The 54,487-nt window shown below is 63.4% G+C and carries 63 protein-coding genes, 1 tRNA gene, 2 pseudogenes and 1 riboswitch (1 of these 67 cut by a window edge); of the genes and pseudogenes, 49 read left to right on the top strand and 17 right to left on the bottom strand.

Features of this window, described 5'->3' with window-relative positions; all coding sequences use genetic code 11:
- Positions 1-450: the 3' portion of a D-alanine--D-alanine ligase family protein gene (locus FJ978_RS29700; RefSeq protein ID WP_140576258.1), read on the top strand. 630 nt of this gene lie to the left of the window's left edge; only the last 450 of its 1,080 coding nucleotides appear in the window; its start codon lies beyond the left edge, outside the window; its stop codon occupies positions 448-450.
- 114 nt (positions 451-564) lie between these two features.
- Here FJ978_RS29700 and FJ978_RS29695 read toward each other — a convergent pair whose 3' ends face one another.
- Entirely contained in the window at positions 565-870 is a 306-nt protein-coding gene (locus FJ978_RS29695) for a hypothetical protein (RefSeq protein ID WP_023779766.1), read from the bottom strand.
- A gap of 279 nt (positions 871-1,149) precedes the next feature.
- Here FJ978_RS29695 and FJ978_RS29690 point away from each other — a divergent pair, with 279 nt between their 5' ends.
- Together FJ978_RS29690 and FJ978_RS29685 are read left to right on the top strand one after the other, a co-directional pair.
- Positions 1,150-1,392: a hypothetical protein gene (locus tag FJ978_RS29690; RefSeq protein WP_013894480.1), complete on the top strand. Its 243-nt coding sequence runs from the start codon at positions 1,150-1,152 to the stop codon at positions 1,390-1,392.
- Between the two features lie 86 nt (positions 1,393-1,478).
- On the top strand, positions 1,479-2,552 hold the full coding sequence (locus FJ978_RS29685) for a PAS domain S-box protein (protein WP_140576257.1): 1,074 nt from the start codon (positions 1,479-1,481) through the stop codon (positions 2,550-2,552).
- Between the two features lie 19 nt (positions 2,553-2,571).
- Here the strand turns inward: FJ978_RS29685 and FJ978_RS29680 are convergent, their stop codons facing one another.
- From FJ978_RS29680 to FJ978_RS29660, 5 genes are all read right to left on the bottom strand, one after another.
- Positions 2,572-2,817: a DUF982 domain-containing protein gene (locus FJ978_RS29680; RefSeq protein WP_140576255.1), complete on the bottom strand. Its 246-nt coding sequence runs from the start codon at positions 2,815-2,817 to the stop codon at positions 2,572-2,574.
- Between the two features lie 117 nt (positions 2,818-2,934).
- Positions 2,935-3,141, bottom strand: coding sequence for a hypothetical protein (locus tag FJ978_RS29675; RefSeq protein WP_013894483.1), 207 nt, complete (start codon positions 3,139-3,141; stop codon positions 2,935-2,937).
- 102 nt (positions 3,142-3,243) lie between these two features.
- A tRNA-Gln gene (locus FJ978_RS29670) sits at positions 3,244-3,317 on the bottom strand.
- Positions 3,318-3,353: 36 nt separating this feature from the next.
- The gene (locus tag FJ978_RS29665) at positions 3,354-3,644 is read right to left on the bottom strand and encodes a hypothetical protein (protein ID WP_140576252.1); all 291 of its coding nucleotides are present in this window, start codon (positions 3,642-3,644) and stop codon (positions 3,354-3,356) included.
- 497 nt (positions 3,645-4,141) lie between these two features.
- Positions 4,142-5,029 (bottom strand): alpha/beta hydrolase, encoded by an 888-nt coding sequence (locus FJ978_RS29660; RefSeq protein WP_140576250.1) that lies wholly within the window; start codon positions 5,027-5,029, stop codon positions 4,142-4,144.
- A gap of 150 nt (positions 5,030-5,179) precedes the next feature.
- On the opposite strand from FJ978_RS29660, the gene FJ978_RS29655 reads away from it, so the two are divergent.
- Positions 5,180-5,473 carry a hypothetical protein gene (locus FJ978_RS29655; protein WP_013894486.1) on the top strand — a complete coding sequence of 98 codons (294 nt, stop codon included), beginning with the start codon at positions 5,180-5,182 and terminating at the stop codon, positions 5,471-5,473.
- 88 nt (positions 5,474-5,561) lie between these two features.
- Entirely contained in the window at positions 5,562-5,696 is a 135-nt protein-coding gene (locus FJ978_RS33450; protein ID WP_281405996.1) for a hypothetical protein, read from the top strand.
- Positions 5,697-5,816: 120 nt separating this feature from the next.
- Here FJ978_RS33450 and FJ978_RS29650 read toward each other — a convergent pair whose 3' ends face one another.
- The 3 genes from FJ978_RS29650 to FJ978_RS29640 all read right to left on the bottom strand — a co-directional run bounded on the left by FJ978_RS29650 (position 5,817) and on the right by FJ978_RS29640 (position 6,852).
- Positions 5,817-6,053, bottom strand: coding sequence for a DUF982 domain-containing protein (locus tag FJ978_RS29650; RefSeq protein WP_013894488.1), 237 nt, complete (start codon positions 6,051-6,053; stop codon positions 5,817-5,819).
- Between the two features lie 92 nt (positions 6,054-6,145).
- Complete coding sequence (locus tag FJ978_RS29645; RefSeq protein WP_140576248.1) at positions 6,146-6,589, bottom strand: GFA family protein; 444 nt, start codon at positions 6,587-6,589, stop codon at positions 6,146-6,148.
- 83 nt (positions 6,590-6,672) lie between these two features.
- Positions 6,673-6,852, bottom strand: a complete 180-nt coding sequence (locus FJ978_RS29640; RefSeq protein ID WP_013894490.1) for a DUF3606 domain-containing protein — start codon at positions 6,850-6,852, stop codon at positions 6,673-6,675.
- Positions 6,853-7,598: 746 nt separating this feature from the next.
- Here FJ978_RS29640 and FJ978_RS29635 point away from each other — a divergent pair.
- Positions 7,599-8,027: a DoxX family protein gene (locus tag FJ978_RS29635; protein ID WP_013894491.1), complete on the top strand. Its 429-nt coding sequence runs from the start codon at positions 7,599-7,601 to the stop codon at positions 8,025-8,027.
- 24 nt (positions 8,028-8,051) lie between these two features.
- Here the strand turns inward: FJ978_RS29635 and FJ978_RS29630 are convergent, their stop codons facing one another.
- The 3 genes from FJ978_RS29630 to FJ978_RS29620 form a co-directional block, all read right to left on the bottom strand.
- The gene (locus FJ978_RS29630) at positions 8,052-8,357 is read right to left on the bottom strand and encodes a hypothetical protein (protein ID WP_140576246.1); all 306 of its coding nucleotides are present in this window, start codon (positions 8,355-8,357) and stop codon (positions 8,052-8,054) included.
- Between the two features lie 83 nt (positions 8,358-8,440).
- Complete coding sequence (locus FJ978_RS29625; RefSeq protein WP_013894493.1) at positions 8,441-8,695, bottom strand: hypothetical protein; 255 nt, start codon at positions 8,693-8,695, stop codon at positions 8,441-8,443.
- A gap of 431 nt (positions 8,696-9,126) precedes the next feature.
- Positions 9,127-9,942 carry a class I SAM-dependent methyltransferase gene (locus FJ978_RS29620; RefSeq protein ID WP_140576245.1) on the bottom strand — a complete coding sequence of 272 codons (816 nt, stop codon included), beginning with the start codon at positions 9,940-9,942 and terminating at the stop codon, positions 9,127-9,129.
- 432 nt (positions 9,943-10,374) lie between these two features.
- Between FJ978_RS29620 and FJ978_RS29610 the strand changes: the two genes are divergently transcribed.
- The 13 genes and pseudogenes from FJ978_RS29610 (at position 10,375) to FJ978_RS29555 (ending at position 17,899) form a co-directional block, all read left to right on the top strand.
- Positions 10,375-10,785: a hypothetical protein gene (locus FJ978_RS29610; protein WP_140576243.1), complete on the top strand. Its 411-nt coding sequence runs from the start codon at positions 10,375-10,377 to the stop codon at positions 10,783-10,785.
- Positions 10,778-11,173 carry a hypothetical protein gene (locus FJ978_RS29605; protein WP_140576242.1) on the top strand — a complete coding sequence of 132 codons (396 nt, stop codon included), beginning with the start codon at positions 10,778-10,780 and terminating at the stop codon, positions 11,171-11,173. The genes FJ978_RS29610 and FJ978_RS29605 overlap by 8 nt, the downstream gene beginning before the upstream one ends.
- Positions 11,061-11,789, top strand: a pseudogene (locus tag FJ978_RS29600) (terminase family protein); the annotation flags it as partial. The gene FJ978_RS29605 and the pseudogene FJ978_RS29600, both read left to right, overlap by 113 nt.
- 283 nt (positions 11,790-12,072) lie before the next feature.
- Positions 12,073-12,360, top strand: a pseudogene (locus tag FJ978_RS29590) (terminase family protein); the annotation flags it as partial.
- A gap of 11 nt (positions 12,361-12,371) precedes the next feature.
- Positions 12,372-14,168: a hypothetical protein gene (locus FJ978_RS29585; RefSeq protein WP_181180442.1), complete on the top strand. Its 1,797-nt coding sequence runs from the start codon at positions 12,372-12,374 to the stop codon at positions 14,166-14,168.
- Positions 14,169-14,864, top strand: coding sequence for a hypothetical protein (locus FJ978_RS29580; RefSeq protein ID WP_140576235.1), 696 nt, complete (start codon positions 14,169-14,171; stop codon positions 14,862-14,864).
- Positions 14,865-15,422: 558 nt separating this feature from the next.
- Entirely contained in the window at positions 15,423-16,124 is a 702-nt protein-coding gene (locus FJ978_RS29575) for a glycosyl hydrolase 108 family protein (RefSeq protein WP_140576233.1), read from the top strand.
- Between the two features lie 2 nt (positions 16,125-16,126).
- Positions 16,127-16,294 carry a hypothetical protein gene (locus FJ978_RS32910; RefSeq protein ID WP_013894505.1) on the top strand — a complete coding sequence of 56 codons (168 nt, stop codon included), beginning with the start codon at positions 16,127-16,129 and terminating at the stop codon, positions 16,292-16,294.
- A 1-nt stretch (position 16,295) separates the two neighbouring features.
- Positions 16,296-16,418, top strand: coding sequence for a hypothetical protein (locus FJ978_RS33445; protein WP_263497202.1), 123 nt, complete (start codon positions 16,296-16,298; stop codon positions 16,416-16,418).
- On the top strand, positions 16,415-16,654 hold the full coding sequence (locus FJ978_RS29570; RefSeq protein WP_013894507.1) for a hypothetical protein: 240 nt from the start codon (positions 16,415-16,417) through the stop codon (positions 16,652-16,654). The genes FJ978_RS33445 and FJ978_RS29570 overlap by 4 nt, the downstream gene beginning before the upstream one ends.
- Positions 16,639-16,833: a hypothetical protein gene (locus FJ978_RS29565; RefSeq protein ID WP_013894508.1), complete on the top strand. Its 195-nt coding sequence runs from the start codon at positions 16,639-16,641 to the stop codon at positions 16,831-16,833. The genes FJ978_RS29570 and FJ978_RS29565 overlap by 16 nt, the downstream gene beginning before the upstream one ends.
- Before the next feature lie 103 nt (positions 16,834-16,936).
- Complete coding sequence (locus FJ978_RS29560) at positions 16,937-17,254, top strand: hypothetical protein (protein WP_041164749.1); 318 nt, start codon at positions 16,937-16,939, stop codon at positions 17,252-17,254.
- A 174-nt stretch (positions 17,255-17,428) separates the two neighbouring features.
- Complete coding sequence (locus tag FJ978_RS29555; RefSeq protein WP_013894510.1) at positions 17,429-17,899, top strand: GNAT family N-acetyltransferase; 471 nt, start codon at positions 17,429-17,431, stop codon at positions 17,897-17,899.
- Between the two features lie 107 nt (positions 17,900-18,006).
- Here FJ978_RS29555 and FJ978_RS29550 read toward each other — a convergent pair whose 3' ends face one another.
- Entirely contained in the window at positions 18,007-18,714 is a 708-nt protein-coding gene (locus FJ978_RS29550; protein ID WP_013894511.1) for a hypothetical protein, read from the bottom strand.
- 311 nt (positions 18,715-19,025) lie between these two features.
- Between FJ978_RS29550 and FJ978_RS29545 the strand changes: the two genes are divergently transcribed.
- Genes FJ978_RS29545 through msrA form a run of 3 tightly spaced genes read left to right on the top strand, consistent with a single transcriptional unit; the run spans position 19,026 to position 21,162 of the window.
- The gene (locus FJ978_RS29545; RefSeq protein WP_246678227.1) at positions 19,026-20,453 is read left to right on the top strand and encodes a glycosyltransferase family 39 protein; all 1,428 of its coding nucleotides are present in this window, start codon (positions 19,026-19,028) and stop codon (positions 20,451-20,453) included.
- A gap of 42 nt (positions 20,454-20,495) precedes the next feature.
- The gene (locus FJ978_RS33440) at positions 20,496-20,621 is read left to right on the top strand and encodes a hypothetical protein (RefSeq protein WP_263497206.1); all 126 of its coding nucleotides are present in this window, start codon (positions 20,496-20,498) and stop codon (positions 20,619-20,621) included.
- A 22-nt stretch (positions 20,622-20,643) separates the two neighbouring features.
- Complete coding sequence (gene msrA, locus FJ978_RS29540; RefSeq protein ID WP_013894513.1) at positions 20,644-21,162, top strand: peptide-methionine (S)-S-oxide reductase MsrA; 519 nt, start codon at positions 20,644-20,646, stop codon at positions 21,160-21,162.
- Between the two features lie 69 nt (positions 21,163-21,231).
- Here the strand turns inward: msrA and FJ978_RS29535 are convergent, their stop codons facing one another.
- On the bottom strand, positions 21,232-21,546 hold the full coding sequence (locus FJ978_RS29535; RefSeq protein WP_013894514.1) for a hypothetical protein: 315 nt from the start codon (positions 21,544-21,546) through the stop codon (positions 21,232-21,234).
- A gap of 183 nt (positions 21,547-21,729) precedes the next feature.
- Positions 21,730-21,843: riboswitch (TPP riboswitch) on the top strand.
- Here FJ978_RS29535 and FJ978_RS29530 point away from each other — a divergent pair.
- The 4 genes from FJ978_RS29530 (at position 21,834) to FJ978_RS29515 (ending at position 25,077) form a co-directional block, all read left to right on the top strand.
- Positions 21,834-22,442 carry a YkoF family thiamine/hydroxymethylpyrimidine-binding protein gene (locus FJ978_RS29530; RefSeq protein WP_140576230.1) on the top strand — a complete coding sequence of 203 codons (609 nt, stop codon included), beginning with the start codon at positions 21,834-21,836 and terminating at the stop codon, positions 22,440-22,442. Its footprint overlaps the riboswitch before it by 10 nt.
- A 109-nt stretch (positions 22,443-22,551) precedes the next feature.
- Positions 22,552-23,304 carry an ABC transporter permease gene (locus FJ978_RS29525; RefSeq protein ID WP_140576295.1) on the top strand — a complete coding sequence of 251 codons (753 nt, stop codon included), beginning with the start codon at positions 22,552-22,554 and terminating at the stop codon, positions 23,302-23,304.
- Positions 23,301-24,068: an ABC transporter ATP-binding protein gene (locus tag FJ978_RS29520; protein WP_140576228.1), complete on the top strand. Its 768-nt coding sequence runs from the start codon at positions 23,301-23,303 to the stop codon at positions 24,066-24,068. Before FJ978_RS29525 ends, FJ978_RS29520 begins: the two co-directional genes overlap by 4 nt.
- Positions 24,061-25,077 (top strand): ABC transporter substrate-binding protein, encoded by a 1,017-nt coding sequence (locus tag FJ978_RS29515; protein ID WP_140576226.1) that lies wholly within the window; start codon positions 24,061-24,063, stop codon positions 25,075-25,077. The genes FJ978_RS29520 and FJ978_RS29515 overlap by 8 nt, the downstream gene beginning before the upstream one ends.
- Before the next feature lie 63 nt (positions 25,078-25,140).
- Here FJ978_RS29515 and FJ978_RS29510 read toward each other — a convergent pair whose 3' ends face one another.
- Together FJ978_RS29510 and FJ978_RS29505 are read right to left on the bottom strand one after the other, a co-directional pair.
- Positions 25,141-25,896, bottom strand: a complete 756-nt coding sequence (locus FJ978_RS29510; RefSeq protein WP_246678226.1) for a hypothetical protein — start codon at positions 25,894-25,896, stop codon at positions 25,141-25,143.
- A gap of 45 nt (positions 25,897-25,941) precedes the next feature.
- Positions 25,942-30,060, bottom strand: coding sequence for a tetratricopeptide repeat protein (locus FJ978_RS29505; protein WP_140576223.1), 4,119 nt, complete (start codon positions 30,058-30,060; stop codon positions 25,942-25,944).
- Positions 30,061-30,284: 224 nt separating this feature from the next.
- Here FJ978_RS29505 and FJ978_RS29500 point away from each other — a divergent pair, with 224 nt between their 5' ends.
- From FJ978_RS29500 to FJ978_RS29445, 11 genes are all read left to right on the top strand, one after another.
- On the top strand, positions 30,285-30,980 hold the full coding sequence (locus FJ978_RS29500) for an isoprenylcysteine carboxylmethyltransferase family protein (RefSeq protein WP_013894520.1): 696 nt from the start codon (positions 30,285-30,287) through the stop codon (positions 30,978-30,980).
- Between the two features lie 353 nt (positions 30,981-31,333).
- Positions 31,334-31,498: a DUF3309 family protein gene (locus FJ978_RS29495; RefSeq protein ID WP_013894521.1), complete on the top strand. Its 165-nt coding sequence runs from the start codon at positions 31,334-31,336 to the stop codon at positions 31,496-31,498.
- 392 nt (positions 31,499-31,890) lie between these two features.
- Positions 31,891-32,616: a GntR family transcriptional regulator gene (locus tag FJ978_RS29490; RefSeq protein ID WP_140576221.1), complete on the top strand. Its 726-nt coding sequence runs from the start codon at positions 31,891-31,893 to the stop codon at positions 32,614-32,616.
- Positions 32,617-32,619: 3 nt separating this feature from the next.
- Positions 32,620-33,675, top strand: a complete 1,056-nt coding sequence (locus FJ978_RS29485; protein WP_140576220.1) for an ADP-ribosylglycohydrolase family protein — start codon at positions 32,620-32,622, stop codon at positions 33,673-33,675.
- Complete coding sequence (locus FJ978_RS29480) at positions 33,672-34,640, top strand: PfkB family carbohydrate kinase (protein ID WP_140576218.1); 969 nt, start codon at positions 33,672-33,674, stop codon at positions 34,638-34,640. The genes FJ978_RS29485 and FJ978_RS29480 overlap by 4 nt, the downstream gene beginning before the upstream one ends.
- Positions 34,641-34,680: 40 nt before the next feature.
- Complete coding sequence (locus FJ978_RS29475; RefSeq protein WP_140576216.1) at positions 34,681-35,736, top strand: ABC transporter substrate-binding protein; 1,056 nt, start codon at positions 34,681-34,683, stop codon at positions 35,734-35,736.
- A 68-nt stretch (positions 35,737-35,804) separates the two neighbouring features.
- Entirely contained in the window at positions 35,805-36,668 is an 864-nt protein-coding gene (locus FJ978_RS29470; protein WP_023779798.1) for an ABC transporter permease, read from the top strand.
- Positions 36,668-37,456, top strand: coding sequence for an ABC transporter permease (locus tag FJ978_RS29465; protein WP_140576293.1), 789 nt, complete (start codon positions 36,668-36,670; stop codon positions 37,454-37,456). The genes FJ978_RS29470 and FJ978_RS29465 overlap by 1 nt, the downstream gene beginning before the upstream one ends.
- Positions 37,456-38,520, top strand: coding sequence for an ABC transporter ATP-binding protein (locus tag FJ978_RS29460; protein WP_013894528.1), 1,065 nt, complete (start codon positions 37,456-37,458; stop codon positions 38,518-38,520). Before FJ978_RS29465 ends, FJ978_RS29460 begins: the two co-directional genes overlap by 1 nt.
- Before the next feature lie 237 nt (positions 38,521-38,757).
- Complete coding sequence (locus tag FJ978_RS29450; protein ID WP_013894529.1) at positions 38,758-40,008, top strand: aconitase X; 1,251 nt, start codon at positions 38,758-38,760, stop codon at positions 40,006-40,008.
- The gene (locus FJ978_RS29445) at positions 40,005-40,478 is read left to right on the top strand and encodes a DUF126 domain-containing protein (protein ID WP_140576215.1); all 474 of its coding nucleotides are present in this window, start codon (positions 40,005-40,007) and stop codon (positions 40,476-40,478) included. Before FJ978_RS29450 ends, FJ978_RS29445 begins: the two co-directional genes overlap by 4 nt.
- On the opposite strand, the gene FJ978_RS29440 is transcribed toward FJ978_RS29445, so the two are convergent.
- Entirely contained in the window at positions 40,453-41,481 is a 1,029-nt protein-coding gene (locus FJ978_RS29440) for a LacI family DNA-binding transcriptional regulator (RefSeq protein WP_140576213.1), read from the bottom strand. The genes FJ978_RS29445 and FJ978_RS29440 overlap by 26 nt on opposite strands.
- A 357-nt stretch (positions 41,482-41,838) precedes the next feature.
- Here FJ978_RS29440 and FJ978_RS29435 point away from each other — a divergent pair, with 357 nt between their 5' ends.
- The 12 genes from FJ978_RS29435 to FJ978_RS29380 all read left to right on the top strand — a co-directional run.
- A complete protein-coding gene (locus FJ978_RS29435) occupies positions 41,839-43,452 on the top strand; it encodes an extracellular solute-binding protein (RefSeq protein WP_140576211.1) in 1,614 nt (537 codons plus the stop codon).
- Between the two features lie 82 nt (positions 43,453-43,534).
- Entirely contained in the window at positions 43,535-44,395 is an 861-nt protein-coding gene (locus tag FJ978_RS29430) for a carbohydrate ABC transporter permease (RefSeq protein WP_023779805.1), read from the top strand.
- The gene (locus tag FJ978_RS29425) at positions 44,392-45,351 is read left to right on the top strand and encodes a sugar ABC transporter permease (RefSeq protein WP_140576209.1); all 960 of its coding nucleotides are present in this window, start codon (positions 44,392-44,394) and stop codon (positions 45,349-45,351) included. The genes FJ978_RS29430 and FJ978_RS29425 overlap by 4 nt, the downstream gene beginning before the upstream one ends.
- Positions 45,348-46,439 carry an ABC transporter ATP-binding protein gene (locus tag FJ978_RS29420; protein ID WP_140576208.1) on the top strand — a complete coding sequence of 364 codons (1,092 nt, stop codon included), beginning with the start codon at positions 45,348-45,350 and terminating at the stop codon, positions 46,437-46,439. Before FJ978_RS29425 ends, FJ978_RS29420 begins: the two co-directional genes overlap by 4 nt.
- A 3-nt stretch (positions 46,440-46,442) precedes the next feature.
- Positions 46,443-47,519 carry an ABC transporter ATP-binding protein gene (locus tag FJ978_RS29415; RefSeq protein WP_140576206.1) on the top strand — a complete coding sequence of 359 codons (1,077 nt, stop codon included), beginning with the start codon at positions 46,443-46,445 and terminating at the stop codon, positions 47,517-47,519.
- A 35-nt stretch (positions 47,520-47,554) separates the two neighbouring features.
- Positions 47,555-48,640: a Gfo/Idh/MocA family oxidoreductase gene (locus FJ978_RS29410; protein ID WP_140576205.1), complete on the top strand. Its 1,086-nt coding sequence runs from the start codon at positions 47,555-47,557 to the stop codon at positions 48,638-48,640.
- Positions 48,641-48,695: 55 nt separating this feature from the next.
- Complete coding sequence (locus FJ978_RS29405) at positions 48,696-49,610, top strand: sugar phosphate isomerase/epimerase (protein ID WP_023768300.1); 915 nt, start codon at positions 48,696-48,698, stop codon at positions 49,608-49,610.
- A 55-nt stretch (positions 49,611-49,665) separates the two neighbouring features.
- Positions 49,666-50,610, top strand: coding sequence for a substrate-binding domain-containing protein (locus FJ978_RS29400; protein WP_023768299.1), 945 nt, complete (start codon positions 49,666-49,668; stop codon positions 50,608-50,610).
- 57 nt (positions 50,611-50,667) lie between these two features.
- Complete coding sequence (locus FJ978_RS29395; protein WP_246678224.1) at positions 50,668-51,672, top strand: ABC transporter permease; 1,005 nt, start codon at positions 50,668-50,670, stop codon at positions 51,670-51,672.
- On the top strand, positions 51,669-52,451 hold the full coding sequence (locus tag FJ978_RS29390; RefSeq protein WP_181176887.1) for an ATP-binding cassette domain-containing protein: 783 nt from the start codon (positions 51,669-51,671) through the stop codon (positions 52,449-52,451). The genes FJ978_RS29395 and FJ978_RS29390 overlap by 4 nt, the downstream gene beginning before the upstream one ends.
- 10 nt (positions 52,452-52,461) lie before the next feature.
- Positions 52,462-53,637 carry an aldose 1-epimerase family protein gene (locus tag FJ978_RS29385; protein WP_140576200.1) on the top strand — a complete coding sequence of 392 codons (1,176 nt, stop codon included), beginning with the start codon at positions 52,462-52,464 and terminating at the stop codon, positions 53,635-53,637.
- A 49-nt stretch (positions 53,638-53,686) separates the two neighbouring features.
- Positions 53,687-54,487 (top strand): fatty acid desaturase (locus FJ978_RS29380; protein WP_181180441.1); only part of this gene is annotated, 801 nt, incomplete at its 3' end.

Raw genomic sequence — 54,487 nt, 5'->3', positions numbered from 1 at the left:
TGCTATGACAGCAAGGTGCTGATCGAGGAGTTCGTCGAAGGCCGCGAGATCGAGTGCTCGGTGCTGCAGCGGGCCGACGGCTCGCTGACGGTGTCGCTGCCCGGGGAAATCATCCCGGCCGGCAAGCATGGCTTCTACACCTACGAGGCCAAATATTTCGACGCCGACGGCGCGGTGGTGAAAGTACCAGCCGATGTCCCGGCAGGTGTCGCCGGCAAGGCGAAGGAAATGGCCGCTCAGGCTTTCCTTGCGCTCGGCTGCGAGGCGATGGCGCGCGTCGATTTCTTCCTGCGCGCCGACGGTTCGCTGCTGGTCAACGAGGTCAACACGCTGCCCGGCTTCACCGACATCTCGATGTACGCCAAGGCGCTCGCCGCGATCGGTATAGGCTATAGTCAGGTCATCGACGTGCTGATCGAGCACGCGCTGGCCAGGCATGGGGTGCGGTGACCCCGGCTCGGTCCGCGCGCAGCCGGTGATACCGTTCGGGAGCAAAAAGCTCCGTTCCAGTGTTTGACTGGGGCGCTTGCGCTGGATCGCACCGGGCGCTGCAGCGAGGCGACGTTATTGCATCGAGGCCAGTTGCGAAAATGCGGGTGTGCTGATCGCAGGCTCTTCGCCATCAGCAACGCCGCTTTCCGATAAAGCCGGCCAATTGCTCAATGTGTCGAATTCGAGCGCCGCGCCGAGCAGCAGCGCTGCCTGCAGCACCAGATATTCGACGTCCTCGAGGGCGACATTCTCGGTCAGGTTCCTGACCCTGATCCTTTCCGCCACCAGAGTGACGTTGACGATGCCTGCCGTTTTAACTGCGGTGCGGACCAGCGAACTGACGTCATCGCGCAACCGGGTGGAATAGTCATACCGCATCGAAACCTCCCAAGGGGTGTGGTTTCCGTCAAGACACCACTATGCGCCGGATGCCGGCGCGGGGCAAGCAGAAATGTTCAAAAACCATATTAAAATCAGGCAGTTAGCATAGCTATACAAGCGCTCTACTTATGTATCATTGTCATCATGCGTGAGGCACGACATTTAGGGACTCCACTCTTTGGCGGCACTTGACGTGCTATGAAGCTATTCCTAACTATGAGACAAATGAGGTAGATGCTAACTCAGCGCATTTTGGTCCTGCGCAAGGAGGCGGACATGGCTGAACTGGAACGTCCGGAACGACTGCAGATCATGCTCACCCATGATGAACTCGCGGCGCTGGAAAACTGGCGTTTCGACAAGCGCATGCCCAGCCGCTCGGCCGCGGTGCGGGAACTGTTGCGCCGCGGTCTTGCCTCGGATGGCTTCCTGACGGCGGAACTTGGGGCCAAATCGCAGGAGTTCGGGGTGATCAAACCTAACGGAGACGCCAAGGAATCACCTGAACAAGCCGAGTGAAAGTCGGTGCCGTAATCCTCGCACCGGCGATTGCCTTGGTCCGCTTGCGCCTTATCTGATGGGGGGAAACTGCATTGCGAGCGGTGATGATCGACGTCCTGGGCGGTGACAAACATGGGGCAACCGCCGATGCGCGCCTCGCGGCAATCGTCGATTCCTCATTCGACGCCATTATCAGCAAGGATCTGAGCAGCGTCATCCAAAGCTGGAACCAGGCGGCGGAACGCATGTTCGGTTACAGCGCCGAGGAGGCTATCGGCCAATCCATCCTCATGCTCATTCCCGATCACCTCAAGAGCGAGGAGACCGAGATCATCGCCAAGGTGCGCAGCGGCGAGCGGGTGGCAAGCTACGAGACGACGCGAAGGCGCAAGGACGGCACGCTGATTGCCGTGTCGCTGACCGTGTCGCCGATCAGGAACAGCCATGGCGAGATCATCGGCGCCTCGAAGATCGCCCGCGACATTTCCGCCGCCAAGGAGAGCGAGCGTCGGATCAGGCTGCTGATGCGGGAGGTCAACCATCGCGTCAAGAACCAGTTCGCGGTCATCCTGTCGATGGTCCGGGAGACCAGCAAGCGCTCGAGCGATCCGCACGAGTTCGAAGAGATGATCCGCGCCCGCATCATGGCGCTGTCACGTTCGCACGATCTGCTCGTCATCTCGGAATGGGCGGGAGCGAGCCTGTTCGATCTGATCCAGGAGCATCTCAAGCCCTTCGGCCGCGAGGAGCAGATCCTGCTCTCCGGACCGGTTCTGACGCTGCAGTCGAACGCGGTGCAGAATCTCGGCATGGCGTTCCACGAGCTTGGCACGAACTCGTCCAAATATGGCGCCCTGGCCAGCGAGGCCGGGCGGATCGAGATCACCTGGACGATAGATTCCGGCGCGTCAGGCCGCGATGCCTTGGGCGAGCGAGAATTCCAGCTGCTCTGGAACGAGACATCGCCGCCCTATGCCGGCGACAGGCGCGAGGAGACGACGCGCAAGGGGTTCGGGACGGTCGTCCTGCAGCGCGTTGCACCGCAGTCGCTGGGCGGTTCCGCTACCCTGGAGCGGTCGCCCGGGCATCTCAGCTGGAAGTTGTCCGCGCCGCTGGCATCGATCATCGTGCCGCAGGCCGGTACCGAGGCCAACAACGATACGGGCTTCGGAACTTAGGCACTGCTTGCCAGCCTGCTTATTCGACCAGGATGTGCGCCTCGCGCGCGGCCTCGACAAACGCCTCCCTGGCGACATCGGAAGACATGTCGCCGCTGGCAGCCCGGCGGCAGGCGCGCAGCGCCGACTGATGTTTCAGGCTGCCGGCGTCGCGCCAATGTGTCGTCAGCAATTCGATGGCCTGCTGGGTGTTGGACAGGTTGCGGGTGGCGCCTGTGACGCCGACCGAAACCACCACGGGCTTGGAAAACCACGCAGTCTGCATTGAAACCTCGACAATTCTCCAGCCGCTAAACGCCCGGCAGCGGCGTGAGGTTTCATCGCGACCGATCACTGTCGCGTGAGGCCGCGGGCGCGGGCGCGGCGAGGCGATCATGCAGGGCTAGAGGATATTGGTCGTCACCTCGACGATGATCGCGGCGCCCTCCAATGTGCCATCCGGGACATGCACGACGCGCGAGACCCGCAGATCCTGTGCGCTTCCGTCAACCGACAGGGAAACGCTCTCCCCGATCCGCGGCACGGCTTGGAAAACGACGTCCGTGGCGTCCGGCCGGTTGTCGATGGATATGCGGCAGTTGACGGTCATGGGATGTCTCCTCGTGTCTGGCCATGGCGTCAACGCAGGGTCGATCGAATGGTTTCAGGAGGGACGGTTTGAAAACATGACGCTGCCTGGCTGAAGGGGGGCTGGTTCCCGCTCATGGGCTCGAACCACGATTCACGCCTTCAAAGGGCGCTGTCCTACCATTAGACGAAGCGGGAGAAGTCGGACCGTTATGACGCCGGTACGGTGGGCCGTCAATTCGGGATATCGTCTGGCGGATCTTCGCAGCGATAGACCGGGCAGTGACCGTCGCGGGACGGGATATAGGCCGACATCGGCACTTCCGGCCAGTCGCACTCGTTGCCGAACTGCCTGACATAGCGGTCATAGGTGTTCGGGCCGGTGGTCAGAACCACGGCGCGATGGCTCTGGATCATGGCGCGGATCTCGTCGCAGTTCAGGCGGCGGCTGTCGGGGCGGGCATCGGCGAGAGCGGTCGTCGCGAGCAGCGTCGCCACAGCCATCAACACGATACGAATAGACATGAGGGCTTCTCTTTGTTTGACGCGATTTGCGGAGTCCGACGGGTAGAAAACGACTCCCCGCTGGAGTTCATCCGGCAGGCATGCATGTTCCCACAAAACCACTATCCTGTCCGGCGGTTCCGCGACAGTTTCTTCTTTGAGGCGGGGCGCAGGCTTGCGCAACCAAATGATGCGTCGCGCATTGCTGGGAATGCAAAACAGGAAGCCTTACGAGACGCCGCAATGGTGGCCCGGAAACGAGCGCCGCGAAGCCATGTGCTGTTCCTTCTGCGGCGGCCGCGACCACCGCTATGACGATTGCCCGCAAAGGACCGATCAGGCTGCTGAGCGGCCCACCGACGATGAGGGAAAACCCCGCTGAGGGTCAAACATGCTTTCAAGCAAGACAAGGGGGCAAGCATGACAAGGGGGGCAAGCATGACAAGGCGGGCAAGCAGGCGACTCGGACGGACAGCGCCCCCGCCAGGCGGTGCGGATGCTAGGAAGCCTGGATCCTGTCAGCCGAAGAAGGCTGCCAATGCCTGCGCGGTTTGCGCCGGTGCCTCTTCGGGAAAGAAATGGCCGCCGGGCATTGCCTGGCCACGCACGTCGTCGGCCCAGCCCCGCCAAAGGGCCAGCGGGCCGCCCTCATCGGAATACCACTCGGCGAGTGCCCCTTGTTCGCTCCACAACGCCAGCACAGGACAACGGATCGTTCGGCCCGCAGCCTTGTCGGCGTGATCGTGCTTGCGGTCGAGCGTGGCTGCTGCCCGGTATTCCTCGCAGATCGCGTGGAGGTGGGCGGGGTCGCGCAAGGCATCGACATAGGCCTGGCGAACATCGGCCGGAAATACCGCAGGCGAGGAGCCCCAGCCGCCCAGTGCGTTGTCGACGATCGCTTCGGCGGCTGCCGCCAGGATCTTTTCCGGCAAAGGCTCGGGCTGCGCCAGCAGAGACCAGGGCCAATAGCCGAGCGCCAGCGGGGCGTCGGCCCGGTCCCAGGCGTCGGCCGTGGGGACGATGTCAAGCACGGTCAGCTTGTCGACGCTGTCGGGATGATCGAGCGCCATGCGGTAGGCGACGCGCCCGCCGCGATCATGGCCGGCGACCATGAAGCTGGCAAATCCGAGCTTCCCCATCATTGCCACCATGTCGGCGGCCATGGCGCGCTTGGCATAGGGGGCGTGGTCCGCGTCCGAGACGGGGCAGGAACTGGCGCCGTAGCCACGCAGATCAGCGCAGACGACGGTGAAGCGGTCGGTCAGCCCTGGCGCCACGTCGCGCCACATCAATTGTGTTTGCGGAAAGCCGTGCAGGAGCAAGACCGCCGCGCCACTGCCGGCATGCCGGACAAACAGGCTGGTTTCGCCGACCTCGACCTTCGTGCTTTGAAAACCATCGAACATGGCGGTTCCTCCGCCACGCGCAACGGCGGAAGCCTGATTTGGTTGCGGGGCCATGCCGGCTCTTTTGGCTGCCAACCTTTTTCGCTGAAAGGCGTTGTCCTTGCGAAGGGAAGGCCGCGGCAACGCGGCCCGTAAGAGAAGGAGACCGAGATGAAATCTCTCGTCATCGCATCATGCGCCCTGATGCTGGCCGTGCCGGCGGCAGCACAGACAAATCAGCAGCAGGACCCGGCCCAGCAGACAGACAAATGCCGGGCCCAGACGGATCCGGGCGCCAAGAAGCAGGCCGGCAACGGCAATTTGACGGAGAAGCTCGACGACTGCGGCGGGGTGCTGAAGCCACCGGCCACCGGCGACCAGGGAATGGCCGCACCGGCTCCGGACGAGGGCAAGACGCCGGTGATCAAGCCGGGCGAGGTGCCGGCCCAGCCACCGGCAAAATGATGCGGCGAAAGCCGGTATTCTGGTGCGCGGCGGAACTCGACTGTTGGCGAAACGTTTCTTTCGCAACTTCTAATCTTAGGAGATGCTCGTGAAAGATGTCGCCAGCACTGCCATGATTATTGCCTCGATCGCCATTGTCATCGCCCTGATGCTGATGGCGCCGAAGAGCTTTGGGTTCGAGGCTTCCCACCCGATTGTGAATGGCGAGCCGCAGGCCCGGTAATCACGACTTTGCCGCACAAACAGTGCGATACATGTCGCCCAGAAGTGGCTTTGGCTTTGATAGAACGCATAAAACAAAAGATCTAAGGCGCGCACCTGCATCGGTTCGCGATGTTGGGGGCTATTGGAGGATATGCGCTTCGCGTGCGGCGTCGATCATCGCCCGCATTGCCTTTGCCGGCGGCGCCCAGCCATCCAGGGCATCTCGACAGCTGCGCAATGCCGCCCGGTATCGCCGGCCGTGGCCGAACGGCCAGTCGCCGAGGCATTCGAGGCCCTCCCAGGCGCTGCGCACCACGCGCACCCGCTCGGGGGCAAATTTGAGGTGGACGGGTCGGGGAAAGATCTTGTCGTTCAACGGTCGTCTCCGTGACTGGTGCATGCCGCCACGAAAGGGGCGCCGGATAACGTCGCCGACAAGGGAGGGTTCCAACCCCGATAGATTAATTTTCAATCGCGCGCGACGGCGTCCGACAGAGGCCTCGGCGGCGGCAGATCGGCGTCCTGCGCTTGCGGCCTGTCATGGTCGAACTGCTCGGTGCCGGGCAAGGCATGCAGCCAGGTTTCGCGCCGGCTGATCCACAATTCATATTCGGGCGCGAGGTCGGTCGGCGCGACATCCAGGCTGCCGAGCATCACCTCGGCCTCGTCGTCGTTGACCCACGCGACCCGGCTGCCACAGGTCGGGCAGAAACTGCGGGTGCCGTAAGTGGCGACGACGCCCGATGTCTCGAAGGCGTCGCGCGGCCAGATGGCAAAGGCCGAATAGACCGAGCCGCCCGCCTTGCGGCAATCCTTGCAGTGGCAAAGGCCAATCCGTGACGGCTGGCCGCTGACGACGAAATGCACGCCGCCGCACAGGCAGCTGCCGGTCCTGCGTATGGTGTGGGACATGGTTGCAGCCTCCGTTCTCGCCAGTCCGGCTTCGCGCGCCTGCCTGGCCTCGTCAGTCTGGCAGTTCACCGTACCGCCGAGGCCTATCCGCGCGCGGCCATGTGGTTGTCGAGTTTCTTCCTCGATGGGCCATAGCGTTTGATGATGGTCTGGGCCTCGCTCTGCGGGATCCCGTATTTGCGCGCGAAGGCGGCAACCTCATAGGTGTCTTCGCTGGAAACCAGCTTGCGGTCCTGCTTGGTCTTGGATTTATCGTCGGGCATGCCGGGCCTCACTTTCTGTCAGCCGCATGGTCGCGCGGACATCGAACCACCATGGTTCGGCAAGCGATGCCGCGGTCAGACATAACAGCGATCGGCGCTGCTGGTTCCATGACATGCGACGGACGCGTGCACAAGGCCCGCCCGGCGCGGAGCGCAGGCCGCCGGTTCAGGCCGAGGGATGGACCGGTCCGGCGTCGTGGCTGCCGGCGTCGCCACATTCGGCGCAACGCGTGCTGGCGCCAGGACAGCCACGCTGGTGCGTGCCGGCCGGGCAGCAAAGGCCGTTTGAACTCGTCCAGCGGGGGCATTGGAAAACCTGCCCGGTGCCGCCGCAGCCTATACACTCCAGAACCGGTGACCGGACCAGATAAGATTTTGCCCCTAACTTGATACCCACGCCCACTTTGAACCCACCCGAAATCGCTGCACTGGACACCAGTGCATTAGCCCCAGCTTAATATTAGCACGATCATGGTTACGAACAAGTTTCACGATTCCGCTGCGAGGCGTCGCAAAATTTATTTATTAAAATCAATGGCTTATGGAATATCAGGAGGAGGCCTTGGGCGAGCTGCTCCAGGCCAGTTTCAGCGGCTTGGAGCGAGCGTGTTGGCAGCGATGGACCGAAATGGGTTTATGCGGGTTTGCGACATCCGATGGCAGGCTTTGGAAAAAACTTCACCCGATATGTCGGATCCGCGCCAGGCGGCACGTCCTTTGGGGCGAATGAAACTGGAGACCAACCCATGCCCTCGCAAATCACCCAATCGCCCTGGCAGACAGCGGCCCTTCTCGTCGCTCGCCTGATCTTCGCCGCCGTCTTCCTGATGGCGGTGACCTTCAAATTCATGGGCATGGAGGCCACGGCCGGCTACATCGCCGCCGCCGGCTTTCCGTTCCCGCTCTTCCTCGCCTGGTGCGCGGCGATACTGGAGGTCGCGCTGGTGCTGTGTTTCCTGAGTGGCGCCTTCTTCACGCAGGCGGCCCTTGTCGCCGCCGCCTATGTGCTGTTCCTGGCCTTCGCCTTCCACGGGCCGAGCCACTGGGCCGGCAACCAGGCCGAGTTCGGTTTCTTCGTCGACCATTTTTCCTTCGTGGCCGGGCTGCTGTTCGCCGCGGTGCATGGACCGGGAACGGCGCTGGCACTGAACCTGGGATGGCCGGGCAGGGCGTGAGCCAACCGGACTTCGGTCGTGGCCTCACATCTGGTCGTTGTAGGGCTCCTTCATCTGGCCGACCATGCGGGCCAGTTTGGAAAAGGACGGCATGTCCGCCTCCGGCTGGCATTGATTGGCGAGCTCCAGCAGCCGGATCGGAAAGTTGATGGCGTCGCGGCTCGACGCCGACATGCCGCCGGACCGTTCCTCACCGGTCTCGCCGGCCTCGGCCTTGCGCAAGGCGATGTCGATCTCCTCCGATGTCAGCACACCCTTTCGAACCAGCACGTGGTTGATCGATGCGACGGCCATCAGCAGGCCCTCGAGTTGCAGATTGGCGACGTTCATGGTGCTTTTTCCCTCCATTGACCGAAGTTGAAACGCACCAGCGGCATTTCCGATCCGAAGGGCGGGTCGGCGGCGGGCAGGACCTATTCCTGCGTCAGGCGCTCGCCATATTCGCGCCACAGCGCCTTGACCTCCAGGCTGCCGAGGCGCGGGATCGAGGGATCGCCGCAGGTGATGGCGACGGCGCTGATGTCGTAGTTGGCAAAAGCATGGGCGACGAAGCGGATCGCTTCGCCAAGCGAGTGCACCCGGATCACAGGGTCGGCCTGGCCCTGGCCGGTGCTGCGCACACCGGAAACCGTTGCCGGAGCATGCCGCATCCTGAAGACGGATGCCATGGCTGGCCTGTCCAAACGTCCTCTCCCACAAAGGCCGAGACGCGAATCATTCCATGAGCTTCAGCTGATGATCCCACAGGTGCGGACCGATGAAAAGCCGGCTGGCAAAGGCGGGCATCGGTGGCCGCTTGGCCTGTTTGTCGGGTGAGGGCAGTTATGCTATGATCTGGCCATGGTGCTGATTTGCGCCGAAGACCCGCCGCCTTGGCGGGTTTTGTGTTTTTCCAGCCTCCTCAAGCGATGCCGTTCACTCCTCGGCGCTGAGCCGAGGGAAACAAAATAGGAATTTTTTCTCAGAAAGTCGTTGACCGGCTGAGGGCAGCCATGCTACATATTTGTCCATGGTGCTGATTTGCGCCGATGACCCGCCGCCGAGGCGGGTTTTTGATTCTGGAGACGACCTTCTGGGGCCCCCGGCGGATCGGTTCCAGTCAGCCAGTCTTCGAGACGATCACGGCCAGCGATGCGAGCTTGCCCTCACTCAGGCTGCGAATGTAGTTCTTGCGTCGCTGCACGAATTCGGCGCCGAGCACGATCTCATTGGCCTGCAGCTGGGCGGGCGAGGGCAAGATGCCGGAATTGGCTCTTTTGAGCGCCAGTTCGACGTGTTCGCCCGTTTCGTCGATGATTTCGTCGATCCGGAATCCAGCGTCCACGAACAGGGCTTTCAGGGCACTGCGATCAACCAGCTGGCTCGTCGCCGGTGAGACCGCCCAAGGCAAGGGATAATACGGCTCTCCGCCAGCAAGCACCGCTTCGGTCCAGATCAACTTGCCTCCGGGCCTGAGCACGCGAAAAGCCTGGCCGACGACCTCGGGCTTGTCGGCGATGTTCATGCCGACATAAAAGCAGATCGCCGCATCGAACGTGTCGTCGGCGAAAGGCAGTCTGGTCGCGTCCGCCTCGTGGAAGCGGACCTTCTCGCTCAACCCGCTGAGCTTGGTCAGTTGGGCGGACGCGTCGACAAAAGCCCTTGTCAGGTCAACGCCGTCGACGGCGCAGCCATAGGTGGAGGCCAGGAACCGCGCCGGACCGCCGATGCCGCTGCCGATATCCAGGATGCGGTCGGAAGATGAAGGCGCCAGACGGGCGGCATGGTCCTGTGTGGCTATCAGTTCGCGGCCATGAAGCTGGTCGAACGGATAGAGTTGCCTGGCATCGAGAGCGTCGATTTTGGCATCGGGGAGGGCGGCCAATATGCGCTCGACGATGCCGTCGCTGCCATAGTGCGTGGTGACGTTGCTCACGGCGCGTCCTCCATCCTCGCGCGCAGCTTCCCATCAATGGATGCATTAGGCAACGGGCGGGCGACCGGAGGGGCCTCGAGGGCAACACTGCCGGGAAAAACGAAATAGGAATTTTTTCCCAGAAAGCCGTTGACCGGGTGAGGGCAGCTATGCTACATATTTGTCCATGGTGCTGATTTGCGCCAACGACCCGCTGCGAGGCGGGTTTTTGATTCTGGTTGCCGATTTTGAACGCTGGCGGGACAGTGCCCCCCTCTGGCCTGCCGGCCATCTCCCCCTCAAGGGGGGAGATCGGATCTAGTCACGGCCACGCTGACCTTTCGACGTCGCAAGGGAGCGGGCGCTCGAAGCTGCTGATCTCCCCCCTTGAGGGGGAGATGTCCGGCAGGACAGAGGGGGGCGCCACAGAACGCGACGTCTGCGAGAAATCCCATGCCACGCTACGCCACCATCATCACCGGCGATGACGGCCGCGAGGTTGTCAGCGCCATCGGGGAATTCGAGGGCGCGGCGCCGCAGGTGCGCCTGGGCCGGGTCGAGCAGGTCGCGCCCGGCGTGCTGATCGGCATGGTGCGGGATGCGGCCGGTGGCTTTTGTTTCCCGCAAGCTGGCATCGATGGCCGCGCCGTCGGGCTCGCCATGGCGAGGCTCAAGGCACAGGCCGGTGTTGCAAAACCGGCCCGGTCGGCGAAGCCTGCCGAGGCCGCAAGGCCGAAGCGCGCCAGGAAGGCCAGGAAGAAAATCGCCCGCTCGAAAAAGCCGGCGAGGCGGGCCAGACCGGCGCTGCCGAAGGCGGCGGTTTCCTCCGGCGACGCCAACACCGTGGGGCACGCCGATGGCTGACCAAGCCGATGCCGTGCCGGCGCGGCGCAAGGCGAGGCCGGCAAGGCGTAAACCTGCCGCCAGCCCGGAGATTGTCCAAAAGCCCCGACCCAAGCGGGCGAAGAAGACGCTGGGTGACGACTTTCTCGCCGCCGTGCGCGCCGATTTCCGGGCCCATGGCGCCGGCGTCATCGCCGAGGTGCGGGCCGACAAGCCGGACCAATATCTGAAGATCGTGCTTTCGGTGCTGCCCAAGGATTTCGATGTCTCCATCAACCAACTGGACGGCCTGAGCGATGAGGAAATCCGCAGCCGCATCCGCGCCCTCGAAACCGTCCTCAGACCGTTCCTCGAAGAGCCCGCTGATCTCGGCCAGAACCGAATATCTGGCGCTGCTGGCGGAGCTTGACCGCCGGCGCCGCACCAATCAGTTGGCGGCGTACAAGCCTTATCCAAGGCAGGCGGAATTCCATGCCGCGGGTGCGATAAACCGCGAACGCCTGTTCATGGCCGGCAATCAGCTCGGCAAGACCAGGGCGGGCGGCGCGGAATGGGCGATGCATCTCACCGGCCGCTATCCCGATTGGTGGCAAGGCAAGGTTTTCGATACGCCCGTGCGGCTGTGGGCCGCCGGCGTCACCGGCGAGGGCACGCGCGACAATCCGCAGCGCGTGCTGATCGGCCCGCCGCAGCAGCAGGCGGCCTGGGGCACCGGCATGATCCCGGCCGATGCTATTTTGCAGACGACGATGGGCCGCGGCGCGCCCGGCGCGCTCGACAGCGTCGTGGTGCGCCATGATGGCGGCGGCGACGTGCAGGCCGGCGAGAGCGTGCTGTCGTTCAAGAGCTTCGAGAAGGGCCGCGAGAAATGGCAGGGCGAGACGCTGCACGGCGTCTGGTTCGACGAGGAACCGCCGCTCGACATCTATTCAGAAGGCCTGACCCGCACCAATGCGACGGGTGGGATAACCATCGTCACCTTCACGCCGCTGCTCGGGATGAGCGATGTGGTGCTGCTGTTCCTGTCGGCGGGGGAGGTGGAGAAGATGGGGAAGGGGTGAGGGCACTGTTTCCCTTCTCCCCTTGCGGAGAAGGTGGCCTCGCGAAGCGAGGTCGGATGAGGGGTGTTCCAGCTTGGCAAAGACGGCGATCCGTCACGCACCCCTCAACCGTCTCGGCGCTGCGCGTCGATCCACCTTCTCCCACGAGGGGAGAAGGGAGAGCTGCCGCGCTCAGCCAAGAAAGATTGCGTCTTAACAACACGATATCGCCCTGGCCTTCCAAGCTGATTCAGGCTCCACCATGTCCCGACACGTCACCTTCATGACCATCGACGATGCCGCGCATTATTCCCCCGACGAGCGCGCGGCGATCGTTGCCGCCTATCCCGCGCATGAGCGCGAGGCGCGCGCTCGCGGCATTCCGGTGCTGGGCTCGGGCCGCATCTTTCCGGTGGCCGAGGCGCTGATCGCCTGCGAGCCGTTCCGGCTGCCGCGTTACTGGCCGCGCCTCGGCGCGCTCGATTTCGGCTGGGACCATCCGTCGGCCGCGGTCGAGCTTGCCTGGGATACGGAGGCCGACGTCGTCTATGTCACCAACGCGAACCCGTGCGCCTGGCGACCACGGCCAACATTGCCCTCTCAGGGCTGCAAACCATCGATGGTGTCGCCACCGAAGTCGGCGACCGTGTGCTGGTGAAGAACCAAGCCGACGCAAGCGAGAACGGCATCTATACAGCCAGCGAGGGCCAGTGGTTCCGCGCCGCCGACGCGCGCACCGCGCGCACAATGCAGAAAGGCACGACGGTGCATGTGCAGCAGGGCGCCGTCTCGTCCGACTTTGTCTATGCCTTCGAAACACTGAATCCGGTGATCGGCACCGATGCCATCACGCTCGCCTTCTTCCTCTCCGAAGACACGCTGGGCGATGCCACGGCGGCCGCGACGGCCGCCGCCAGCAGCGCGGCGGCGGCGCTTACCTCCAAGAACGCGGCGGCCACCAGCGCCACCAACGCCGGCACCTCGGCGACGGCCGCGTCCGGATCCGCCACGGCGGCTGCAGGCTCCGCCTCCACGGCGGCGACTTCGGCCACCAATGCCGGCACTTCGGCAAGTGCCGCATCGGGCTCCGCCTCGGGTGCCGCGACCAGCGCCACCAACGCCGGCAATTCGGCCACCGCAGCGGCCGGCTCGGCAAGTGCGGCCTCGGGCTCGGCCACGGCGGCGTCGACCTCGGCGACCAACGCCGCAACCTCCGCCACCAACGCCGCGACATCGGCTACGGCGGCGGCAAATTCGGTGGCGGCGCTGAGCTACACCTTCTCCACGACAACCGCCGATGCCGACCCGGGCAACGGCGCCTTGCGGCTGAACAACGCCTCGGCCGCCTCCGCGACGGCGGCCTATGTCGACAATCTCGACGCCGGCGGCGCCACGGTGAACGGCATTCTCGACACGTTCGACGACAGCACCAACACCATCAAGGGCCAGCTGATGCTGCGCTCCAAGGCATCAGCCGCCATCTCCTATGTCTACAACGTCACCGGCACGGTGGTGGACGGCAGCGGCTACCGCAAGCTGACGCTCGCCTATGTCAGCGGCTCCGGCGCCTTGCCGACAACGGCAGGCGGCATCTGGCTGATGTTCGACCGGACAGGGGACAAGGGGGCGGATGGGCTTGGGGCCGGTGATTTCACAGGGCCGGCTTCCTCGGTGAGCGACAACATCGTCACCTTCAACGGCACATCGGGCAAGGCGGGCAAAGACAGCGGCATCAAGGCGAGCGACCTGATCGCCGGGCCTGCGTCGGCCGTTGCCGACAACATCGCCACGTTCAATGGCACCACAGGCAAGATCGCCAAGGACAGCGGCGTGGCGGTGTCGAGCCTGGCGCCAAAAGCCAGCCCGACGTTTACGGGTGTTCCAGCCGCTCCGACAGCCGCGCCCGGCACGAACACGACGCAGCTTGCGACGACGGGGTTTGTCAAGGCGGCGATCGATGTCGTGCTGGGTGGGGTGTCAACGACGTTTGACACGCTGGCGGAGATTGCGGCTGGCATGCTGCAGAAGGCGGCCGACAATCTCGGGCTCGCGGCGGGATTTACGTCCGTGGTCGTGGACGACGGCACTAAGTCAAGCGGTACCTACACCCCTGCACCGACAGGCGGGAACTATCGCAAGATCACCGCGAACGGCGCCTTCACGTTCGCCGCGCCGTCGACCGCGAACTGCTACAACATGACAATCGACATTGCCAATGGGGCGTCAGCCGGAGCCATCACCTTCTCTGGATTTGTCGCCGGTCATCCCAAAGGTGACGCCTACGCCACGACAAACGCGGCCAAGTTCAAGCTGCATATCTCCAAGACCGATACCGGCATCACCGCTGTTCTGGAGGCGCTGTAAATGGCGCTCATCTGGCCCGCGCAGCCGATGCGCGACCCTGACATCTTTGTCACGGATTTTGCAGAATACGCCATAGGCGTGCAGCCTTTTGACTGGACCAGCCGGTGGCTCAACACCGGCTTCACCGCGCTTGTCCAGACGGTGTCGGGATCGATTTCTGGCAATGCGCTACGCTGGACCAAGACAACCGCTAATTCCCAATTGCTGTCTTGGAACAAGGTGCCGACAGTTGCCAATGCAGAAATCGTGTGCCGAATGCGAGTGATCGAGGCAACATCTGCGCCGGAAACGTTCGTTCGACCCTGTGTTAGGGCGACGGGTGCGAGTGGTGCGGAAAATTCCTATGCGGTGCAACCCACAAAGGATCCATCAGGCTCAGGTTGGAATAACAGCTTTATCAAACAGGTAGCAGGAGCGGGCGCCGTGATCGGAACGGCGTCCTTTGGTCCGTCACCGACCTTCGCCATCAACAATTGGTTTTGGTGCAGATTTCGGGTCATCGGCACGTCTCTCCAGCGGCGCGCCTGGTGGCAAGGTTCATCTGAACCGGGCACTTGGGACGAAAGCATTACCGACAGTGCAGTGACGACAGCCGGTTGGGTCGGCCTTCGGAACACGAACGTAAATCCCGATTGCGAAATTGATTTCTTCGCCGTTGCTATCAACGGCAAGACGGCCCCTTTGGGACGAAGGTAAGGAACGCTCGCTCCGATCAAAAATGGGCTGTCGGTCGGATGACCGCGGAATGTGCCGGCTTCTCGTACGATAGCGCTTCGTGGGCGGTTTCCGGACACGGATGGCTGGGAGCTTGGAGGGCTATCGTCTTGTAACTATCCAAGACGCTGATCCTGTGCCGGATGGCAAAGGATCGTCAGCAGCAATGCCGAGATGGTCGGCAGCCAGCCAAAGTTTGTAAGCGTGCTCACAGATGGTCGCTGCCACCACCAGGCCTCACTGCTACCGCGATATCCTTCGTCACTGTCCTTGGCTGGACCCTGCTGTCGTTATTACACCGTAAGGCCTAGTTCATTTCATGATCTGGTAGACCAGACCGCACGCTAGGACCAAGTTCAACACCATGGACAACCCCAGGAGCCAGTGTACGGGGCGGGCGTAGCTTCCATTGTTATCGGTAAAAACGCTCTGTCCCGAATCCATTTAGGCGGCCCTTCTGGTGAACTGCGATGCCGACAAACCTAACACCACTGTCCACTTCTGAAAACCGACCCGAGCTCCGGGCCGAAAGGAACTCCCATGGACCGCAACTTCGCGCGGGCGCTTGCGCTTGTCTTGAAATCCGAGGGGGGCTGGTCGGACAATCCGGCTGATCCGGGCGGCGCCACCATGAAGGGGGTGACGCTGGCAAATTTTCGCCGCTATGTGAGGGCCGACGCCACCAAGGCCGATCTGCGCCAGATCGGCGATGACCAGGTCGCGACCGTCTATCGGCGGTTCTATTGGGACGCGGTGCTCGGTGCCGAACTGCCCGATGGCATCGATTACGCCGTGTTCGATTTCGCCGTGAACAGCGGGCCGGGCAAGGCGGCCAAATATCTGCAGGCCGCGGTGGGCGCCGTGCAGGACGGTCGCATCGGGCCGGCCACGCTCGGCGCGGCCAGGGCAAAACCGGCGGGCGTCGTCATCGACCAGCTTTGCGACGCGCGGCTGGCGTTTCTCAAGCGCCTGCCAACGTGGGCCACGTTTGGCAGGGGGTGGAGCGAGCGGGTCAGGTCGGTTCGCGCCGATGCGCTCAAGATGACGGCGCACCCAGCCCCGCCGGCGCCAGCCCAACCAGCCACGGTTCCGCAGGCGTCCACGCCGGTTCCCGTTGCTCCTCCTCCCGCGCCGACCATCCATCCAGATCCAACCCCGACCGGAGCGCCTGCAACCGTAGAAACCAGTTGGCTGTGGCGGCTGTTCAACGCAATCGCCAAAGCCATCTTCAAGAGGAACTGACCATGGCACGCTATGCGAAATTCATCGTTGCCCTTGTCGGCATCGGCACGCTTATTGGCCTGCAACACGCTGGCGTGGAAATCCCCGGCCTTGCCGATATCGTGCGCGATCTGATCGTCGGGGCTCTCGTGGCCGGCGGCGTCTATCAAGTCCCAAACCGGAGGGCATGAGATGGACCATGCTATCACCATCGGCGATGTCCTGATTGCCTCCGCCGTCAGCGTCGCCGTCATTGGTTTCGGCGGCCTGGGGGTATGGGTGCTGTCGCTCTATGCGAAGGGCATGCCGCGATGAGCGCGCTTCTCGCCTTACTGCTCGGCAATCCAACCATCCTGGGCATCGGTGCCGCCATCCTCGCGACACTCGGCTGGGGGCTTCGCCAGCGGTTTGCCGGCGGACGCAGCGAGCGCGCCAGGCAGGCCGCCGCAGAGGCCGCGGCGCGCGACGTCGCCGACCAGGTCCAGAACGATATCGGCGCGCTGCCGGCCGCCGCCGCCCGGAAGGAGCTCAAATCATGGGCAAGGGATTGATGCTGGTGTCGGTCCTGGCCGCAATGGCCGGATGCACAACCGTCAAGGGTGGGTTCTGTGCGGTGTCCAGCCCGCTGCGCCTGTCGACGGCCGCCGTGGACGCGCTGTCGGACACCGAGGTCAAGGCGCTTTTGGCGCACAACCGCAAAGGCGAAAAACTGTGCGGGTGGAAGCCTTGACGGTTGTCTTGCTTCCGTTGGGCTCGGCCCTGCTGCTCGGCGAGTTGGTCACTTTCGGCGCCGGGTCGATCTTCGTTTTCCTCGCCGCAAGGGTGGTGACATGATGCACGATCTCTTCGACCTGCTGGGCATCAAGGGACCTGTCGTCGCCGCCGGTCTTGCCGGTGGTGTCCTGCGCGCGCTGTCGCGCCATCGCTACAAACTGCGCGAAATGGTGGCGTCACCAATCTGTGGCGCGCTTGCCGCTGCCTATCTCACACTGCCCGTGGTCCAATATTCCCGCGCCACCGGCCTGCCGCTGGCCAATGACGACACGACGACGCTCGCGGCGGCCTTTCTCATCGGCATCTGCGCCATGTGGATTTCGGATTTTTTGTTCGAGGTAATCGTGCGCAAATTCAAGCTGTCAACGGAGAAATAACTCCCGGCTTTGCCGGTATCGAGAATCTGCGTCCGACGGCTCGATTGAACCAACGCCCGCCTCGGCTCGCGCCGGGGCGGGCTTTTTGCATTTGTGGCTCATGGCCAGCCGCTGCTATATCCCAGCGCAGGAATGCCGAACTCGCGGTGGCGTTGATCCAGTCCGGACTTGTGAATGCTTATTGAACGATACGATGGAAACCGCGAGGCTTTACGGCCTCTGTTTGCCCTGGCAGACGATTCCTCCATGCAGATTTCCGGCTATATCGGTCGGGGCGAGGTGATGGTCGCTCGCGAGGGCGGCCGGATCGTCGGCCATGTGCAGATCATCGAGACGGGCGAGGGCGGTGTCTTCGAACTCAAGAGCCTCGCGGTCCGTCCTGCAAGGCAGAGCGAAGGGTTGGGGCGTGCCCTTGTCGCGGCGGCAATCATCCGCTGCCGTGAGTGCAACGGCCGGCGCCTGATCGTCTCGACCGCTACGGCCGATATCGGCAATCTCAGGTTTTATCAGAGACAGGGCTTTCGGATGTGTCGCATCGTGCAGGATGCGTTCGGGCCATCGACCGGTTATCCCGAAGGCTTGCTCGTGAATGGCATTCCGCTGCGCGACCAGGTGGTCTTCGAACGCGACCTCGGCGCGGATTGAGCACAGCGGCAACAGCTACAAGCTCAGCAAGCGCGGCATCGCTACCATCGAAGACAACGAAATAGCCCGCTTCGGTTCGCCGGAGCGGGCTATTTCGCGCTTTTACCCTAGGCCAGAATGTTGACGGCTCGCGCCGCGACCAGCGCGATCGTCAGCAGTGAGATCATGGCTTCCGCCATCATCAGCAGCTTGGCGCGCTGGGAGAGCGGCAAGGTGTCGGTCGGCGAAAACGCCGTCGCATTGGTGAAGGCGAGGAAGAAATAGTCGACAAAGCCCGGCAGCCATTGGGCAAGCTCGCGGTCGTTCAGGGTCATCTGTGCGAACAGGAAATCGGCCTGCGCGAGCTTCACCAGTCCGCAGGTCGGCGGCCCGCCACGGTCGGTGCTCCAGAACCACAAAGCGAAGACGATGACGTTTGTCACCCAGATGTTGAGTGCGTCGATCAGCAGTGTCGTGCCGCTGTTGCCGGCGTGTCCCTCCAGCAAGGCATGCACCAGCAAGACCAGCGAGCCGCAATTCATGACGCTGATGACGGCGGTCATCGTCAGGGCGGTTCGGCGGATCATGGCGCGAAACTGGCCGATGGCATGCCATTCGTGGTCCTCGACCGCTTTTCTGGTGGCGACCTGCGTCCATGCCGTCGCCACGGACAGCGGCACGAGCAGGGCCGCTTCCAGTCCCGGTGCCAGCCAGCGCGGACCGAATGAGAGATTGTTGATGACCAGAAGCTGCAGGCAGATGATGACGAGAACGGCTGCGCGCGCCAGCCAGAAGTCGAGCGCGCGGTAGTGAATGACGGCATGTTGATGGCGCATCTGGAATCCGGATGTTCAGACAGGGCTTCGGGCCGTGTGCCTGGGGAAGGCGGGCCGCGGAGCGTTGAAATTCCGGTTCAATCTTGGTGTTGCAATGGCACGCAAGTATACTTTTTTGTAAGCTTTGGCGTTTGGGCTGTTCGGCGAACCGGACGATGTGATTTAAGCGCCGCATGGTGGGGATCGATGACTCCTTGGATCGCTGGGTGCCGGCGGGGCTGCCTGCCCCGGGCTTGAGTTCGTCATCTGTCTGGTCCGGCCTGCTTCGCCAACCCCGGTATTTGCTGGCGCTTCTGTGTCTGGCGCAGATCTTGTGCTGGACGGTGGTGCCAGCGCTCGTCGATCCCGCGCCGCCCGGCGATGTCGTGGAGGGCTTCATGTGGGGCCGCGAATGGGTGCTTTTGACCTACAAGCACCCGCAGCTCCCTGGTTGGCTGCTCGAGACCAGCCATCTTTTGACCGGATCGTTCCGCTGGCCGCAATATCTGCTCGCCCAGCTGACCATCTCCGCGACCTTCATCCTGGTCTATCTGCTGGCCCGCGACATGCTGGGCCATAGCCGGGCGCTGGCTGCCATGCTTTTGATGCCATCGGTCTATTTCTTTGGCTGGCCCACCCCGCAATTCAATCACGACTATGCGCAGATGCCGTTCTGGGCGGCGATCTGCTGGCTGCTTTGGCGCGCCGGCCGTGGTGGCGGGCCGGGCTGGTGGCTCGCGCTCGGGCTGGTCTCGGGCGTCGGGCTCTATGCCAAATTCTCCACCGGCCTGCTGCTCGCCTTCGGCGCTCTGTGGCTGTTGTCCGATGCGCGCGCGCGCAGCCGGCTGGCGACACCTTGGCCGTGGCTTGGCCTTGCCGTCTTTCTCGCCGTCGCCACGCCGTTGGCCGTCGAGCTCTACCGTATCGATTTCCTGCCGCTGACCTATTTCGCCGGCCGTGACGAATGGGTGACTGAACACCGAGCGCGCCTTTATTATGCCGGTGTCCAGATGGCCGGGCTCTCCGGCTTTTTTCTGGTGCTGGCGATATCAGGGCTGCTGCGGCGCTCGCCGGCTCCGCAAGAGCCCGTCGAGCGCGGCTCGCGTGTTTATCTCATGTGGATGGGCCTTGGGCCCGCGGCGCTGGTCATGGTCGCCTCGCTGTTTACCGGCACCGGCGAAGCCTGGGGCGCGCCGATGTACAATCTTGTCGGCGTCGTCGCGCTGGCGTTCTTGGGCCATCGGCTCGGCGCCACAGAGATGCGAAAACTGACGATCTGCGCATTCATCTGCATCGTCGGCATGTCAGGCGCCTATGCGGCCATCCGCTGGACGGACTGCAATGTGCGCGGGCGCATGGACGCCGTTTGCTGGCCGGCACGACCGATCTCGGACGAGGCCGAGGCAGTCTGGCACGCGGCTGTACCCGGCCGACTCGACATCGTCGGCGGCGACACCAATCTGGCGATGCTGGCGGGTCTCAATGCCTATGACAAGCCGTCGATTTTCACCGACCTCGATATGCGGTTCGCGCCTTGGATCACACTGCAGCGATTGCACGACCACGGCATGCTGATGGTTTGGCTGGGCCATGGCGTGCCACCGCAGTTGCACTCATGGCTGGACAACATTCCGGTCAAGACCGTTCTTTTCAACTGGTCGAAAGAGGCGCCGCCGGTGGCGATCAGTTTTGCCGCCATCCCGCCCGGCACGCGCCTGCCGCTTGCTGTCGACAGCCCGGCTGGACAACCGCACAGCTGAAGTCCACGGATCCGGTTCCGCGTCGTGCCATTTCGTCGGGGCATGGCCGCACGCACCGCCGGCGCCGCGCTCGGGCGACTGGACGAAGTCGCCGACAGTGCCCATTTATGGGAAATCCAATTTGTTGTCGTGCAATTCAAGACGGAAATCGCGGTCCGTTTTCCGTGAATTGCTTTTGAGGAGAGGTGACATGGCGACTTCGACCGAACGCGCAGTACTTGCCGGCGGCTGTTTCTGGGGCATGCAGGATTTGATACGGCGCTATCCCGGCGTCATCTCGACCCGTGTCGGCTACTCGGGCGGCGATGTGCCAAACGCCACCTATCGCAATCATGGCACGCACGCCGAGGCGATCGAGATCAATTTCGATCCGGCCGTGATCAGCTATCGCACGCTGCTGGAGCGCTTTTTCCAAATCCACGATCCGACGACACGCAACCGACAGGGCAACGATGTCGGAATGAGCTACCGTTCGGCGATCTACTACACCAGCGATGAGCAAAAGAACGTCGCCGAAGACACCATCGCCGATGTCGATGCCTCGGGCCTGTGGCCCGGCAAGGTCGTCACCGAAGTCGCGCCGGTCGGTGCTTTCTGGGAGGCCGAGCCGGAGCATCAGGATTATCTGGAGAAATATCCCAACGGCTACACCTGCCATTTCGTCAGGCCAGGCTGGAAGCTGCCGGTTCGAGAAAAAGCGGTACCGTAGATTCAGTCATACGACAGGATTTGAGAAGCCGCGGAGCGCTCGCTCCGCGGTTTCTTCTCATTGCAAATCCTACTTGCCGCAATGCTTGTCGTTAACCGTCGGCGCGGTGGTACCCGGCGACATGCCATTGGCATCGGGCTGCGCGCCCTGCGGATGGGCAGGACAATTCCGATCCGCGTTGGAGTTCATATCATCCAGCGTGCCAGTCGTGCTGTTGGTCACCGACGGGTCGACGGTGTTGGGCGAAGCTGGCGTATTCGGATCGACCGTGACCGACCTGCCGCTACCGGCTCCGTTGGTGCCGCTTGTGTCATTGCTCTGCGCCATGGCCGATGCGGCCAGGCCGATGGTGAGCGTCGAAGCTGCGAGGATTTTCATGAACATGGTTTGTCTCCATTTCTGTGAACTCGTCGCGTAGCGACTGGTGGGACAACCTCTCGGTCTGATGAAGGTTCCCGATAAATTCTCGCGCCGCCAGAGCCAATCGCTCCCACTCTGGCGCAATGCTTTTGGCGCAGTTCGCTGAAAAAAACGGCTTCCCCAATCGATCGAATGGTGCTTTAACGCGCCCATCCACAGGGGTGCTCCGTACGGTCGGGGCTGAGACGGGGGCGGCAAGCCCACAGACCCTAGAAGCTGATCTGGGTAATACCAGCGGAGCGAGGCGGGCTATGTTTTCAGGCGCACAGATTTCCCTATATCCCATGGCCGACGATTTCGTCGGCGTCATTTTGGGCGCGCTCGGTGCGCTCGATCCCTATCGTGACCGGCTCAGGATCGAGACCGACGACATCTCGACCTTGCTGGTCGGGCCGCCCGAAGTGCTGTTCCCGGCTCTGCGCGACCTGTTCGTGGCGGCCGCGCGCAGCGGCAAGCATTGCGTTTTGTCAGCCGCCATTTCGCGTGGCTGCCCAGGCGAGCCGGACGATCCGATCTGCCGCTCCGAGGCCTTCGGCGGACCTGTCGGGCCGCTCGGCCCGCGCAAGGAGGCCGCCATCGCAGCCGTGCATGGCGCGGTCGCCACCGGCCAGCCGGCGGCGGCGCAATTCTCGCTTTATGTGATGGGTACCGGTGACCACATGGACGAGATCTATGGTTGCATCGATTTCTTGAAACAGTCCGGCGTCTACGATCGCTCCAAAAATTTCTGCACCAAACTGCGCGGCGATACGGGCGCGATCTTTTCGGCGCTCAACGAAGCTTTCTGCCGCTTCGGGCCGGGTGCCGGCCACGTAACCCTCGACGTCACGGTTTCCGCCAACAGCCCCACTGCTGTCTGAACCGCTCGCGCCGATGCGCGACCGTCAAGGTTGTCCTCTCGTGGTCTCATCGTCATTCAGCCGCCCGCGTCACCTCGCGGGCATCCTCGCCAAGGCAGTACCGGCCGTAATGTCGGTCGGGTTGCTGCTCGTGGCCTGGGAACTCTACGCTACCTATTCCGGCATCAAGCCGACGACTCTGCAGGCGCCCTCGCGTGTCTTTGAGCAGGCGATGCTCAATCGTGACGCGCTGGTCGACAACGCCATTCCCACCATCCGCGCCACGCTCATCGGTTTTGCCTTTTCGCTCAGCGCCGCTTTCGCGCTGTCGATGTTGGTAGACTTCTTCCAGCCGCTGCGGCGCGCCCTTTTTCCCGTCTTCATCATCAGCCAGACCTTGCCGCTGGTTGCGATCGCGCCGCTGGTGGTGCTGTGGTTCGGCTTCGGGCTGGCGCCGAAGATCATGCTGGTGGCGCTGGTTACCTTCTTCCCGATGCTGGTGGCGCTGGTCGAGGGCTATGAGGCAACCGAGCCCGAGATCGGCCAGATGCTACGCGCCATGGGGGCAGGGCGCTGGCGCGTCTTCGTGCTGGCGCGGCTGCCTTCGGCGCTGCCATATTTCTTCGCTGGCCTGCGGATCTCCATCACCTATGCCGTCGTCGGCGCCATCTTCGCCGAATATGCGGGTGCCGCCAAGGGGCTGGGCATCTACATGCTCAACGCCAAGAACAATTTTCGCCCCGACCTGGTGCTGGCCGCCGTCGGCGTCAGCGCCGCGCTTACTCTCATCCTGTTCGGATTGACGGTGCTGCTGCAGCGCTTGGCCATGCCCTGGGAACGGGCCGCGGGCAAGCAAGCCGCGGCAAAGGCGGCGCGGAGATGAGCCGGCTCGAATTGCGACATGTGCGCAAGGCGTTTGGCGGGCTCGACGTTCTTGCCGACATTTCGCTCAACGTCGGTGCCGGCGAATTCGTCTCGATCCTCGGACCGTCGGGCGCCGGCAAGTCGACGCTGTTCCAGCTTCTGACCGGCGCCGAACATGGCGAAGGCGAGATGTTGTTCGACGGCGTGCCGCTCGACGATCACGGCCGGCATTTTGCCTTCATGCCGCAGCGCGATGCGTTGATGCCGTGGCGGCGCATCCTCGACAACGCGACACTCGGGCTCGAAGTGCAAGGCATCAAGCGCAAGGCAGCACGGGCGCGGGTCGCGCCGCTGTTCGCCGAATTCGGACTTGCCGGCTTCGAGCGGCATTTTCCGGCGCAGCTTTCGGGCGGCATGCGCCAGCGCGCGGCGCTGTTGCGCACGGTTGTGCAGGAGCGCGACATGCTTTTGCTCGACGAGCCTTTCGGCGCGCTCGACGCACTGACCCGCGCCGCCATGCAGCGTTGGCTCGAGCAGATGTGGCGGCACCATCGCTGGACGGCACTGCTGATCACCCACGATGTGCGCGAAGCCGTATACCTGTCCGACCGCATCTATGTGCTGTCGGCGCGCCCGGCCCGTGTGCTGCGTGAGATCAGGGTGCCGTTGCCGCGTCCGCGCGACCCGACCGGTGCCGCCGCGCGCCAGGCCATCGCACTCGAGGCCGAGATCCTCGACATTTTGCTCAACCCTCAACCCTCCAAAGGACATGACCATGACTGATCTGACGCGCCGGCAGGCCTTGCTGCTTACCCTCGCCAGCGGTCTTCCGCTGATCGCCGGACCGGGCCGCTCTTTCGCGGCGATGCAGAAAATCACCGTCGCTTTGGACTGGACGGTCAACACCAACCACATCGGGCTGTTCGTCGCCCGCGACAAGGGGTTTTATTCCGACGCCGGCCTCGAGGTCGACATTCTGCCCTACAGCGATACCGGCGCCGGCACGCTGGTCGCCAACCGTGTCGCCGATTTCGGCATCAACGGCACCATCAGCCTGTTCACCCAGAAAACCGCCGGAGCGGACTTGAAAGCCGTCTACGCCGTGGTGCAATCCGAAACCGGCCGGCTGGTGTTCAATGCCGCGCGCAGCGACATCAAGAGCCCGAAGGACCTTGAAGGCCTGACCTATGGCGGTTTTGGCAGCGCCTGGGAAAACGCGCTGATCTCGACCATCATCCGCCATGATGGCGGCAAGGGCAATTTCGAAACGGTGACGCTCGGCACCTCCGCCTACGAAGCCCTTGCCAACGGCACCGTCGACTTCACGCTGGAGGTTTTGACCTGGGAGGGCGTCGAGGCGGAACTCAAAGGCGTCCATCAGCGCAGCTTCGTCTATGCCGACTATGGCGTGCCCGACGAGCACACGACGCTGATCTCGTCGAGCGAGGCGTATCTGTCAGCGAACCCTAAGCTTGCGGAGGCCTTCATCGAGGCGACGCAGCGCGGCTACCGGTTCGCCGTTGAGCATCCCGATGAAGCGGCCGCGCTGCTCATCACCGCCAACAAGGATGCGCTGACCAATCCGGCGCTGATCAAGGCCTCGCTGAAGGCGCTGATCGACGGGCACTATCTGCGCGCGGAAAACGGCGCCATCGGCAGGATGGATCCGGCCAAGATGGACGCGATCGGCGACTATCTCTTCACTGCGGGCATTCTGCATGACGCCGATGGCAAGGTTCTGACGCAACACCCTGATTTCACGAAGTATTTCAGCAATTCAACTCTGGGCTAGGCGGCCAATCCGGCTCTCGGAACTGATGGGTCCTCATCAATCGCGCGGATGCGCAGACCTCGGCTAATTCCGGGCGATCTCATAGAGCAAAGTTGTTTTGACGTGCCGCCCGGGCTCGCCCTGCAGTGAAAGAGCGGATGTATATAGTTTCGGGACTGCCGGGCAGAGACCTTCGAATTCCGGGCTGACATTGGCAATTGCATTCATCTCGGTGGGAGTGCCGCCAGCGTTGATGAAGGCGTCGGCCAGCAGTGACCAGTCCTCATCGCTGGCTGAAGCGGCAGCCAGACCGCTCTTCTTCGCCGCGCCGAAGGCGTGGAACAGGGTGGCTCCGATCTTGTCCATGTCGGTCAGGAAATCGCGATCCGGCATGCTGAGCGCGTCCGGCCCGTTGCGAAGGTAGTTGTTGCAAGTGACTGGGGCTTCCCGCGCCATGACATGGTTGAGCATGGCCAATTGTGCACGCAGCGCCTCGGCGGCATTGCTGTCTGGGGACGAAGACAGCAGGGATGCGTATCTTTGCCTGAGGCCGGCGACCGCCATCCTGCTCGTGTTTCGCACTTGCTCCACGCTTCCAAGTCTGGCCGCGGCAGTGATCTTTTCCACGACGGCGTCATAGTCGTCTGGAAACTCCTGCTGGATTGCCATGAATATCTGGCTTCCCTGGCTCTGAATCTGTTCGCTCACCTGAGCTGTGGTCAGGGTCTGCGGATCGGGCGAGCCCGCCACTGTCTGGTAGAGATATTTGCCGCCGGCAAAGCCGAGCGCCCAAGGCAATATCTTTACCGCAACGAAAGACAAAGCGGCGACCGCCGCCACGCCCAAGCTTCTCCAACGCGCCATCGCCGACCCTCCCTAAACTGTCTATTTCCCGCCGAGGCTCAGCGCTTTCTTGCGGTCGGCCTCGGCACGCTTGTGGTTACCCTTGGCGTCCCACGCCTTGCTGCGCACTTTGTAGGCGGTGGCGAAATCTGGTTTGAGCTTTATCGTCTGGCTCAGATCGGCGATGGCCCCGTCATAGTCCGCCTTGCTGATCCGGATCACGCCCCGGCCCAAATAGGCGAAAGGGTTCTTGCGGTCGAGGCCGAGCGCCTTTTCGAAATCGCGCAGCGCTGCGGCGTCCTCATGTCTACCCATCCATATGAGGCCCCGATCGGCATAGACCTTTGCGTCCCTGGTATTGAGACTGATGGCCTTGTCGTAGTCCGCAAGCGCACCGTCGTAATCTCCCTGGAAACCGAGGTTCTGGCCGCGGTCGTAGTAGGTCTCGGCAAGATTCGGATTGAGCGCGATCGCCTGGCTGTAGTCAGCGACGGCATGAGCGTAGTCCCGCTTGGCCTCCCAGGCCATTGCTCGGGCCAGATAGGCGTCGTGGAACGCCGGAAAGAATGCAATCGCTTTGCCGTACAGGGCTATGGCGCCGTCATAGTCGTTCTTCTCATGCAGCGTCCAGCCCTTGCTGAACGCCTGCGCGGCTGGCGAAGCGCTGCTTGGCTTGGCCGGCGCCTCGCCAACGGCTTTGCCTGGCATCTTCGAGGCGTTCGCTTTCGCCGCCATGGCGATCTGGCGGCCCTTGCGGGCGAGGGCAAGCTTTGGATCGAGCCTCAGCGCTTGATCGTAGTCGGCAATGGCCTGGTCGTACTCGCCCTTGGTGAACCAGACGCTGCCGCGCCCGAAATAAACCGGAGCATATTGCGGGTCGAGTTCGATCACGCGACTGTAGTCCGCGATGGCACGATCCAGTTCGTTCTTTTTGCTCCAGGCGACGGCGCGGCCGATGTAAGCGTCGACATAAGCGGGATAGAGTTCAATAACCTTGCCATAGTCCGTGATGGCTGCGTCATATTTGCCTTTCGCGACAAGCGACGTACCGCGGCCGACATAGGCCGAGGCTTTCCTTGGATCGAGGGCGATCGCGCGGCTGTACTCGGCGATGGCACGATCGTATTTGCGCTTCCCGTAGAACGCATTGCCACGATCCATGAAGGCTTGGAGGTTCCTGGGATCCGAACCGACGGCGAGCGGCGCGGCGCCGCCTTTCTTCAAGGCGGCCACGGCCGCCTTGCGGGCGACCGCGTAGTCCGGATTGCCCGGATAGAGTCTTATCGCCTGGTCGAAATCGGCAATCGCGCCGCTGTAATCCTTGCTATCGGCCCGTTCTATGCCGCGCCCGTAGTAGCTGGGGGCATCCTTGGCATCGATCTCGATCGCCGCCGAATAGGCTGTGATCGCTCGCTGGGAATCGCCATTCACGTGCCATGCCATGCCCATGCAGAAATAGGCATCCACCAGCTTCGGATCGAACGCGGCGGCCCGACCGCAATCGGCGAGGGCACCTTCGGCATCCTCGGTGGTGGCCTTGACCATGCCTCGGCGAACATAAGCAGAGACCATATTTGGCAGGAGCTCGATCACGCGGTCATAGTCGTCAATCGCCCGATCATAGGCGCGCTTGTCGTTCCAGGCGTTGCCGCGGCCGAAATAGGCGAGGGGGCTGTCGGGGTCGAGCGCGATCGCCTTGCCATACGCGCTGATTGCCTGGTCATACTTGCCGGCATCCGACAGGCTGTCGCCCTGCCGTACCGCGGCCAGAACGCGCGGGTCGGTCGCCTGAATGAGCTTCGCCATCTCAGCGGTCGAAAGCCTGGCCTCGGGCTGGCTATCATTGTCGACGTCCTGCAGGACCGCAGGTTCGGCGCCGGGTTGCAGCTCGGCTTTCGTCGCCACCGCTGCCCTGCGGCTGGCGAGATAGTCCGCATTGCCTGGATCAAGCCCGATCGCCTTGTCGAAATCGGCAATGGCGCCGTCATAGTCTTTCCTGCCGGCCCTAGCCATGCCGCGCCCGTAATAGCTCGCGTCATCCTTCGGATCGATCTCGAGCGCCACCGAATAAGCGGCAACCGCGCGGGCAGCGTCGCCCTTCGCTTGCCATGCCATGCCCTTGCAGAAGTATGCGTCACGCGCCTTTGCATCGAGTGTTGCAGCCCGGCTGCAATCGGCAAGCGCGCCCTCGGCATCGCCTGACGTAACCTTGGCGAGACCCCGGCGAAAATGCGCCGCGGCAAAATTGGGGGCGAGTTCGATGACCTTGTCGTAGTCTGCGATCGCCTGCTTGTAAGCGCGTTTGGCAGCCCAGGCCTTGCCGCGGCCGAAATAGGCAAACCGGTCGTTCGCATCGAGCGAGATCGCCTGGTTGTAGGCGCCGATCGCCTGATCGTACTTGCCCATGTCCAGGAAGGCATCGCCGCCAAGGACCGCTTCCAGGGTTTGCGGATCGGTCGCCTCCATGGCCCTCGCGGCCAGCGTGTCTTCTGTGGCCGTGATATTCGGAACGACGGCTCGAAGCTTCGGCCGTTGTGTGTCTGGCGGTGGAGCCGACTTGCTCTCATTGCCCACAACCCGTTCACTGCAGCTTGCCGCCCGCTTTGGATCGAGTTCGGCGGCGCGACGGCAATCCGCCGCAGCACCGGCCGTATCGCCCTTCAGTGCCCTGGCGCCGGCCCGGCTGAAATAGGCTTCAGCGCTCTCCGGATCGAGGCTGATCGCCTTGTCGAAATCGAGAAGCGCGCCTTCGACACCATACTTTGCAAGCCGCGTCTCGGCGCGCTCAAGCAAGGCTTTTGCGGCTGCCGGGTTTCTTGTCTCCGTGACAGCCGGCGGAGCTGTTTCGCCAGGAGCGCGTTGGCTGCAAGAGCCTGCGCGCTTCGGGTCGAGTTCGACGGCGCGCCGACAGTCTGTGGCGGCAATGGCGTGGTTTCCTTGCGATGCCTCGGCGAACGCCCGGTCGTAAAAGGCTTCGGCATTGTAAGGATCCAGCTGGATCGCGAAGCTGAATGAGTCTATCGCGCCCGCGACGTCGCCGTGCATCTGCTGCTCCAGCCCCCGTTTGAGGTTCCAGGCAACGCGTTCGGAGTGATCCTCTTTGGGGTATAGTTGTAGCGGTTCGTACACCGGGGATGCGCCAGGATTGAGCGATTGCGACACAGCCGGCGCCTTTGTGCCGACCGGTCCTGGGTCACAAAGACCTGCCTTCTTCGGATCGAGCTCGATGGCCTTACGGCAATCGGCGACTGCACCGACGGTGTTGCCGCTGCGAGCGCGCGTGAGCGAACGGCCGAAATAGGCGTCGGCGTCCGTCGGTTTGAGGGCGATCACCTTGTCGAAATCGGCGATGGCGCGGTCGTCGTCGCCGCTGTTGGTCAAGGCAACGGCTCTGTTGTAATAGCCGTCGATGCTGGTGGAATCGAGCCCGACCGCCCGATCGGCGTCTGCAAAGGCACGAGCCCAGTCGCTCTTGGCGATCCAGGCGGCGCTGCGACTGGCATAGGCATCCACGCTCTCGGGATCGAAGCCCGTGGCCGCGTCGAAATCGGCGATGGCAAGGTCGAAGTCGCCCCTGGAAGCGCGGGCTATGCCGCGGTTGACATACGCTTGGACATCCCGTGGATCGCTCCGGATCGCCTCGCCATATTCGGTGATCGCCCGGTCATGGTCGCCCTTTTGCTGCCAGACCACGCCAAGATTGTTGTGCGCTTTGCCATTGTTCGGATCGGCCGCGATCGCCTGTTCGAAATCGATAATGGCCGCGTCGGTCTTGCCTTTGCGGAAGAAGGCCAGGCCACGGCTGTAGTAGGGATCGCTCGAGTCCGGCTCGAGACTGATGGTGACGTTGAAGTCAGCAATGGCGCGGTCGTTTTCCCCCTTGTTGTACCAGGCAGTCCCGCGGTTGAAATAGGCGATAACGCGGTTCCGCGACGGCTCCGTCTTGTCCTCGGCAATCGGCGTGCAGGCGGCAATGAGTTGGTCGGCATCGACCTTGCCGTCGCTGAAGCAGACGGCGTAGTCCTTGCCGGCGCCGAGCGCGGCCGTGTTCAGTGCGAGAAAAGCGGCAAGGCCTGCCGGCCACCCTCGGCGCAAAGCTCTCGCCAGCAAGCACGATCCGATCGCGGCGGCGACCAGCCCCGCAGCCTTCCAGCTCACCATTCGCCGGTCCTCCCCCGAAAACCTTTGATCCGTTTCAATGACGATCGACATATTGTTCTTTATTTGTTCCAAAAATGCAAGCATAAATTGCAATACAGCTGAGACGATCGGCACTTCCTAATGCTCGCATCCCTTTCGGAGGCCCTATTTAGTGCCGATCTGAGCTTCTCGGTTAACGGGCCGGCAATGGTTGCGTGCAAAGGTCACCCGGAGGGATCATTGGGGTGCTTGGCTTGCTCATGTCTAAAAGTGAAACCCTTTCGAGCGCCAATGAGAGCGGGATTCTGTCCGCGGCCCGAAAGCGTGAAATCCTGATCGACCTGCGCGAAGGCTTCTTTCGTGTGTGTGCGTTGGCCTTTGCTGGCATGTTCGTCTACCGCGGCGTATCCCATCTCATCGAGGATCCGACCCGACTCAACATCGCGTTGCTGGCAATCTCCGAGGTGCTCACCTTCACATGGCTGATGCTGTCGCGGCGCCCGGTGACACGCGACTGGAACCCGCTCACCGTGATTGTCACCATGATTGCCAGTTTTGGCGCCGGCTTCATCACGCTGGAACCGGGAGCGGCCATCATTCCGGTGTATGTCGCAGCCCCGCTGCAGATACTGGCGGTGTCGTTTGTCATTTGGGGGAAAGCATCGCTGGGGCGTTCGTTTGCCTTGCTGCCCGGCAATCGCGGCGTGATGACCGGCGGTGCCTACCGCCTGGTACGGCATCCAATCTATGCCGGCTACCTTGCCGGCCATATCCTGTTCCTGCTGTCGGCCTTCTCCTTCTACAATCTCGCTGTCTACGCCGTGATAACCTATCTTCAGCTTTACCGAATCCTGCGTGAAGAGGCCCTGCTGGCGGCGTTGCCGGAATACCGCGACTACATGAGCCGCGTGCGCTACAGGCTGTTCTACGGGATCGCCTGACAGTTCCCGTCCCAGACGGAAGCCAAACTGCTTCGGACTGACTGAGGCCGTTTGGAATCTTTTGCCCTGGCCGGCATTGGAAAGCGTTTTCCGCGCTTGCGGTGCCTAAGGACATGGCGCCCGCGTCAGCTCTGCCTGCTGATCGCACACCGCTGAGGCCAAAGTGCCGGGATCCTGGCCCGCCGGTTGGAAATCCCGCCGCCCAGGCGGGCTCTCCGCGTTTCTCGATGCCGGTTGTTGCCGTGCCATCAAGCCATCCGGCGGAACGCAAATGCCCCAGAGGCGTTCATCTCCAGGCAACATCGCCAAGCGTGACGTGAGATCGGCACGCGGGCGCACAGGGAGCGGGAACCATGAGCTTAGGCACCATACTCATCATCATTCTTGTCATTGCGCTGCTTGGCGGCTTCAGCGGGCTCGGCGGCGGACCGTTCTACGGAACCGGTTATTATGGTGGCGGCGGGCTCGGCCTTGTGCTGCTGATCATTATCATCCTTGTTCTGCTCGGGCGTATCTAGCGGTGCGGTTCCGCCGTCGTCAGTCGCTCGCAATCTCGTGACCCCATCGGCAGGGCCGCGCACCGCATTGTGATGGAAGCAGGCCGGCTTGTGATCCGGCATTTCGTGCGACTGAGGTATGGTGATTTCGGTCCACACCCCCGTGGAAACAAGAGGAGAGGGTCCCACCCCTTGTCCTCCTCCAAGGCCCGCCCCGGCATCCCGGAGCGGGCTTTCTTTTTTCGCCTAGCGGTGTGTCGTCCGCGATCGTGGACACTTTCTGGCAGAGCGCTGCGAGGCCTTCCTTCATGGCGGTCCGTATCGTCGAGAAACATTCACCTGCCAATCGTTGACACAATTGCCGCATCGAGATATTGAACAGGATTATACAGGTTTACTGAACAGGTACGCATATGAAGCGGCGCGCGGTTCAATTGTCTCCCGGCACGGGCAAGCCCGAGCAGATCGCCACCGTTCTCGAACATGAAATCCGCTCCGGCGTGCTCGGCTTCGGCGACCGCCTGCAGAGCGAGAACGAACTCGTCCAGCGCTTCTCCGTCAGCCGCAACACGGTCCGCAGGGGGCTCGAGGAGCTGTCCAGCCGCGGGCTGATCACCACAAAGGTCGGCATCGGCTCCTTCGTCACTTTCGATGGCAAGCCGGTCGACGATGCCATCGGCTGGTCGCGGGCGCTGGCCAATGCCGGCGCCAATGCCGAGACGCGGACGCTGCGGCTGGAGGTTATCGAGGACGTCGATCTGGCTGCCATACTGGAGATCGAAAGCCCGTTCTTCATTGCCGTGGACCGGGTGCGCACCAATGCCAGCGACGGCCATGCAATCTCCATCGAGCGCAGCCGCCTGCCGTTATCGCCCGAGCTGGAAGACGTGCCGCTTCGCGGCCTGCGCGAAGGCTCACTGCACCAGACGCTGCGCGCCGCCGGCCTCATTCCCGACCATGGCGAGGAATGGGTGGGCATCGAGATGCTCAATGCGGAGGACGCTGCTATCCTCGGCTGCCCGCAAGGTACGCCCTTCCTGCGCGGTCGCCGGCTGACGCGGGCCGCCGATGACCGGCCGATCGAATATGTCATCAGCCTGCTCAACCCGGCGCATTTCGCGCTGCATATGAGGTTCTGAGCGATGCCGGATGCCGCCAGGAACATGTTCGATCGCGCCATGGGCGCGCTTGTCGGTGGAGCGCTGGGCGACGCGCTCGGCATGCCGACGCAGCTTCTGTCGCCAGCCCGGATTGCCCAACTCCACGGCCATGTCGAGGATTTCATCGCGCCTTTCGCCGACCATCCGGTGTCGAAGGGACTGCTGGCCGGAACCATCACCGACGATACCGAACAGGCGCTTCTGCTCGGCCGTATCCTCGTCGAATCGGGCGAGCGCTTCGACCATGCGCGTTGGGTCAACGCGCTGCTCGACTGGGAGCGCGAGGTCAAGGCGCGCGGCAGCTACGATCTTCTGGGGCCGTCGACCAAGCGTGCCATAGACGCCATCAACAATGGCGTGCCGGCGGAAGAGGCGGGGCGCAGTGGCGACACCAATGGCGCGGCCATGCGCATCGCCCCGGTCGGCATCATGATGCCGCTGGAGCCGCTGGACGCGTTCGTCGCCAAGGTGGCCGAAACCTGCCGCGCAACGCACAACACGTCGATCGCCATTGCCTCGGCCGCTGCCGTTGCGGCGGCCGTCAGCCGTGGCATCGCCGGTGGCGATTGGCGCGCCGCATCAGACAGCGCCGTCGCGGCGGCGAGGCGAGGGGCAACGCTCGGCCATTGGGTGACCGGTGGCGACATCGCCGCTCGCATCGTCTGGGCGCAGGATATCGTGCGCGGCAAGACGAAAAGGGATGCGATCCGGATGATCATCGATCTGGTCGGCACCGGCGTCGCCAGCCAGGAATCGGTTCCGGCAGCCTTCGCTGTTCTGGAGGTCGCGGGCGGTGATCCCTGGCAGGCGGCGGTCATCAGTGCCAATCTCGGCGGCGATACCGACACGATCGGCGCCATCGCGGCCGGTATGGCAGGTGCCTGTGCCGGCTTCTCGCGATTGCCACGGCAGCGTGTCGCTGATCTCAAGGGCATCGACATGGCGGACGTTCGGGCGCTGGCCGCCGACCTTGTCGCGGCGAGGGTGGCCAGGAGCGGTGCGCAGAAAACCGGCTCCGGCAAGGACGCCGCGGCATGAGCCGGCGTCTGGTCCATGTCGGCAGCGCGGTGGTCGATCATGTCTACCGCATCGATGCCTTGCCGGCGCCAGGCACCGAGAAGACGGCGTCGAGCTACACGCAGGTCGCCGGCGGCGGTTTCAACATGATGGTCGCGGCCAGCCGCACGGGCATGAAGGTGGTGTTCGGCGGGCAGCTCGGCAGCGGGCCGAATGGCGACTTCCTGCGCGCTGCCTTCGCCACGGAGGGCATCGAGACGCTGACACCGCCATCGCCGGTCATGGACAGCGGCAATTGCGTCGCCATGATCTCGAGCGACGCCGAACGCACGTTCGTGTCGTGGCCGGGGGCGGAGAGCATTCTCAGCCTCGACATGATGACGCCGGTGTCGGTGGGACCGGGGGATTGGGTGTTCACGTCAGGCTATACGCTGAGCTATCCCAACAGCCGCGATGCGCTTGCCGACTGGATCGAGGCGTTGCCGGCGGGGATATTTTTCGTCTTCGATCCGACACCGGTCATAGCGGACATTCCGCGTGCCGTCCTGTTGCGGGTGCTCGCCCGCACCACCTGGCTGAGCTGCAATACAACGGAAGCGGCCGACATTGCCGGGTCAGGCGATGTCGAGGCGCTCGCGGCACGGCTTCTGACGGATCATTGTCCAAACGCCGATGGTGTCGTCATCCGCAGCGCCGCCAAGGGCTGCCATATCAGGTTGGCAACGGGTTCGGCCCAAACCATTCCAGGTTTCAAGGTGGCGGCGGTCGACACCAACGGCGCCGGCGACACCCATATCGGCGCTTTCGTCAGTGCGCTGGCGCGCGGCGTGCACTGCTTTGAGGCAGCGCGCTACGCCAATGCGGCGGCCGCCATTTCGGTTACCCGCCATGGCGGCTCGTCGGCGCCAAACGATCACGAGATCCAGGAATTCCTAAGCCGTGACGGTTATTCGGTGACCGCGCCTGGCCGGAAGCAAGAGGCCTAAACAAAACCCGCCAAGCGGGTAAACAATGAGAGGAACGAACATGCGCATGCCCAGACTGACTGCTTTCCTGGCGGCGACCGCCGTCATCACCTCAGTGCTGGCCGCCAGTGCCGCCGAAGTGCATGTGCTCAATTGGAAGGGCTATGGCGCTGACGAGCCGTGGGCCGTCGAGGCCTTCGAAAAGGCGACCGGGAACAAGGTCGTCAACGATTTCTTCAATTCCGAACAGGAAATGCTGACCAAGATCCGGACCAATCCCGGTCTCTATGACGTGGTCATGATCAACGCCGCTTTCAACGACCAGGCGATGGCGGAAAAGCTGATCCAGCCGATCGACACCTCGAAGCTGCCGAACTATGCCGACATCAGCAAGGACAAGGCCGGTTCGCCAATGCTCGACCATGACGGCAAGGTCTATGGTGTGCCGTGGGTGTGGGGCCTGACGGCGCTCGCCATCAATGAAAAATCCTTCGACAAGCCGCCGACCAGCATCGCCGAAATGTGGGATCCCGCACACAAGGGCCGTGTCGTCATCCGCGACGACGCCGTCGAGGCGGTGCAGTTCGGCGCCATCGCCACCGGCCAGAACATCAACGACATCAAGGACATGGACGCGGTCAAGACGAAGCTCACCTCGCTGATGCCGCAGATCAAGACTTTCTGGAGTTCGGAAAACGACTGGAACCAGATGGTCGCCTCCAACCAGATCGACATCGGCACCTACTGGAGCGGCTCGGCCGACCGCGCCAAGACGCACTTCAAGCTGCCGGTCTCGCTGGTCATTCCGCAGGAAGGCGCCGTCGCCTGGCTCGATGCGTTTTCCATTCCGGTCGGTTCCAAGAATGTCGCGGGCGCGGAGGCTTTCATCAACTACATGATCGACCCGAAATTCTATGTCGAATGGGTCACCAAGGTCGGCGCGCCCGTGTCGGCCAACACCAAGGCGGTGGACGCGCTGCCCGAGGATGCCTTCAACCGCAAGGTGATGGGCGATCCCGAGGTCGCCAAGCGCATCCAATTCCAGGCGCCGATCACCGACAAACAGCGCGAAGCCTATCTGGCGCTGTGGCAGCAGCTCAAGGTCGACGTGAAGTAAATAGCAGACGTCAGGGCCGGCCGGCGATCTTCGCCGGCTGGTTCTTCAGCCCTGGGGAGGAGTGCATGATGGCAGGTGCGGCCGCGTCGCGCAGCGGGCTGAAATCGGCGCTGCCGCTACTGGCGCCAGCCTATCTCTGGCTGACCGTGGCGATCTTCCTGCCGCTCTCGGCCATGGTCTTCTTCTCCTTCATGACCGACCTGCCGCTGTCGGGAAAGCCGTGGGCCTTCACCCTTGGCAACTATGCCGCCTTCTTCTCGCAAAGCCTCTATTTGACGCTGCTGCTGGCGTCGCTGCGCCTCGGCCTCGAGGTGACGCTGTGGTGCATCGTCATCGGCTATCCCGCCGCTTACGTGCTGGCCAAGGTGCTGAAGGGCCGCAGCCGCGAGGCGATCTTCCTGCTCGTCATCCTGCCGTTCTGGTCTAATGGGCTGGTGCGGATCTTCTCCTGGGCGATGGTGCTGCGCGAGGGCGGCATCCTCGATACGGCGCTCAACGCGGTGCTGCCGTTCAAGATCAACATCGATCTCATGTATTCCTATCCAGCCGTCATCATCGGGCTGGTGCACTCCTACGTGCCCTACATGGTGCTGACTTGCTATCTCACCCTGCAGGCGATCGACGATTCACTGATCGAGGCCGGGCGCTCGCTCGGCGCCTCACGGCTGCAGGTGCTGAAGCGGGTGATCATCCCGCTCTCGATGCCGGGACTGGTGGCGGGCGCGGCGCTCATCTTCGTGCCGGTCGTCGGCTCGTTCATGGAGCCGCGCATTCTGGGCGGCCGTACTGGAACCTTTTACGGCACGGTGATCGAGGACCAGTTCGTCGCCGTGTTCAATTGGCCGCTGGGCGCGGCACTCTCCTTCATCCTGCTGGCCGTCGTGCTGGTCATCCTGGCGGTTGCCTCTCCGGTGTTGCGGAGGGCCGCGTGATGATGACCACCCGCATCCTCGAAGGACTTGGCCGCCTCTATGTCGGGCTGCTGCTCGCCTTCCTCTATCTGCCGATCATCATCATGGCGCTGATGTCGTTCAACGTCTCGCCCTTCTACCAGTTGCCGTTCGAATGGACGACCGAATGGTATGCCTCGCTGTGGCAGAACGACCAGCTGATCTCGGCCACCTGGAACAGCCTTGAGATCGCCGTCATCACCACTGTCATCAGCGTGGTGCTTGGCTCGGCCGCGTCGCTTGCACTCCACCGCTATGAATTCCGGGGCAAGAAGTTCCTGCAGGCGCTGCTGTTTCCGCCGATCGCCATTCCGTGGCTGATCACGGGAACAGCGATGCTGATCTTTTTCTTCGGCGTCGGCATCGGGCGCGGCCTGTTCGCCATCCTGCTCGGCCATGTCGCGCTTGCGCTGCCCTATGTCATCGTCGTCGTCTCGGCGCGGCTGCGGACCTTCGCGCCCGAACTGGAAGAGGCGGCGCGCTCGCTCGGCGCCAACCAGTGGCAGGTGACCAACCGCGTCACGCTGCCCTGGATCATGCCTGGCGTCATCGCCGGCGGGCTGTTTGCCTTCGCTGTGTCGTTCGACCAGTTCGTCGTCTCCTACTTTCTGGCGACGCCTGGCCAGACGACGCTGCCGGTCGAAATCTACGCCGCGATCCGCAAGGGTTTTACGCCCGAGATCAACGCGGTCTCGACGATCATCATCGTGGTGTCGATGGCGCTGATGTTGCTGACGGCGCGCTTCTTCAAATTCGGCGGAGAGAAATAATGGCCGGCGTGCAGGTATCGAACATCTCGCGCAGCTTTGGCGCGCACAAGGCGCTGGACGACGTCTCCATCGATTTCGCCGATGGCGGTTTCTATGCGTTGCTCGGGCCGTCGGGCAGCGGCAAGACCACGCTGCTGCGCCAGATAGCCGGCTTCGATTTTCCCGACTCCGGCCGCATCGCCATTGGTGGCGAGAGTGTCGAACGGGTGCCGGTCGAAAAGCGCCGCATCGGCATGGTGTTCCAGAACTACGCGCTGTTTCCCAATATGAGCGTCGCCGACAATGTCGCCTTCGGCCTATCGGTGCGCGGCGAGGCCAAGGCGGTGATCGCGACGGAAGTGCAGCGCGCGCTCGATCTCGTGCAATTGGGCAAGCTCGGCGGCCGCCGGCCGCATCAGCTCTCCGGCGGCCAACGCCAACGCGTGGCGCTGGCGCGGGCCATCGTCACCAAGCCGCGCGTGCTTTTGCTCGACGAGCCGCTCGGCGCGCTCGACAAGGCGCTGCGCGTCGACATGCAGATCGAACTGAAGCGCATCCAGCGCGAGATCGGCATCACCACCATCTTCGTCACCCACGATCAGGAAGAAGCGCTGACGATGAGCGACCGCATCGGCATACTGCGCGACGGCAGGCTGGTGCAGGAAGGGCCGCCGGAGGAGATCTACGACCGGCCGAAAAGCGAATTCGCAGCGACCTTCCTCGGCGACGCCAACATCTTTCGCGGCGATTCGACCGGCAACGGCATCCGGCTGCCGGACGGCACGGCGATCGCCGCCGGCGTGGGCGCGACGCTTGCGGCCGGCGCGAAGGCCAGTTGCGCCGTTCGGCCCGAGCGCATTCGGATTGCCACGGATGCAGGCATTTCGGACGGCGATGCCAATAGCCTGAAGGGCCAGGTCTCCAAGCGTATTTTCGCCGGCAACAACAGCACCTACTTCGTCGAGCGGGCCGGCCAGACGCTGAAGGTCATCGTGCAGAACACCGGCGCGGACAGGTTGGCGGAAGGGCAGGATGTGGTGCTGCGCTGGTCGCCGGAGAGTACGGTGTTGATCGCGGCGGGTTAGGCCGCGCGGTTCGATAACTGGGACTGTTGGCGTTCCTTCGCACCCCCCTCTGTCCTGCCGGACATCTCCCCCGCAAGGGGGAGATTGGCGGTTTCAGCGTCGCTGCCCTTTCTGCAACGTCGAAAATTTGCGAAAGCGGTGAGGCCTGCCAATCTCCCCCCTTGCGGGGGAGATGCCTGGCAAGGCAGAGGGGGGTGCTGTCCCTCCGTCCTTTCTGATTGCGAGCCCGGAGCTACAATGACCCTGGAACTGAGCGCGCGCGACCGATCCATGCTCGACGGCGAGCAAGGCCCATCCGCGGCTGCCGCCATGAAGATTCTCGTCGCCTTCTCCAACGCCGTCGGGGCGGACGGCCTGCTCGACATTACCAGCGCCCACATCGATGGATGCCTCTACCACGGCAAGGCCGGCCTCGATTTCGTCGAACGGCTCGCCGAGGGCGGCGGGCGTGTCAAGGTGCCGACGACGCTCAATGTCGGCTCGTTCGACCTCATCCATCCGGGCATGGTGAAGATGCCGGCAGCGGAGGAGGTGCCGGCGCGGCGGCTGATGAAGGCGCATATGGAACTTGGCTGCCAGGCGACGTTCACCTGCGCGCCCTACCAGACACGGTTCCGGCCTGAATTCGGTCAGCAGATCGCCTGGGGCGAATCCAACGCCATCGTGTTCGCCAATTCGGTGATCGGGGCGCGCACCAACCGCTATGGCGATTTCATCGACCTGTGCTGCGCCATGACTGGACGCGCGCCGGCTTGGGGCCTGCATCTGAGCGAAAACCGGCGCGGCCGCATCCTGTTCGAATTGGACGTTCCTGATCCGGAGCCGAGCGACAGCCTGTTCGTCGGCGTTGGGCTGATCATCGGACAAGCCAGCGGCGATCGAATTCCGGTGATTGCCGGCCTGCCGCAGCCGCGCGACGAGGACCAGTTGAAGGCACTCGGTGCTGCGGCGGCAACGACGGGTGCTGTGGCGCTGTTCCATGCGGTCGGCATCACGCCGGAAGCCGGAACGCTCGGCGAGGCGTTTCATGGCGAGGCGCCGGAGGAGACGATCCGCATCGGCCGTTCCGATGTCGACCGTGCGCTGGCCAGGCTATCGACGGTGCCGGATGGCTCGCGGCTCGCGGCGGTCTCGTTGGGCACACCGCATTTCTCCCATGAGGAATGGATGCGCCTGTTGCCGCTGCTGCGCGAGGCAGCGCCGGGCAGGGGCATCCCGATCTATGTCAACACAGGCCGCGCGACACTGACACGGCTGCAGCAAGAGGGCGCCCTGGCTGGGATGGAGGCGTTCGGCCTGGTTCCGGTTGCCGACACCTGCACCTATGTCACCTCGATCATGGAACGGCTTGACGGCGTGGTGATGACCAATTCCGGCAAATGGGCGCATTACGCGCCGGGCAATATCGGCGTGACCGTCGCCTTTGCCGACATGAAGGATTGTATCCGTTCCGCCGCGGTCGGCCATGTCGTGCGGAGCGGCACATGACGCAACTGGCGGAAGCGTTTGAAAGAGCAGGCATCTTTCAGCTGGCCGGCGAGGCCGAAGGTCGGGCGCTGGCGTTTTCGCAGCCGCTCAGTTTCTGGGGCGGGATCGATGCGGAGACCGGAGACATCGTCGACCATTCGCATCCGGGGCTCGGCCAGAATGTCGCCGGCAAGATCCTGGTCATGCCGAGCGGGCGCGGCTCGTCATCTTCCTCCTCGGTGCTGGCCGAGGCGATCCGCAAGGGCAAGGCGCCGGCCGGCATTCTTCTGGAGCGGCCGGACCCGATCCTGGCCGTGGGCGCCATCGTCGCCGAGTTTCTCTATGGGATACGCATGCCGTTGGTGGTGTGTGACATTGCCGGCATTGCGACTGGTGACAGGGTCGCGATCGGCTCAGGCGAGGATGGCCGCGCGATCACCAAGGTTCAAACAGAAAGAGAACAGCTCAGATCTCCGGGATGTTCTCCTTGAAGATCACTTGCAGTCTCGGCTGGTGCAATTCATAGGCCAGTCCCCGGACCGCATGGGTCAAGGTGTTGAGCGCCTCGCGGGCCTCGACGCGCGGATTTTGGTCGATGACCGCGTCGAGCGTGCCGTCGAGCAGCAGGTCCTTGGTGCCGTCCGTCACCTCATGGCCGAGGAAGACCATGGATTGCGCGCGGCCGTGCTCCTTGAGCGCACGCGCAATGCCGGTGTTGCCGGCGCCGACATTGTAGATTGCGGCAAGGTCGGGGTGCCGTTCCAGAAGCGCTGATGCTTCCGAATAGGCCTTTTCCCGGTCGTCCAGCATTTCGCGCATTTCGACGATCTCGAGATTGGGCGATTCCTCGGTCAATATGTGCCGGAACCCCATCTCGCGTTCCTCATGGCCGCGATAGGAGAGCGAGCCGGCGAACAGCGCCACCTTGCCGGGACGTTCCGACCCCATGAAGCGGTTGAGCAGATAGCCGGCCAGCCGGCCGGCGGCTCGGTTGTCGATGCCGATATAGGCGACCCTGGGCACATGCAGGATGTCGGAGGCAATGGTCACCACCTTGACATCGTTGGCCGACAGCGAGCGGATCGCCTCGCGCACCGTCGGATGGTCGAGCGCGATGACGCCGACGCCTTGCGTCTGTCCCCGCAGATCCTGCAGCAGACGGGCGAGCCGATCGGGATTGAAGCCCTCTATGGTGGCGATGTGGACGTCGAGATCGGGCCGCGCCAGGGCCTGCGACTCGATGTGGCGGTGCAGCATCTTGATGAAGGAATTGGTGCCGGCCGGCAGCGCGAAGTCGAGCCGGATGATCTCGCTGGGCGAAGGCCGTGGAGGCGCTCCGTTCGGGCTGTCGGCGATGTAGCCGAGGCGCTGCGCCATTTCGAGCACGACCTCGCGGGTGCGCGCCCGCACGCCGGGCCGATTGTTGAGCACGCGGTCGACGGTGGCGGCGGAGACGCCGGCTTCCCGGGCTATGTCAGTCAGGGTGGAACGCACCGTCTTTCATCTCCTCGACGCATCAGGATCACACATTGTCCGCGGCCGGCCTGATGGCAACGGCTCCTCGCTATCCGCGATTCTGATGGGAAATGATGTATCCGGCCTTGGCCGATGCGCAAGCCGTCGGGCTAAATCAAGTCGCCCGGCACGACGACACCGGGGCGGGAAGATACATTTCCCATCAAATCGAGGCATAGGAAGCGCTGTATGGGCCTTGGTATGACGCATTTCCTCGCCTCATTGCGATGTTGTGAGGTATTTTGATTATTTATGATGTTGACAGCCTTCCGATCCTGCCGTCAATATCCCTCATGGGCTCGTGGAGGAAACATTGGGCCTGAGGGAGGAATTCCAATGTCTGATCTGATCCGCATGTCGCGACGCCGATTGTTGGCGTCCGGAGGAAAGGCGGCGGTGTTCGTAGCCGCGGCAGGTATCGCACCCCAATTCATCCGTCCCGGCCGTGCCTATGCGGCGGACGCGCTGGCGCCGGGCATGATCGGCGGCCCGACCGGTTTCGAGGGCGCCGAGCGCTACCAGTATGGCGCCGACACGCCGGAAGGCCGCGCTATCGAGGCGGCCAAGGCGCTGAAGGGCGCCGGCAAGGCGCCGGCCAAGATCGTGCTCGGCCTGTCGGACGGCTCCATCGGCCAGCTCACGCAGCCATTCCCGGCCGGCGCGCTGTCGATCAAGGAGCTGTGGGAAAAGGAAACCGGCATTCCGATCGAGATCGTCGGCCTGCCGAACGGTCAGGAATTCACCAAGACGATGCAGGACATTTCCACCAAGGGTGGCGCCTATGACATCTATTCGACCGAGTGGAATCGCCTCGGCGATCTCGCAGAGACCGGCGGCATCGCCAAGCTCGACGACTTTGTCGCCCAGTACAAGCCCGAGTGGGACGACCCCAAGACCGGCTATGTCGATGGCGCCAAGGGTGTGTCGCTGCTCAACAAATACCGTGGCTCGAACTATGGCGTGTCGCTGGACGGCGACTTCCAGACCTGGGTCTACCGCACCGATCTGTTCGGCGACGCCGCCGAGCAGAAGACGTTCAAGGACAAATACGGCTACGATTTGGCGCCGCCGAAAACCTGGAAGCAGCACGGCGATATCGCCGCCTTCTTCCAGCGTCCGGACAAGGGCCTGTTCGGCTCGACCGACCTGCGCAACCAGGGCTGGGGTTACACCAACTGGTACCAGCGCTATGTCTCGATGGCCTCGCCCAACCAGTTCCTGTTTGGCGACGACGGCAAGCCGCTGATCAATTCCGAGCATGGCATCGCCGCCACCAACGAATATGTCGCTTCGCTCGCCCATCACTCGCCGGATGCGATCTCGTGGGGCTGGCCGGAGCAGTATGGCAATTTCGCCAAGGGCGGTGCGGCGATGACCTGCGCCTTCTCCAACCTGCCGAAATTCCTCGACAATGCCGGCAACAAGGATTCGGCTGTCACCGGCAAGATCGGCACGATGCTGCCACCCGGCCGCGAGATCGATGGCAAGCTGATCAGCCGCTCCGTGCTGTGGTTCTCGCTGACCGGCATGGTCTCCTCGCAGTCGAAGAACCAGGAAGTCGCCTATCTCCTGCTGCAATGGCTGGGCTCGGCCCGCATCTACGCCTGGATGAGCGCCAATCCCGGCGGCTATCTCGATCCGTTCCGGCTTTCGGATTTCTCCGATCCGCTGGTGCGCCAGACCTACCATGCCTACCACATGGACGTGGTGCGCGAGACGGTCGCCCGCACCGTCCCGACCATCAACTATCCCGGCGCCACCGCCTTCCATAACGCACTGGACGAAAACCTCATGGCCTCGCTGACCAAGGCCAAGACCGCAGAGCAGGCGATGGCCGATACCGAGACCGAGTGGAAGAAGATCGCCCGGCGCATCGGCGAGGACAAGCTGCTGGAAGCCATCAGGACCAACAAGGAGGCATGGCCGACCGTTCTCGATCCCATCAGTTGATCCATCTCCCTGGATCAGGAGCGAAGGGGAGGAGCGAAAGCTCTTCCCCTCCGTAGTCAACGCCACCAGCAGAAGCAGCCAGATGAAGCGTTCCGTCCCCTTCGAGATATTCCGCTACGCCGCGATCCTCGCGGCAATGGCGGTGACGCTGGTGCCGATCCTGTGGATGGTGTCGATGGCCTTCAAGCCAATCGCCGAATGGTCGGCGACGGGAGCCGACCTGACATGGTGGCCGAAGAACCCGACGCTCAGCAATTTCCAGTTCGTGTTCGGTGAGTCCACCAACAGCCTGATCGTGGCGCTCGACCGCACCGCGCTGAAGCCGATCCTGTCGTCGCTGCTGTCGGCTGTGTTCGGCACCGCGATCGCCATGTCGGCGGGCACGGCGGCGGCCTATGGGCTGTCGCGCTTCGGCTCGGGTCAGAACCTGCCGCTGGCGCTGATCCAGCTCAGGCTATTCCCGCCGATGGCGGTGATGATCCCGGTGATGATCATGTGGGCGTTCCTGAACTTCACCGACAGCTGGTGGGGCCTGGCGCTGATCTACGGCATCGTCACCTTGCCGTTCGCCTTCTGGCTGATGAAGACCTTCTTCGACGACATGCCGCGCGAGATCGAGGAGGCCGCCCTGGTCGAGGGCTGTTCGCGGCTGCGCGTCTTCACCCGCATCACGCTGCCGATGATGCGCGCGCCGCTTGCGAGTGCGGCATTGTTCGTCTTCATCCTCAACTGGTCGGACTATCTGATCGCGCTGCTTCTGACGACGCGCGAATGGGTGACGATCCCGGTCTACATGGCCTCGCTGTCATCCTCGATGACCGGCCAGCTCTATGGCGCCAAGGCAGCGCTTGGCCTCATCGCCGCCGTGCCGCCCGTCATCATGGGCATCGCCATCCAGCGCCATCTGGTGCGTGGGCTGACTTTTGGGGCGCTCAAGCAATGAGCGCGGTGACAGTGACTGTTTCGGAGGACGAAATGGGTGCCGCGCGTGCGAAGCCGGCCCTGCGGGACGAGGGCGCGCGGCTGGGATTCCGGCTGACCCTGCCGGCGCAGATCCTGGTCCTGTTCATCTCCGTCTTTCCGCTCTTGATGCAGCTCTACATCAGCGTCACCGACTGGTCGCCGCTCTCGGGCATCGGCTGGTGGAACGCCTGGGAGATGTGGAACAGTTTTGCCAACTACACCGACCTTGCCGCCGATGCCCGCTTCTGGAGCGCGCTGAGGCGCACGGCGATCGTCATGGTCGTCTGCGTGCCGGCCGAGTTCCTGTTGGGTCTCGCATTGGCGACGCTGTTCGCCGACGATTTTTCGGGCAAGCGCATCTTCTATTCGATCCTGCTGATGCCGATGATGGTGGTGCCGGCGGTGGCCGGCTACATGTTCTTCATGCTGTTCCAGTCGGGTGGCCCGGTGAACGACATCCTGTCCACCATCACGGGTACACGCGTCACCATTGCCTGGCTTTCGGACCCGACGCTGGCGCTGATCGCGGTGATGATCGCCGATATCTGGCAGTGGACGCCGCTGATGTTCCTCATCTTGCTCGCCGGCCTGGTCGGCGTGCCGGAGGACCAGATCAAGGCCGCGACCTTGCTCGGCGCCAATCCATGGCAGCGTTTCGTCACCATCGTGCTGCCGAAGATGAAGACGATTATCATCATCGCGCTGGCGATCCGCGTGATCGAGAACTTCAAGATCTTCGACACGCTCTACATCATGACCGGCGGCGGCCCCGGCGTCGCCACCGAAACGATCTCGGTCTACATCTACAAGGTCACCACGCAGGACCTGATCTGGGGCTATGTGGCGGCGATCGCGCTCGCCATCCTGATCGTTCTTTCCATCGTCGCCGTGTTCGCCATGAAGCGCATGGCGCGGACAACGCAGGTGCCGGCATGAGCGCGATCCAGCTGCGCAACCTCACCAAGACATTCGGCGATTTCACCGCGCTGAAGACCATGGACCTCGAAATATCAGATGGCGAGTTCATGGCGCTGCTCGGACCCTCGGGCTGCGGCAAGTCGACGACGATGAACATGATCGCCGGCATGGAAGAACCGACCAGCGGCAAGATCCTGTTCGGCGAGCGCGACATGGCCGGCGTGCCGATGGGCCGGCGCGGCGTCGGCTTCGTGTTCCAGAACTACGCCATCTTCACCCACATGACGGTGCGCCAGAACCTTGCCTATGGCCCGAGGATGCGCGGCACCGACAAAGCCGAGATCGACCGCCGCGTCGGCACCATCGCCGAGCTGCTGCAGCTGACGCCGCTGCTCGACCGCAAGGCCGACCGGCTCTCGGTCAACATATTGCAGCGCGTGGCGATCGGCCGCTCGGCCATCATGGAGCCTGCGATCTTCCTGCTCGACGAGCCGCTGTCCAATGTCGATGCCGCCTTCCGGGCTGTGATGCGCACCGAGCTGAAGCAGCTACAGCGCCAGTTCAGGCAGACCATGGTCTACGTCACTCACGACCAGCTCGAGGCCATGACCATGGCCGACCGCATTGCGGTGATGGATCATGGCGTGCTGCAGCAGGTCGGCACCCCGCTCGAGGTCTACAACAACCCAGCCAATGTCTTCGTCGCTCGTTTCATCGGCGCACCGGGCATGAACCTGCTCAGGGGCAAGCCGGCGGAGAGCGACCGCGGGCTGGTCATCGATCTCGGGCCGCTGGGTGTGACGCCGCCATTGCCGGACGATCTGGCAGCCACCTTGCGCGGCGCGCGCGGCGAGGTGCTCTACGGTTTTCGGCCGGAGCAGGTGGCGTTGGCGCAGGACGCGCGCGGGATCACCATGCCTATCACCTTCGTCGAGCGCATCGGCGCGCGCACCATCGTCCATCTCGGCCAGGGCGAGGGCGCCGTGAAGGCGGTGTTCGACAATGATGTCGGGCTGGCCATCGGGCAGATGGCTGTCGTCGCGCCCGCGGCTTCGTCGGTGCGTGTCTTCGACGCCGCCAGCGGCCTTGCGATGAGGGTGGGCTGAGCCATGGCCGACATCATCTTCCGCAATGTCACGAAACGCTATGGTGCTACGATCGCCGTCGACGACGCCTCGTTCACTGTCAACGACAACGAGTTCTTCTGCTTCTTCGGGCCGCCGCTGTCGGGCAAGTCGACGATCCTGCGCCTAGTGCTCGGGCTTGAGATGCCGGATGCTGGCGAAATCCTGATCGGCGGCAGACCGGTCAATATGGTATCGCCGGCCGAGCGCAATGTCGCGATGGTGTTCCAGAACCTGGCGCTGTTCCCGCATATGAGCGCGCTGGACAATGTGCGCTTCCCGCTGGTCGAGCGCCGGGTCGCCGAGACCCAGATCGAAAAGCGCGTCGCCGATGTCGCCGCTAAGCTGCATATCGGTCACATCCTGCACAAGCCGCCGGCGCAGCTTTCGGGCGGCGAGCGGCAGCGCGTGGCGATCGCGCGCGCGCTGGTGCGCGACCCCAATGCCTATCTGATGGACGATCCGATCTCGGCGCTCGATGCCAGGCTGCGCGAGGAAACGCGGGTCGAGCTGAAGCGCATCCAGCGCGAGCTCGGCAAAACGCTGATCTATGTCACCCACGACCAGGAAGAGGCGATGTCGATCGCCGACCGCATCGCCATACTGGACACTGGCACGATCAGGCAGATCGGTGCGCCGGCCGAGATCTACGACCGCCCGGCCAGCACCTATGTGGCGCGGTTGCTCGGTTCGCCTGTCATGAACATCCTGAAATCGGCGCGCGGCGAGGGCGGTGTCGAGGCGGCTGAAGGCACGATCCGGATTGCCGACAAGGCTGCCCCCGTTGATGCTGTCGAGATTGGGCTGAGACCGGAAGACATCAAGGTTAGACCGTGGCCCATTGATGGCAAAGAGGATGGAGGGTCGGGTCGCCCCGCGCGAGTGTTCGAGGTCGAGCCGCTCGGCGGCTATACCGTGGTGACGCTCGCCGCCGGGCAGGCGCGGCTGAAGGCACTCTTGCGCGGCCAGCCCGACATCAGGCCCGATGCGATGGTGGCGATATCCTGCGAGCCGGCCCGCGTGCATTATTTCGGGCAAGGCGGAGGCGCGTTGGCGAGATGATTGCGGCCGCGAGGACAGAGTTTCGGGAGGAAGATATGACAGGCAAGGGTTTCGAGCCGGACGTGAAGGTCCGCACGAAAGAATACAGGATCGGCTGCGTCGGCGCCGGCATGATCATGGCCGAGTGCCATCTGGCTGCCTACAAGGAGGCCGGGTTTCCGGTGGTGGCGATCGCTTCGCGCACCAAGGCAAGCGCCCAGAAGGTGGCGACACGCTGGGGCATCCCGACCGTCCACGATACACCGGAACAGCTGATCGAGGACGCAAACGTCGAGATCATCGACCTTGCCTTTCCGCCGGACCAGCAGCCGGCGCTGATCCGCCATGCGCTGAAGCAGAAGCACATCAAGGCGATCCTGGCGCAGAAGCCGTTGGCGCTGTCGGTCGAGGAGGCGGTCAAGCTGCGCGACGAAGCGGCGACGGCCGGCAAGATCCTCTCGGTCAACCAGAACATGCGCTACGACCAGTCGATGCGCGTGCTGAAGCAGATCATGGACAGCGGCGCGCTCGGCGACATCGTGTTCGCGCAGATCGACATGCACGCCATCCCGCACTGGCAGACCTTCCTCGAGGATTACGACCGGCTGACGCTCGCCAATATGAGCGTGCACCATCTCGATGTGCTGCGTTTCCTGTTCGGCGATCCCGAGGAAATCACCACGCTGACGCGTAAGGATCCGCGCACGAAGTTCGATCACTCCGACGGCATCACCGTGTCGACACTGCGCTTCCCGTCCGGGGTGCTCGCCGTGTCGCTGGAGGATGTGTGGTCCGGCCCGCGCCAGGAAGGCTACAAGGACGACCAGCACATCAACTGGCGCGTCGACGGCACCAAGGGCGTCGCCAAGGGCACGATCGGCTGGCCGACGGGCGCTGCCTCGACCCTGACCTACGCCTCGACCGAGACCACCGGCGGCGAATGGGTGAGCCCAAGCTGGGACACGATGTGGTTCCCCCATGCCTTCATCGGCGTGATGGAGCAACTGCAGCACGCGGTGAAGACAGGCATGCCACCGGCGCTGTCGGTCGCCGACAACGTCAAGACCATGGCGCTGGTCGAAGCGGGCTACCGCTCGATCGACGAGGGCCGCACGGTCAAGCTGTCCGAGATCGCTACCTGATCACCGCAACTGAAACACCAGACAACTGAATCGCTTACAGGGAGGAATTCACGTCATGATGCAGGCAGGTATTTTCACGGGCTATTTCCCGTACGGTCTCGAAGAGACGGCGAAGAAGATCCGCGGGCTCGGTTTCAACACGGTGCAGCTCGACCTGCACTTCAGGGATGTCGACCTGTCGGCCGGCCAGATCACCAAGGACAAGGCGAAGAGGGTGCGCGACGTCTTCCGCGACCACAATCTGCCTGTCTGCTGCGTGTCGGGCTACACCAACATCATCCATCCGGACAAGGCCGAGCGCGACAAGCGCGTCGGCTACCTCAAGGAGATCATCCGCAACGCCCGCCATTTCGGCTCGCCTTACGTGATCTCGGAAACCGGCACCTACAACACCGAATCCGACTGGGTGCATCACCCCAAGAACAAGACCGAGGAAGGTTTCGAGGAATGCCGCAAGGTGATCGCCGACCTTGCCCAGACAGCCTATGACCATGGCGCGGTCTTCCTGCTCGAAACCTACGTCAACAACGTCGTCGGCTCTGTCGAGGAGACGGTGCGGATGTTCGCGCAGGTCGACCATCCCGGCCTTGGCCTGCTGATGGACCCGACCAACTATTTCGAGACGCACAACATCGACCGCATGGATCAGATCCTGAACCAGGTGTTCGACACGTTGACCGACAAGATCAAGATCGCGCATGCCAAGGACGTCAAGCGTTCGGGCGACGACAAGTCGGAGAAGCACGCCGATATCGGCGACGCCGACGCGATGGAAAGCCATACGTTCCGCGGCGTCGGCGAGATCGAGCTGCCGGCGCCGGGCCTCGGCTCGCTGAACTACGACCTCTATCTCAAGCGGCTGGCGGAAAAGCACCCGAACATCCCGGTGATCATCGAGCATCTGTCGGAAGACGACGTGCCGCGCGCCAAGACATTCCTGGACGGGAAGTTCCGCGCCAACGGCCTGTGATGGCCAGCCGCGCCGCCGGTGCATGGCGGCGCCGCTCCAAACAAGGGAGGAAAGAATGTTGAAATTCGCTTTGAAATTGGCGGCCGCCGCGACAGTGCTTGCCGGCGTCGCGTTCGGATCGACGGCGCAGGCGCAGGACGGGCAGAAGACTTTTTATCTCCTGTCGCATGGCGGCCCGTCGGACGCGTTCTGGATCGACTGGAATGCCGGCGCGACCAAGGCCTGCGACCAGCTCAAGGTGACCTGCAAGATCTCCTTCAGCGGCGGCGACATGGCGGCGCAGAAGGAGGCTTTCAATTCGGCATTGGCCGCCAAGCCTGACGGCATCGCCACCACCTCGGCGCAGCCGGGCCTGTGGACCGAGGAGGTCAAGGCGGCCAAGGCAGCCGGCATCCCGATCGTGTTCTTCAACACCGACGATCCTGCGACGGGGCGCCAGGCCTATGTCGGGGCCGACCTCAAGGAAGCCGGCGCGATCTGGGCCAAATATCTCGTCGACCACAAGATGGTGAAGCAGGGCGACAAGGTGTTCTTGCCGGTCGAGGTTCCCGGTGCAAGCTACCAGCAGCTGGAGACCGAAGGCATCGCCAGCGTTTTCGATCCGCTTGGGATCAAATACGACGTGGTCGATTGCGGCACCGATCCGGCCGGCATCATCGCCAAGATGACCGATTACATGGTCGCCAACAATCCGCCGGCGATCATCGCACTCGGCGATTCCGTGGCGGCCAGCGTCAAGCGGGTGTTCGACGGCGCAGGCGTTCCGGCCGGCAAGATCCCGGTCGTGGGCTGGGGCAATTCCAAGGAGACGGCACAGGCGGTCAAGGACGGCTTCGTCAACGCCGCCGCCTGGCAGTACCCGTCGGCGCAAGGCTTCATGCCGGTGGCGCTGCTCGGGCTCGCCGCCTCGGGCGAACCGATCGGCTACGACATCCACACTTTCGGTCTCTACGACGCCTCCAGCGTCGACCCGATCCTGAAGCTCTACGACAAGAAGTGAGAAACCGGCGCCCGCCGGAAAGCGGCGGGCGTCTTCCAAAGCATGGTCCAAGCAGTCATGACAATCGCCGCAGAAGATGACGCGCCGGGAGCGAAGGGCAGATCGAGCCTGCTGCGCTCGCCGCAATTCTCCTCCTTCGTCATCCTCGTCGTCCTGCTGGTGGCGTTCGCCATCGCGGACGCCAATTTCTTGTCGCCGCTCAACATCTCCAACATGATGGCGTTCCTGCCCGAACTCGGCATCATCGCGCTCGGCATGACGTTGCTTCTGACGGCGGGCGAGTTCGACCTTTCCGTCGGCGCGGTGTTCGGGCTGGCGCCGGTCGTGGTCATGCTTTTGGTGCAGAACGGCGGGGTGGATATCGGCATCGCCCTTCTGGCCGGGCTTCTCTTGTGCATCGCCATCGGCGCGATCAACGGGCTGATCGTCACCAAGATCGGCATTTCGTCCTTCCTGGTGACGCTGTCGATGCTGCTCGTCGTGCGCGGGGCAGCGCTCTACATCACGCAGGGATTTCCGCTGAAATCCTGGGACCAGCCCGGCTTCTTCGTGACGCTGCTCGCCGGCAGCTTCAACATCGGCTCGTTCCGCTTCTACACCTCGCTGTGGTGGTTCATCGGCCTGTCGCTGATGGCGATCTACATCCTGCGTTACGCCAAGCTCGGCAACTGGATCAGCGCCATCGGGTCCAACCGCAACGCGGCGGTGGCGCGCGGCGTGCCGGCGGACGCCGTCAAGATCTGGCTGTTCATAGCGACTTCGGTGCTGGCCGGCCTTGCCGGCATGATCAGCGCCTTCCGCATCTCCGCCGCCTCACCGGTGGCCGGCACCGGCTACGAGCTGGAAGTGATCGCCATGGTGGTGGTCGGCGGCACGGCGCTGACCGGCGGGCGCGGCACCATCCTGGGCACCATCGTCGGCGCGCTGATGCTGCGCGCCATCCGCAACGGCATCGTGCTGATCGGCGTACCGGGGCTTGCCTACAATATTTTCGTCGGCCTCATCATCCTCGCCATGCTTATCCTGCACGCTCTGCTGCAGAAGAACGCCGCAAGGGGCTGACGATGGAAGTGCTTCGGCTGCAGAATCTGCAAAAATCCTTCGGCAGCGTGCGCGCGCTGAAGAATGCCTCGCTGACGCTGAGGGAGGGCGAGGTGGTGGCGCTGCTCGGCGACAATGGCGCCGGCAAGTCGACGCTGATCAAGGCGATCTCGGGCGTGTTCCCCGTCGACCGTGGCGACATCTTCGTGCGCGGCGAGAAGGTCTCGATTCGCTCGACCCGCGATGCGATGGACTTGGGCATCGAGACCATCCACCAGGATACCTCGCTGGCGCCGGATCTCAGCATCGCGCGCAATCTTTTCCTTGGCCGCGAGCCGGTCAGTTTTGGCTGGCTCGGCGTGTTCGCGCCGCTCGATCTCGCAAAGTTGCGCAAGGCCGCTTCCGAACTGCTCAAGCGCGTCGGCATTTCGAAGAAGCTGGACGCCGATGCGCTGGTCTCGACGTTGTCGGGCGGCGAACGGCAGTCGATCGCCATTTCGCGCGCCATGCAGTTCGCCGCCAAGGTGATCATCCTCGACGAGCCGACCAACAATCTCGGTGTCGAGGAAACCCATGGCGTGCTGCGCTTCGTCAAGGAGGTGCGCGACGCCGGCCATTCGGTGCTGCTCATCACCCACAACATCCACCATGTGTTCCAGGTCGCCGACCGCATCATCGTCATGCGCCGCGGCGAGATCGTCGCCGAACAGACGGTCGCCGACACCGACCTCTTGACCGTGGAAAGCATCATCACCGGCGCCGACATGTCGGCCTTGCTCAAGGAGACGAGGGCAAAGTGAAGGACGTCGCATGGTAGAGCTTTACGGCAAGACGCTGTCGCGAAGGCAATTGGCCGAGCGATCCGGCATGCTGTCGCAATTCGCCGGGGTGCGGCTGATGACGCTTGGCGATGGGGTGGAGCGCGGCATCCGCATGCTGGAATTCCGCACCGGCTCGGGCCTGCGTTTCACCGCGCTGGTCGACCGGGCGCTCGACATCGCCGACTGCGACTATAGGGGCCAGGCGATCGGCTGGCATTCGCCGAGCGGTTTTCGCCATCCGGGCTTGCACGAGTATGAGGGGGAGAGCGGGCTCGCCTGGGCACGCTCCTTTTCCGGCCTGCTCGTCACCTGCGGCCTCGACCACATATTGGGCCGGGAAGAAGTGCCTGTTGACACCTACAACTACCCCGGCAAGAAGACCGCGGTCCATTCGCTGCATGGCCGTGTCGGCACGATCCCGGCGCGGCTGACCAGTTATGGCGAGCGCTGGGATGGCGACCGCTGCTTGCTGTGGGCCGAAGGTGTCGTCCAGCAATCGGCGGTGTTCGGCGAGGACCTGCATCTGATCCGCCGCATCGAGGCCGATGTCGGCGGCAACGAGATCCGGCTGTCCGACCGTGTCGTCAATCACGGCTTCAACCGCACGCCGCATATGTATTTCTACCACGTCAATGTCAGCCATCCCTTGCTCGACGAAGGGTCGCGTTATCTGGCGCCGATCCGCGAAATTGTCTGGGCCGGCCATGCCGGCGAGCATTACGAAGCGCAGAAGGTCGGCTACCGCACGGTGCCGGCGCCGCAGCTCGGTTTCAGCGAACAGGTCTGGCAGCATGAGATGACGGCCGACGCCAATGGCGAGGTACCGGTGGCGGTGGTCAACGACCGGCTCGGTCTCGGCTTCGAAGTGGTGACGCGCAAGGACCAATTGCCTTGCGCCTATCAATGGCAGAACTTCCAGGCCGGGCAGTATGCGCTGGGCATTGAGCCTTCGACCCATCATGTGCTTGGCGATCTCGCCGCGCGCGAACGCGGCGAGATGATCTGGCTGGAGCATGGCGAAAGCCGGGGCTACGATGCGGTGTTTCGCGTCCTCGATGGCGCCGGCGAGATTGCCGCGGCCGAAAGCAGGATTACCTCTATCGCCAGGCAGCCGCGGCAGGATTATCCGCAACCGTCGGGAAATTTTGCGAGATTAAGGCCATGATGCGACAGGAATGCTCCGGCTGGCGGGCCGGAAACCGGAGGCCGGTGTGATGGGCAAAAAACGCGACTACAGCCTTGTCGGCGAAAGCACGCGGCTTGCGATCGAGACTGGCCTGGCCTCGGCCGAGTGGTACCACACCGACGTGCCGCGCAAGGTGATGAAGGAGCTGATGCAACGCTCCGACGGTCCGGCCATCCGCGACACGGTGATCTGGCTCGCCGTCATACTGGGCTCCGCCGCCGGCATCGTCTGGTTCTGGGGCTCATGGTGGGTGGTGCCGTTCCTGTTCGTCTACGGCGTGCTCTACGGCTCGTCGAGCGACTCGCGCTGGCACGAATGCGGCCACGGCACGGCTTTCCGCACGCGCTGGATGAACGACATGGTCTACCATGTCGCCTCCTTCATGCTGATGCGCAATCCCGTGCAATGGCGCTGGAGCCATGCGCGCCACCACACCGACACCATCATCGTCGGCCGCGATGCCGAAATCGCCGTCATGCGTCCGCCGGACCTGCTGAAGGCGGCGTTGGCCTTCACCGGCATCCTCGATTTCCGCTATTCGCTGCCGACCTTGGTGCGCCAGGCCTTTGGCACGCTGTCGGAGGAGGAGAAGAGCTACATCCCCGAAATGGAACAGCACAAGGCCGTAGTCGCCGCCCGCTGGCATGTGGCCATCTATGTCGCGACGATCGCCCAAGCGATCGCGCTGGGGTCATGGGTGCCGCTGGTGCTGGTCGGCCTGCCGCGCCTCTATGGCACCTGGCACATGGTGACGACCGGCCTGCTGCAGCATATCGGCCTTGCCGACAATGTCGTCGACCACCGGCTCAACACCCGCACGGTCTACATG

The organism is Mesorhizobium sp. B1-1-7, from assembly GCF_006442705.1.
Classification (GTDB): Bacteria; Pseudomonadota; Alphaproteobacteria; order Rhizobiales; family Rhizobiaceae; genus Mesorhizobium; species Mesorhizobium opportunistum.
The sequence above is the reverse complement of the archived record's forward strand: the minus strand, read 5'-3'. Positions and strand labels throughout refer to the sequence as shown.

Bases quoted from the DNA above. Each gene is read 5' to 3' on its own strand.
- FJ978_RS29490 (WP_140576221.1), top strand. From the start codon at position 31,891: ATGAAGCGGCGCGCGGTTCAATTGTCTCCCGGCACGGGCAAGCCCGAG.
- msrA (WP_013894513.1), top strand. From the start codon at position 20,644: ATGGCGACTTCGACCGAACGCGCAGTACTTGCCGGCGGCTGTTTCTGG.
- FJ978_RS29400 (WP_023768299.1), top strand. From the start codon at position 49,666: ATGTTGAAATTCGCTTTGAAATTGGCGGCCGCCGCGACAGTGCTTGCC.
- FJ978_RS29470 (WP_023779798.1), top strand. From the start codon at position 35,805: ATGGCAGGTGCGGCCGCGTCGCGCAGCGGGCTGAAATCGGCGCTGCCG.
- FJ978_RS29495 (WP_013894521.1), top strand. From the start codon at position 31,334: ATGAGCTTAGGCACCATACTCATCATCATTCTTGTCATTGCGCTGCTT.
- FJ978_RS32910 (WP_013894505.1), top strand. From the start codon at position 16,127: ATGGCACGCTATGCGAAATTCATCGTTGCCCTTGTCGGCATCGGCACG.
- FJ978_RS33445 (WP_263497202.1), top strand. From the start codon at position 16,296: ATGGACCATGCTATCACCATCGGCGATGTCCTGATTGCCTCCGCCGTC.
- FJ978_RS29405 (WP_023768300.1), top strand. From the start codon at position 48,696: ATGATGCAGGCAGGTATTTTCACGGGCTATTTCCCGTACGGTCTCGAA.
- FJ978_RS29665 (WP_140576252.1), bottom strand. From the start codon at position 3,644: ATGTCTATTCGTATCGTGTTGATGGCTGTGGCGACGCTGCTCGCGACG.
- FJ978_RS29565 (WP_013894508.1), top strand. From the start codon at position 16,639: ATGGGCAAGGGATTGATGCTGGTGTCGGTCCTGGCCGCAATGGCCGGA.
- FJ978_RS29435 (WP_140576211.1), top strand. From the start codon at position 41,839: ATGTCTGATCTGATCCGCATGTCGCGACGCCGATTGTTGGCGTCCGGA.
- FJ978_RS29640 (WP_013894490.1), bottom strand. From the start codon at position 6,852: ATGCCCGACGATAAATCCAAGACCAAGCAGGACCGCAAGCTGGTTTCC.
- FJ978_RS29420 (WP_140576208.1), top strand. From the start codon at position 45,348: ATGAGCGCGATCCAGCTGCGCAACCTCACCAAGACATTCGGCGATTTC.
- FJ978_RS29425 (WP_140576209.1), top strand. From the start codon at position 44,392: ATGAGCGCGGTGACAGTGACTGTTTCGGAGGACGAAATGGGTGCCGCG.
- FJ978_RS29695 (WP_023779766.1), bottom strand. From the start codon at position 870: ATGCGGTATGACTATTCCACCCGGTTGCGCGATGACGTCAGTTCGCTG.
- FJ978_RS29395 (WP_246678224.1), top strand. From the start codon at position 50,668: ATGACAATCGCCGCAGAAGATGACGCGCCGGGAGCGAAGGGCAGATCG.
- FJ978_RS29675 (WP_013894483.1), bottom strand. From the start codon at position 3,141: ATGACCGTCAACTGCCGCATATCCATCGACAACCGGCCGGACGCCACG.
- FJ978_RS29655 (WP_013894486.1), top strand. From the start codon at position 5,180: ATGAAATCTCTCGTCATCGCATCATGCGCCCTGATGCTGGCCGTGCCG.
- FJ978_RS29680 (WP_140576255.1), bottom strand. From the start codon at position 2,817: ATGCAGACTGCGTGGTTTTCCAAGCCCGTGGTGGTTTCGGTCGGCGTC.
- FJ978_RS29445 (WP_140576215.1), top strand. From the start codon at position 40,005: ATGACGCAACTGGCGGAAGCGTTTGAAAGAGCAGGCATCTTTCAGCTG.
- FJ978_RS29430 (WP_023779805.1), top strand. From the start codon at position 43,535: ATGAAGCGTTCCGTCCCCTTCGAGATATTCCGCTACGCCGCGATCCTC.
- FJ978_RS29480 (WP_140576218.1), top strand. From the start codon at position 33,672: ATGAGCCGGCGTCTGGTCCATGTCGGCAGCGCGGTGGTCGATCATGTC.
- FJ978_RS29525 (WP_140576295.1), top strand. From the start codon at position 22,552: ATGTCGGTCGGGTTGCTGCTCGTGGCCTGGGAACTCTACGCTACCTAT.
- FJ978_RS29485 (WP_140576220.1), top strand. From the start codon at position 32,620: ATGCCGGATGCCGCCAGGAACATGTTCGATCGCGCCATGGGCGCGCTT.
- FJ978_RS29690 (WP_013894480.1), top strand. From the start codon at position 1,150: ATGGCTGAACTGGAACGTCCGGAACGACTGCAGATCATGCTCACCCAT.
- FJ978_RS29450 (WP_013894529.1), top strand. From the start codon at position 38,758: ATGACCCTGGAACTGAGCGCGCGCGACCGATCCATGCTCGACGGCGAG.
- FJ978_RS29580 (WP_140576235.1), top strand. From the start codon at position 14,169: ATGGCGCTCATCTGGCCCGCGCAGCCGATGCGCGACCCTGACATCTTT.
- FJ978_RS29410 (WP_140576205.1), top strand. From the start codon at position 47,555: ATGACAGGCAAGGGTTTCGAGCCGGACGTGAAGGTCCGCACGAAAGAA.
- FJ978_RS29475 (WP_140576216.1), top strand. From the start codon at position 34,681: ATGCGCATGCCCAGACTGACTGCTTTCCTGGCGGCGACCGCCGTCATC.
- FJ978_RS29465 (WP_140576293.1), top strand. From the start codon at position 36,668: ATGATGACCACCCGCATCCTCGAAGGACTTGGCCGCCTCTATGTCGGG.
- FJ978_RS29625 (WP_013894493.1), bottom strand. From the start codon at position 8,695: ATGGCATCCGTCTTCAGGATGCGGCATGCTCCGGCAACGGTTTCCGGT.
- FJ978_RS29610 (WP_140576243.1), top strand. From the start codon at position 10,375: ATGCCACGCTACGCCACCATCATCACCGGCGATGACGGCCGCGAGGTT.
- FJ978_RS29515 (WP_140576226.1), top strand. From the start codon at position 24,061: ATGACTGATCTGACGCGCCGGCAGGCCTTGCTGCTTACCCTCGCCAGC.
- FJ978_RS29645 (WP_140576248.1), bottom strand. From the start codon at position 6,589: ATGTCCCACACCATACGCAGGACCGGCAGCTGCCTGTGCGGCGGCGTG.
- FJ978_RS29555 (WP_013894510.1), top strand. From the start codon at position 17,429: ATGCTTATTGAACGATACGATGGAAACCGCGAGGCTTTACGGCCTCTG.
- FJ978_RS29570 (WP_013894507.1), top strand. From the start codon at position 16,415: ATGAGCGCGCTTCTCGCCTTACTGCTCGGCAATCCAACCATCCTGGGC.
- FJ978_RS29530 (WP_140576230.1), top strand. From the start codon at position 21,834: ATGTTTTCAGGCGCACAGATTTCCCTATATCCCATGGCCGACGATTTC.
- FJ978_RS29630 (WP_140576246.1), bottom strand. From the start codon at position 8,357: ATGAACGTCGCCAATCTGCAACTCGAGGGCCTGCTGATGGCCGTCGCA.
- FJ978_RS29535 (WP_013894514.1), bottom strand. From the start codon at position 21,546: ATGTTCATGAAAATCCTCGCAGCTTCGACGCTCACCATCGGCCTGGCC.
- FJ978_RS29605 (WP_140576242.1), top strand. From the start codon at position 10,778: ATGGCTGACCAAGCCGATGCCGTGCCGGCGCGGCGCAAGGCGAGGCCG.
- FJ978_RS33440 (WP_263497206.1), top strand. From the start codon at position 20,496: ATGGCCGCACGCACCGCCGGCGCCGCGCTCGGGCGACTGGACGAAGTC.
- FJ978_RS29520 (WP_140576228.1), top strand. From the start codon at position 23,301: ATGAGCCGGCTCGAATTGCGACATGTGCGCAAGGCGTTTGGCGGGCTC.
- FJ978_RS29505 (WP_140576223.1), bottom strand. From the start codon at position 30,060: ATGGTGAGCTGGAAGGCTGCGGGGCTGGTCGCCGCCGCGATCGGATCG.
- FJ978_RS29385 (WP_140576200.1), top strand. From the start codon at position 52,462: ATGGTAGAGCTTTACGGCAAGACGCTGTCGCGAAGGCAATTGGCCGAG.
- FJ978_RS29635 (WP_013894491.1), top strand. From the start codon at position 7,599: ATGCCCTCGCAAATCACCCAATCGCCCTGGCAGACAGCGGCCCTTCTC.
- FJ978_RS29415 (WP_140576206.1), top strand. From the start codon at position 46,443: ATGGCCGACATCATCTTCCGCAATGTCACGAAACGCTATGGTGCTACG.
- FJ978_RS29550 (WP_013894511.1), bottom strand. From the start codon at position 18,714: ATGCGCCATCAACATGCCGTCATTCACTACCGCGCGCTCGACTTCTGG.
- FJ978_RS29460 (WP_013894528.1), top strand. From the start codon at position 37,456: ATGGCCGGCGTGCAGGTATCGAACATCTCGCGCAGCTTTGGCGCGCAC.
- FJ978_RS29685 (WP_140576257.1), top strand. From the start codon at position 1,479: ATGATCGACGTCCTGGGCGGTGACAAACATGGGGCAACCGCCGATGCG.
- FJ978_RS29660 (WP_140576250.1), bottom strand. From the start codon at position 5,029: ATGTTCGATGGTTTTCAAAGCACGAAGGTCGAGGTCGGCGAAACCAGC.
- FJ978_RS29560 (WP_041164749.1), top strand. From the start codon at position 16,937: ATGCACGATCTCTTCGACCTGCTGGGCATCAAGGGACCTGTCGTCGCC.
- FJ978_RS29575 (WP_140576233.1), top strand. From the start codon at position 15,423: ATGGACCGCAACTTCGCGCGGGCGCTTGCGCTTGTCTTGAAATCCGAG.